General features: G+C 36.2%; 54 protein-coding genes, 2 pseudogenes and 1 riboswitch (2 of these 57 cut by a window edge). Of the genes and pseudogenes, 11 read left to right on the top strand and 45 right to left on the bottom strand.

Going from position 1 to position 57671, the window contains the following annotated elements; translation table 11 throughout:
• The 4 genes and pseudogenes from AC1PU0_RS02415 to AC1PU0_RS02400 form a co-directional block, all read right to left on the bottom strand.
• Window positions 1-504, bottom strand: partial view of a family 1 glycosylhydrolase gene (locus AC1PU0_RS02415; protein ID WP_206848481.1) — the start only. Its footprint begins 924 nt before the window's first position; the window shows 504 of its 1428 coding nt (coding positions 1-504); it begins with the start codon at window positions 502-504; the stop codon falls past the left edge of the window.
• An 80-nt stretch (window positions 505-584) separates the two neighbouring features.
• Window positions 585-2444: a beta-glucoside-specific PTS transporter subunit IIABC gene (locus tag AC1PU0_RS02410; RefSeq protein WP_206848480.1), complete on the bottom strand. Its 1860-nt coding sequence runs from the start codon at window positions 2442-2444 to the stop codon at window positions 585-587.
• Window positions 2445-2449: 5 nt separating this feature from the next.
• Window positions 2450-3298, bottom strand: coding sequence for a PRD domain-containing protein (locus AC1PU0_RS02405; RefSeq protein WP_206834202.1), 849 nt, complete (start codon window positions 3296-3298; stop codon window positions 2450-2452).
• 202 nt (window positions 3299-3500) lie between these two features.
• A pseudogene (locus AC1PU0_RS02400) lies at window positions 3501-4949 on the bottom strand (glycoside hydrolase family 1 protein).
• A 161-nt stretch (window positions 4950-5110) separates the two neighbouring features.
• On the opposite strand from AC1PU0_RS02400, the gene AC1PU0_RS02395 reads away from it, so the two are divergent.
• Genes AC1PU0_RS02395 through AC1PU0_RS02385 form a run of 3 tightly spaced genes read left to right on the top strand, consistent with a single transcriptional unit; the run spans window position 5111 to window position 6537 of the window.
• Window positions 5111-5485 carry a MurR/RpiR family transcriptional regulator gene (locus AC1PU0_RS02395; protein ID WP_242596494.1) on the top strand — a complete coding sequence of 125 codons (375 nt, stop codon included), beginning with the start codon at window positions 5111-5113 and terminating at the stop codon, window positions 5483-5485.
• 50 nt (window positions 5486-5535) lie between these two features.
• A complete protein-coding gene (locus AC1PU0_RS02390; RefSeq protein ID WP_242596493.1) occupies window positions 5536-5895 on the top strand; it encodes a hypothetical protein in 360 nt (119 codons plus the stop codon).
• Between the two features lie 39 nt (window positions 5896-5934).
• Window positions 5935-6537: a hypothetical protein gene (locus AC1PU0_RS02385; RefSeq protein ID WP_206848478.1), complete on the top strand. Its 603-nt coding sequence runs from the start codon at window positions 5935-5937 to the stop codon at window positions 6535-6537.
• Window positions 6538-6649: 112 nt separating this feature from the next.
• Here the strand turns inward: AC1PU0_RS02385 and AC1PU0_RS02380 are convergent, their stop codons facing one another.
• The 16 genes from AC1PU0_RS02380 to AC1PU0_RS02305 all read right to left on the bottom strand — a co-directional run bounded on the left by AC1PU0_RS02380 (window position 6650) and on the right by AC1PU0_RS02305 (window position 25801).
• A complete protein-coding gene (locus AC1PU0_RS02380; RefSeq protein ID WP_479998657.1) occupies window positions 6650-6838 on the bottom strand; it encodes a carbohydrate-binding protein in 189 nt (62 codons plus the stop codon).
• Window positions 6839-6929: 91 nt separating this feature from the next.
• A complete protein-coding gene (locus AC1PU0_RS02375) occupies window positions 6930-7721 on the bottom strand; it encodes an LssY C-terminal domain-containing protein (RefSeq protein ID WP_069654015.1) in 792 nt (263 codons plus the stop codon).
• A 22-nt stretch (window positions 7722-7743) separates the two neighbouring features.
• Window positions 7744-7944: a hypothetical protein gene (locus AC1PU0_RS02370; protein WP_206848476.1), complete on the bottom strand. Its 201-nt coding sequence runs from the start codon at window positions 7942-7944 to the stop codon at window positions 7744-7746.
• Between the two features lie 241 nt (window positions 7945-8185).
• The gene (gene apf, locus AC1PU0_RS02365; protein WP_206848474.1) at window positions 8186-8755 is read right to left on the bottom strand and encodes an aggregation-promoting factor; all 570 of its coding nucleotides are present in this window, start codon (window positions 8753-8755) and stop codon (window positions 8186-8188) included.
• Window positions 8756-9131: 376 nt separating this feature from the next.
• Window positions 9132-10364, bottom strand: coding sequence for a hypothetical protein (locus tag AC1PU0_RS02360; RefSeq protein ID WP_206848472.1), 1233 nt, complete (start codon window positions 10362-10364; stop codon window positions 9132-9134).
• A 50-nt stretch (window positions 10365-10414) separates the two neighbouring features.
• Complete coding sequence (locus AC1PU0_RS02355; RefSeq protein WP_479998656.1) at window positions 10415-12157, bottom strand: glucosaminidase domain-containing protein; 1743 nt, start codon at window positions 12155-12157, stop codon at window positions 10415-10417.
• Between the two features lie 18 nt (window positions 12158-12175).
• Window positions 12176-13312 carry a coiled-coil domain-containing protein gene (locus AC1PU0_RS02350; RefSeq protein ID WP_206848470.1) on the bottom strand — a complete coding sequence of 379 codons (1137 nt, stop codon included), beginning with the start codon at window positions 13310-13312 and terminating at the stop codon, window positions 12176-12178.
• Window positions 13313-14231: 919 nt separating this feature from the next.
• Entirely contained in the window at window positions 14232-15638 is a 1407-nt protein-coding gene (locus AC1PU0_RS02345) for a glycoside hydrolase family 1 protein (protein ID WP_206848469.1), read from the bottom strand.
• A gap of 22 nt (window positions 15639-15660) precedes the next feature.
• Window positions 15661-17523: a beta-glucoside-specific PTS transporter subunit IIABC gene (locus tag AC1PU0_RS02340; protein WP_206848468.1), complete on the bottom strand. Its 1863-nt coding sequence runs from the start codon at window positions 17521-17523 to the stop codon at window positions 15661-15663.
• Between the two features lie 96 nt (window positions 17524-17619).
• On the bottom strand, window positions 17620-18453 hold the full coding sequence (gene licT / locus AC1PU0_RS02335) for a BglG family transcription antiterminator LicT (protein ID WP_206848467.1): 834 nt from the start codon (window positions 18451-18453) through the stop codon (window positions 17620-17622).
• Window positions 18454-18852: 399 nt separating this feature from the next.
• Window positions 18853-20787 carry a heavy metal translocating P-type ATPase gene (locus AC1PU0_RS02330; RefSeq protein ID WP_206848466.1) on the bottom strand — a complete coding sequence of 645 codons (1935 nt, stop codon included), beginning with the start codon at window positions 20785-20787 and terminating at the stop codon, window positions 18853-18855.
• A gap of 185 nt (window positions 20788-20972) precedes the next feature.
• Complete coding sequence (locus tag AC1PU0_RS02325; protein ID WP_206848465.1) at window positions 20973-22613, bottom strand: peptide ABC transporter substrate-binding protein; 1641 nt, start codon at window positions 22611-22613, stop codon at window positions 20973-20975.
• A gap of 77 nt (window positions 22614-22690) precedes the next feature.
• Window positions 22691-23068 carry an OsmC family protein gene (locus AC1PU0_RS02320; RefSeq protein ID WP_206848464.1) on the bottom strand — a complete coding sequence of 126 codons (378 nt, stop codon included), beginning with the start codon at window positions 23066-23068 and terminating at the stop codon, window positions 22691-22693.
• A gap of 146 nt (window positions 23069-23214) precedes the next feature.
• A complete protein-coding gene (locus AC1PU0_RS02315) occupies window positions 23215-24531 on the bottom strand; it encodes a metallophosphoesterase (RefSeq protein WP_206848462.1) in 1317 nt (438 codons plus the stop codon).
• A gap of 101 nt (window positions 24532-24632) precedes the next feature.
• Complete coding sequence (locus AC1PU0_RS02310) at window positions 24633-24962, bottom strand: thioredoxin family protein (RefSeq protein WP_083241760.1); 330 nt, start codon at window positions 24960-24962, stop codon at window positions 24633-24635.
• A gap of 59 nt (window positions 24963-25021) precedes the next feature.
• Window positions 25022-25801, bottom strand: coding sequence for a MerR family transcriptional regulator (locus tag AC1PU0_RS02305; RefSeq protein ID WP_206848461.1), 780 nt, complete (start codon window positions 25799-25801; stop codon window positions 25022-25024).
• 98 nt (window positions 25802-25899) lie between these two features.
• On the opposite strand from AC1PU0_RS02305, the gene AC1PU0_RS02300 reads away from it, so the two are divergent.
• Together AC1PU0_RS02300 and AC1PU0_RS02295 are read left to right on the top strand one after the other, a co-directional pair.
• Window positions 25900-27642 carry an ABC transporter ATP-binding protein gene (locus AC1PU0_RS02300; RefSeq protein WP_206848459.1) on the top strand — a complete coding sequence of 581 codons (1743 nt, stop codon included), beginning with the start codon at window positions 25900-25902 and terminating at the stop codon, window positions 27640-27642.
• Complete coding sequence (locus tag AC1PU0_RS02295) at window positions 27642-29417, top strand: ABC transporter ATP-binding protein (protein ID WP_206848457.1); 1776 nt, start codon at window positions 27642-27644, stop codon at window positions 29415-29417. Before AC1PU0_RS02300 ends, AC1PU0_RS02295 begins: the two co-directional genes overlap by 1 nt.
• A gap of 110 nt (window positions 29418-29527) precedes the next feature.
• Here the strand turns inward: AC1PU0_RS02295 and AC1PU0_RS02290 are convergent, their stop codons facing one another.
• From AC1PU0_RS02290 to AC1PU0_RS02240, 11 genes and pseudogenes are all read right to left on the bottom strand, one after another.
• Complete coding sequence (locus AC1PU0_RS02290) at window positions 29528-29773, bottom strand: hypothetical protein (protein WP_069654030.1); 246 nt, start codon at window positions 29771-29773, stop codon at window positions 29528-29530.
• Between the two features lie 473 nt (window positions 29774-30246).
• Window positions 30247-30342 carry a hypothetical protein gene (locus AC1PU0_RS02285; RefSeq protein WP_206834263.1) on the bottom strand — a complete coding sequence of 32 codons (96 nt, stop codon included), beginning with the start codon at window positions 30340-30342 and terminating at the stop codon, window positions 30247-30249.
• A complete protein-coding gene (locus AC1PU0_RS02280; RefSeq protein ID WP_206834215.1) occupies window positions 30318-30710 on the bottom strand; it encodes a hypothetical protein in 393 nt (130 codons plus the stop codon). Before AC1PU0_RS02280 ends, AC1PU0_RS02285 begins: the two co-directional genes overlap by 25 nt.
• 27 nt (window positions 30711-30737) lie before the next feature.
• A complete protein-coding gene (locus AC1PU0_RS02275) occupies window positions 30738-31001 on the bottom strand; it encodes a hypothetical protein (RefSeq protein ID WP_206848453.1) in 264 nt (87 codons plus the stop codon).
• 15 nt (window positions 31002-31016) lie between these two features.
• The gene (locus AC1PU0_RS02270; RefSeq protein WP_206848452.1) at window positions 31017-31328 is read right to left on the bottom strand and encodes a hypothetical protein; all 312 of its coding nucleotides are present in this window, start codon (window positions 31326-31328) and stop codon (window positions 31017-31019) included.
• A gap of 19 nt (window positions 31329-31347) precedes the next feature.
• Window positions 31348-32706, bottom strand: a complete 1359-nt coding sequence (locus AC1PU0_RS02265; RefSeq protein WP_206848450.1) for a Tle-like phospholipase domain-containing protein — start codon at window positions 32704-32706, stop codon at window positions 31348-31350.
• Window positions 32706-33224 (bottom strand): hypothetical protein, encoded by a 519-nt coding sequence (locus AC1PU0_RS02260; RefSeq protein WP_206848448.1) that lies wholly within the window; start codon window positions 33222-33224, stop codon window positions 32706-32708. Before AC1PU0_RS02260 ends, AC1PU0_RS02265 begins: the two co-directional genes overlap by 1 nt.
• 180 nt (window positions 33225-33404) lie before the next feature.
• Window positions 33405-34133 (bottom strand): annotated as a pseudogene (locus AC1PU0_RS02255) (Tle-like phospholipase domain-containing protein); the annotation flags it as partial.
• Window positions 34134-34135: 2 nt separating this feature from the next.
• Window positions 34136-34642 carry a hypothetical protein gene (locus tag AC1PU0_RS02250; protein WP_206834219.1) on the bottom strand — a complete coding sequence of 169 codons (507 nt, stop codon included), beginning with the start codon at window positions 34640-34642 and terminating at the stop codon, window positions 34136-34138.
• Between the two features lie 457 nt (window positions 34643-35099).
• On the bottom strand, window positions 35100-35609 hold the full coding sequence (locus AC1PU0_RS02245) for a hypothetical protein (protein ID WP_206848445.1): 510 nt from the start codon (window positions 35607-35609) through the stop codon (window positions 35100-35102).
• Between the two features lie 605 nt (window positions 35610-36214).
• Complete coding sequence (locus AC1PU0_RS02240) at window positions 36215-37543, bottom strand: MFS transporter (RefSeq protein ID WP_206834221.1); 1329 nt, start codon at window positions 37541-37543, stop codon at window positions 36215-36217.
• A gap of 775 nt (window positions 37544-38318) precedes the next feature.
• Window positions 38319-38490: riboswitch (Lysine riboswitch) on the top strand.
• A gap of 154 nt (window positions 38491-38644) precedes the next feature.
• On the opposite strand from AC1PU0_RS02240, the gene AC1PU0_RS02235 reads away from it, so the two are divergent.
• Complete coding sequence (locus tag AC1PU0_RS02235; protein WP_206848444.1) at window positions 38645-40228, top strand: ABC transporter permease subunit; 1584 nt, start codon at window positions 38645-38647, stop codon at window positions 40226-40228.
• 50 nt (window positions 40229-40278) lie between these two features.
• Window positions 40279-41019 (top strand): amino acid ABC transporter ATP-binding protein, encoded by a 741-nt coding sequence (locus AC1PU0_RS02230; RefSeq protein ID WP_277989333.1) that lies wholly within the window; start codon window positions 40279-40281, stop codon window positions 41017-41019.
• A gap of 121 nt (window positions 41020-41140) precedes the next feature.
• Here the strand turns inward: AC1PU0_RS02230 and AC1PU0_RS02225 are convergent, their stop codons facing one another.
• Complete coding sequence (locus tag AC1PU0_RS02225) at window positions 41141-41707, bottom strand: LOG family protein (protein ID WP_479998655.1); 567 nt, start codon at window positions 41705-41707, stop codon at window positions 41141-41143.
• A 48-nt stretch (window positions 41708-41755) separates the two neighbouring features.
• Complete coding sequence (locus AC1PU0_RS02220; RefSeq protein WP_206848442.1) at window positions 41756-42394, bottom strand: histidine phosphatase family protein; 639 nt, start codon at window positions 42392-42394, stop codon at window positions 41756-41758.
• A gap of 152 nt (window positions 42395-42546) precedes the next feature.
• Here AC1PU0_RS02220 and AC1PU0_RS02215 point away from each other — a divergent pair, with 152 nt between their 5' ends.
• From AC1PU0_RS02215 to AC1PU0_RS02200, 4 genes are all read left to right on the top strand, one after another.
• A complete protein-coding gene (locus AC1PU0_RS02215) occupies window positions 42547-42888 on the top strand; it encodes a MazG nucleotide pyrophosphohydrolase domain-containing protein (RefSeq protein ID WP_069654037.1) in 342 nt (113 codons plus the stop codon).
• Window positions 42888-43376 carry a GNAT family N-acetyltransferase gene (locus AC1PU0_RS02210; protein WP_206834225.1) on the top strand — a complete coding sequence of 163 codons (489 nt, stop codon included), beginning with the start codon at window positions 42888-42890 and terminating at the stop codon, window positions 43374-43376. Before AC1PU0_RS02215 ends, AC1PU0_RS02210 begins: the two co-directional genes overlap by 1 nt.
• A gap of 115 nt (window positions 43377-43491) precedes the next feature.
• Entirely contained in the window at window positions 43492-44844 is a 1353-nt protein-coding gene (gene brnQ / locus AC1PU0_RS02205) for a branched-chain amino acid transport system II carrier protein (protein WP_206848441.1), read from the top strand.
• Window positions 44845-45186: 342 nt separating this feature from the next.
• Entirely contained in the window at window positions 45187-46695 is a 1509-nt protein-coding gene (locus tag AC1PU0_RS02200; protein ID WP_206848440.1) for a helix-turn-helix domain-containing protein, read from the top strand.
• Between the two features lie 162 nt (window positions 46696-46857).
• Here AC1PU0_RS02200 and AC1PU0_RS02195 read toward each other — a convergent pair whose 3' ends face one another.
• The 12 genes from AC1PU0_RS02195 to ureC form a co-directional block, all read right to left on the bottom strand.
• Complete coding sequence (locus AC1PU0_RS02195; protein WP_111248429.1) at window positions 46858-48072, bottom strand: ammonium transporter; 1215 nt, start codon at window positions 48070-48072, stop codon at window positions 46858-46860.
• 81 nt (window positions 48073-48153) lie between these two features.
• A complete protein-coding gene (locus tag AC1PU0_RS02190; protein ID WP_206848439.1) occupies window positions 48154-48900 on the bottom strand; it encodes an ABC transporter ATP-binding protein in 747 nt (248 codons plus the stop codon).
• On the bottom strand, window positions 48878-49708 hold the full coding sequence (locus AC1PU0_RS02185; RefSeq protein WP_206848437.1) for an ATP-binding cassette domain-containing protein: 831 nt from the start codon (window positions 49706-49708) through the stop codon (window positions 48878-48880). Before AC1PU0_RS02185 ends, AC1PU0_RS02190 begins: the two co-directional genes overlap by 23 nt.
• A gap of 14 nt (window positions 49709-49722) precedes the next feature.
• Window positions 49723-50541, bottom strand: a complete 819-nt coding sequence (locus AC1PU0_RS02180) for an ABC transporter permease (protein ID WP_206848435.1) — start codon at window positions 50539-50541, stop codon at window positions 49723-49725.
• A gap of 8 nt (window positions 50542-50549) precedes the next feature.
• Window positions 50550-51482, bottom strand: a complete 933-nt coding sequence (locus tag AC1PU0_RS02175) for an ABC transporter permease (protein ID WP_242596500.1) — start codon at window positions 51480-51482, stop codon at window positions 50550-50552.
• 20 nt (window positions 51483-51502) lie between these two features.
• On the bottom strand, window positions 51503-53098 hold the full coding sequence (gene nikA / locus AC1PU0_RS02170; RefSeq protein ID WP_206848432.1) for a nickel ABC transporter substrate-binding protein: 1596 nt from the start codon (window positions 53096-53098) through the stop codon (window positions 51503-51505).
• 20 nt (window positions 53099-53118) lie between these two features.
• Complete coding sequence (locus tag AC1PU0_RS02165; protein WP_069654209.1) at window positions 53119-53883, bottom strand: class I SAM-dependent methyltransferase; 765 nt, start codon at window positions 53881-53883, stop codon at window positions 53119-53121.
• 91 nt (window positions 53884-53974) lie between these two features.
• Window positions 53975-54823: an urease accessory protein UreD gene (locus tag AC1PU0_RS02160; RefSeq protein ID WP_206848430.1), complete on the bottom strand. Its 849-nt coding sequence runs from the start codon at window positions 54821-54823 to the stop codon at window positions 53975-53977.
• A 1-nt stretch (window position 54824) separates the two neighbouring features.
• Entirely contained in the window at window positions 54825-55436 is a 612-nt protein-coding gene (gene ureG / locus AC1PU0_RS02155) for an urease accessory protein UreG (protein ID WP_069641212.1), read from the bottom strand.
• Window positions 55437-55450: 14 nt separating this feature from the next.
• Complete coding sequence (locus AC1PU0_RS02150) at window positions 55451-56155, bottom strand: urease accessory protein UreF (RefSeq protein WP_069654046.1); 705 nt, start codon at window positions 56153-56155, stop codon at window positions 55451-55453.
• Window positions 56145-56600 carry an urease accessory protein UreE gene (locus AC1PU0_RS02145; protein ID WP_069654047.1) on the bottom strand — a complete coding sequence of 152 codons (456 nt, stop codon included), beginning with the start codon at window positions 56598-56600 and terminating at the stop codon, window positions 56145-56147. The genes AC1PU0_RS02150 and AC1PU0_RS02145 overlap by 11 nt, the downstream gene beginning before the upstream one ends.
• Window positions 56601-56746: 146 nt before the next feature.
• On the bottom strand, window positions 56747-57671 hold the 3' portion of the coding sequence (ureC, locus tag AC1PU0_RS02140) for an urease subunit alpha (RefSeq protein ID WP_206848428.1). It continues 797 nt past the right edge of the window; the window shows 925 of its 1722 coding nt (coding positions 798-1722); its start codon lies off the right edge, out of view; the stop codon is at window positions 56747-56749.

Below are 57671 nucleotides of genomic sequence, written 5' to 3'. Positions count from 1 at the left end.
GTAACGGACCTTACCTTTTAAGGCTTCAAACATCGTTTGACAATAATTCAAATAAAACTCGATCACTTTTGGATTCGTCCATGAACCATATTCTCTAACCAGGTGAACTGGCATCTCGAAATGATATAACGTCACAATCGGCTCAATGTCATTTTGTAATAACTCATCAACAACCTTTTGATAAAACTGAATCCCCAATTGATTTGGCGTTTCTTCATCGCCCTTAGGATAAATTCTTGACCAATCAATTGAAATACGTAACGCTTTAAACCCCATTTCAGCAAACAATGCAATATCTTCTTTGTATTTATGATAGAAATCGATGCCGTCATGAGAAGGATAATATTTCCCTGATTCGATCGTTTTGCAAATTTCTCGTGGAACTTCATGAGAGCCTTGTGTAACAAGATCCATGATTGCTACACCTTTTCCATCTTGGTCAAAAGCCCCTTCACATTGGTGAGCAGCAATACTGCCTCCCCATAAAAATTCGTTTTTATTCATTCTAAACCCTCCTTGATTCCTTAGTAACATTAGACCAGAAAGAGGCTGAGTAAATCCCAATCCCCTTTCTAGTAATTCTTCTATAAAATAACCGTTAAACATTCATCTCCAACAGTTACATCTTCTTGTACTGCTGGAATCACATCTAGATAATCCATTGTATTCGTAACGACCACAATAACAGTTGGATCATAACCGTCTTTTTGAATCCCTTCAAAATCAACAGTAGATAACAATTGTCCTTTTTCGATAATCGTGCCTTGCTCTACGATCGTATCAAAGTGTTTGCCGTCCAATTCTACGGTATCAATCCCAATATGGATCAACACTTCAACGCCTTCTTCTGTTTTAATCCCAATTGCATGTTTTGTTGGGAAAACAGCTGAGACTTCACCAGAAACAGGTGCAACAATTTTATTATCTGTTGGAATGATTCCTAGTCCTTTACCTAATGCCCCAGTTGAAAATGCTTGATCGTTGATTTCAGCTAACGGCACTGCTTTTCCTTCAACGACAGAGTTTAAAGGAACTTTTTTTAATTCACTCTTCTTTTCACTCGTTGCTTCTTTTGATGTTTCTTTTGGCTGAGCTGCTTTTTCATCTTGAGGAATCCCTAAAATATAAGCTGCAACTGCCGCTGTAACAAAACCGATTACAACACTAATGACCATAAAAATTAAGTTAGAAAAATCTTGGTTGTCGGCATACGATGGCAAGCCCATCAATCCCCAAACAATGGAATATGTTTTAACGTTCATTAACCCTGCAAACAAACCACCAAGACCACCACCGATCATAACAGCGATGAACGGTCTTCTAAATTTAATAAATGCACCATAAATAGCAGGTTCTGTCACACCCATCAACGCACTGAAGCTGACTGTCCCAAATAATTGTTTTTGTTTAGAATCTTTCGCTCTTAAAAAGTATCCTAGCATTGCGCCAGATACAGCTAAATCAGAAATTGTAGCTGCTGCTAAGAAAATTGGATCATACCCCATTTTATTCACAAAGTTCAATGCTAACGGCATCATAAAGTTCCCAGCTCCCAACATGATCAAGAATGGTTGGAATGCTGCATAGAGCATCACTACGATCCAACTACCAAAAGTATTATGCAGGACTTCAAAGAACCACCCAATACCGTCACCGATCCAAATACCGATTGGACCAAAAATCAACAATGTCACGGGTAAACAAATCACCATGATCAATAATGGGTTTAAAAAATACTGTAAAAACTTAGGTACATATTTATTTAGCAATACAGTTAATTGCCCCATAAACCATACCGCTAAAATAATTGGAATAAATGAGTTCGCATAAACCATTTGTGGTAGCTGAATACCAAAAATACTTAAACCAGCTACATCATTGATTGACGTTGATACAAGCGTTGCAGCTAGTGCCACTGCTAGATAAGGACTAGCTTTTAAACGCTTTGCACAAGACATCGCAATAAATATTGGTAAAAAGAAGAAGACGGCTGAACGAATCGAATCTAACAATTGATACGTTGGACTATCTGCAGAAATTAGCCCTGTAATTGAAAATAACGATAAAAATCCAGCAAGTAATCCAGAAGCAATAATCGGTTCGATTACCGGTGTCATGGTTTCAGAAAGTAAATCCATTGCTGCTTTCAAAGGATTTTTCTTCTCTTTTACTTCCGTTTCCTCATCTGTACTAGATGCTAATCCGAGCATACTGATTAATTCAGCGTGCACTTCATTGACATGTGTCCCAATAATCACTTGATAGGCCACATTATTGGAAACAACATCGATCACACCATCAAGTGCTTTCAATTCTTCTGTGTTCGCTTTTTCGCGGTCCTTCAAGGTAAAGCGTAAGCGAGTCATACAATGTACCACTGCTTGGATATTTTCTTTTCCGCCCACTAGACGGATGATTTCTTCATTAAATGATTGGTATTTCATTTTTCTTATGTCCTCTCTTTTTGACTCCGATTCGTCACTCGATGGATATGGAGCATAAGATAGGTTTCTTCATCGATCGTTAGATCACAGGCGTACTTTTGCTTAATGTAGACTCTGATTTTCTGCACACATTCAAACGAACCTGCATACATTGATTTTATTTGTTCATTTAAAATCGTGTCGCTTTCTTCATAACTATTTTTAGTCATGATTCGTTGAATAAAGTATTGCAGATGGGTCATCAGTCTCATATAATTCATAGAACCTTCGTCTAATTTGAGTTGAAAATGGTACTGAATGATCGATAAGATATCTCTTAGACTTTCCATTGAGCGGATCGTTTCGTCCAAATTGTTCTTATCCTCTTGCAGATTGACAAAGTGTAAGGCAATTGAAATGGCTTCGTCTTCTGGAAACGTTAGTTGAAATTGTTCATTGATCAAGTTCAATGCATACATGCCAATGTCAAAATGTTGCGGATAAAATTTCTTTACTTCCCAAGTTAATGGGCTGCGGATAAATTGTCCTTTGGCTGCACGTTTCAATGCAAATTCAATATGATCCAGTAAGGTCAAACTGAGGTAATCATTTGATTTTTCACCCAACATTTCTTCTCCGTAAGCAATGATTTGATTGACTAAAGTAATATGATTGGCGTCAGAATGGGACAACAAATAACTAAAATGCTCCAGCATATCATTAGAATCTAGAACATAGGTCTTTTCGATTTCATTTTCGTAAATGACCTGTCCAACTTTTTTTCTAAAGGCCAACCCTTTAGCATAGACAATGACCTCATTATCTCCTCGACTTACGATTGCTACGTTGTTGTTTAAAATTTGACTTACTTTCACTTGTTTTACTCCTTTCCAGAAAAAAAACTCAAACTACCCAGGAAAGGACATTCCTAGGTAATCTGAGTTCTGCCTGCATAAATTCAGTAACATACTCTATAAAATGACTGCTTCGTCATTAACGTTTTTTTTCTTGCTTTCAGTATAAGCCATTCAATTGAAATAAGCAACGCTTACATGACTATATTTCGGGATTATTTACTTAATCTAAGTTCGCGCCATTTGTTTCAATCACTTTTTTATACCAATAGTAAGAATCTTTTTTCGAACGAGCCAATGTTCCTTTTCCTTCATCGTCTAAATCAACATATATAAAGCCATAACGTTTGGACATTTCACTGGTGCTTGCACTGACTAAATCGATACAGCCCCATGGTGTATACCCCATCAACTCTACTCCTTCGTCAATTGCTTGTTCCATCTGTTCAATATGACTTCTTAAATAGTCGATTCGATAACTATCATGGATACTTCCATCTGCTTCAACAACATCTTTTGCTCCTAATCCATTTTCTACAATAAACAATGGTACTTGGTAGCGGTCATATAATTTATGCAATGTCACACGAAGTCCCACCGGATCGATCTACCAGCCCCAGTCACTTGCTTTTAGATAGGGATTTTTCTTAGATGCAAGTAAGTTTCCACCTGTCGTGTCCCCCTATTTTTCATGTGATGCGATACTACTCATATAATAGCTAAAGGACATAAAGTCAACGGTACCTTCACGTAAAACTTGATCATCTCCCGCTTCTTTTTGGATCGTAATAGAATGATCACGGAAAAACTTGTTCATATAACGTGGATAGTCTCCACGAATTTGAACAACTGAATAAAACAAGTTATTGTGATCACTATTGATACTTTCCATGACATCTAGCGGATTACAGGTTTCTGGATAAGCTTCCATGCGAGCTAACATACAGCCGATTTGAGCATCTGGAATAATCTCATGACAGGCTTTGACTGCTAAGGCACTCGCAATAAGTTGATGGTGCGCTGCTTGGTATTGCGCTTGAAGCATATTTTTTTCCCCATCTGCTAAAATACCACCGCTTAGATATTCGGTCATCCCGATGATATTGATTTCGTTAAAGGTCAACCAGTATTTCACTTTATCTTTATAGCGATTAAACAGAACACGAGCATAACGTTCAAATGCCGCAATCGTCTCACGACTCTCCCAGCCATTTTGTTTAAGGGCTAACCCTAAAGGAAACTCATAATGAGAAATCGTCACTAAAGGTTCAATATTGTATTTCAAACATTCATCGAATACCGCATCATAAAAGGCTAAACCTGCTTCATTTGGCTCCAACTCATCACCGTTTGGAAAGATACGCGGCCAAGAAATCGACAGACGGAACGTTTTAAAACCCATTCCTGCAAATAATGCGATATCTTCTTTGTATCTGTGATAAAAATCGATGCCGTGACGTTTAGGATAAACCCCTTCTTTGTCCTTCATCGCAAATTCAACATCTGCTTTTGTTGTTGGTTTTAATAGCTCTGCCATGCTAATACCATTTTCCTCGATAAAACGTGCTGTATCCGCTGTTGACCAGCCTTTACCGTCTTCTAAAAACGCCCCTTCAAATTGATTTGCTGCAGTTGCGCCACCCCATAAAAAATTTTGTGGAAATCCGCTCATATTTCCCATCCTCTCAGTCATTGATTTAGTGTATAATTGACTTATTAAAATTATCTTAACATGAGAAAATGCAAAGGTATTTTTATCTTTCTTGCATGATTTTCATTATTTTTGTTCATTTTCATCTTTATGAAAATGAAGTACTTTAAAGGAGTTTTTTTATGCTAGACCTATTCGATTTTCTCCATTATTTAAATACAACCAAACGAGATGCGACGTATTCACGCATCATCATTTACCTCTTTTCACATCTCAATGAAATTCGATCATTGACGATTACTGAAATTGCTGAACGCTGCTTTGTTTCCCCTGCAACGCTAACACGATTCTGCCGTCATTTTGGTGTCTCCAGCTTTGCTTCTTTATGGGAATCATTAGTTTCTTTAGGAACGATGAAAAAGCACAGTGGTTTACGTATGAAAGAACAAGAATTAACTGATCTAAAAAATGATCCTAAGGGCTATCTTACTTCATATAGTGCTGAGAAAATGATGTTCTACAAACACTCGATATTGCACAAGTCGATCAAATTTTAGCAGATATCCACGAAGCAGAGGAAGTTGTTCTTATTGGATATAGCTCCACAATGGAACTAGCAAAAGAGTTGCAAACTTCTTTTCTGCTAAGTCAAAAGCTGATTTTTGTAGGTGAAACAAAAGAAACCCAAGAAGCCTTCGTAACAGAGCTCAGCGAAAAATCAATCGTGATCGTCATTTCATCTTATGGCTCATTACTTAATCGCAGCAGTGAACTAATGAGGAAAATCAGTGATAGTCCAGCCAAATCAATTCTTTTAACACAACATACACAAAATACGTTGACCAATCAATTTGATCTGTCCGTTAACGTGACCACGACAAATTATGTACGTATTGGTAATTATCCACTAACATTTTTTCTGGATTACTTTGCACGACGATATGCAAGTTTGTATCAACCAATATAGCGATATCATGTGACTATTCACTAAAAAAAGGAGAACAAAATGGGCTTATTTGACTTTTTTAAACAGAAAGAACCGAAAGAGGTAGTTGATTTAGATAAGGAACTAGCTAAAATTATTGCAATTTATGCGTCATATCCTGAATTTCCAGTGATGTCAGAAAATCGGAACGTTGATGACTGGCTAAAATCAATTGCGAATGGCACAAGTAACCTCGTACCCAGGGAAAGCATGATTCGTAATGAAGATAGTTTACTTCCGGGGGAAGTGATCTTACTTGATTGGCTCAATGAGAAAGAGTCAACTATTATCGATTTTCCAGATTTTTTTGAAATGGAGCTTGGAATTGATCCTGTTGCAAGTACCAATGAGTTATTGTTTGCCGATTATCTAACTATTGTAAACGATACCTCGGTTATTGATTACTGGTCTTTAGGTCAATTAAATAGCGTTTTTGAAGATAATGGACTAAATACATGTACGACTAAAGAAGAAGCAATTAAATTGCTGAAAACAGAATTCACTACGGATTATATTGTCAATATGGTCGATCCTGGTATTTATATTTTGATGAAAAAAGGACAAATGATTGTTGAAAAATATGCGGCGCTCATTCATGACTATTTAGATACACCGCCAGAATAGAAAAAGAAGCTAGGTAACAATCGCTGTTATGCCTAGCTTCTTTTTTGTTTTTCTAGCTATCCTATTCCCACGGCCCTCATTGTTCTGTTCCTGGTATATTTCCTTGTGTCCGCTATTTTGGTTTATAGGTTTTGCCTTGATACGTCACAACGTCTCCACCGTTGTATGCTTTTGCTGCATCCCATGCGTTGGTTACAAGAGGTGTTGTACTTTCTTTTGTTTTCACTGCACCCATTCCAACCAATGCGCCATCACGGTATATCTTATACCCCACAAAAGGTAATACTGTTTTCGGTAACAATTTCTGTCATTGTCGAAGTAGTTGCTTCTGTCCACCATTTATTCAATTTCTATGTTTAGCTTATAAAGGAATGTTCTAAGCATTTTTCTGGTTATTTGTCTATTTTAATAAAGGGTAGCGCACCATCCGTATAAATTTCATCCCCACCACCGTTACGGCCATGATAACTTGTTGTAAAGTGTTCCACTATTTCAATCGATACGGCTTCAGTCGATTGTTTAAATGTCTCTAAGACAAAGTCTCGTTCTTGATCCACATCTGAATTGATTTTATGTGTCACTTGGCCTGTAAAAAAGGAAAAGCCAACTTTTTTATCGTACGTTGCAGCACCGAGCCAACCAGCTTCTCTTCCTCCAGGTAAATACCAGTTATCTGGTGTTTTCCAAAAACGGACATGATGTCTCCGTCTTGGATTATTGTTGATTTCTTTTTCAAATGCTAGATCCTGTTTCTTATTGAATAAGAATAAGGAACTGACTGGCGCGCTAGGATAAGATTGACCAAACACGCTTGCCGTGACCATGTTTACACTTGAACGTAAGGACAAAGGTTCTGCTTTTGTCCATCCAGCACTTAAAAAGAGTTGTTCCAATTCCGCTGGTGATCCTGTAAAAGCAAGATTGATAGGATCACCAAGCAATCCATCACTGGTTCTAGAACGACCGATGAAATAATCAGGCAGATAGCGCCCGGTCATTAATTTATTGATAAAAGGAATCACTAGATAGGAGCTAAACAGCCACAAAATAATGTATAGAAAGAGATGAATTTTTCTTGTTAAAATTTCTGAGAATAATGACTTATAAACTAAATACCCTATTACAACAATAAAAATAAAGCGAACTAATCTAAAAATACTGTTCAGCAATGTTTGTTTTTTCATATAAACCTCCTACTTAAAATGACTATTGTACTTTTGTCTCTGGATCATATGGAACATATGGACTATAAACTTCAAATACATCGTTCACAATACTACCATAGGAACCTACATCCATCGTTCCTAGATCAGCACTTGTTTCTGCCGTATTATTCATGACTTTTTCTTGGTATTTCACAGCCGTGATAACAGCTCCTGTTTTGAGGTTTTTATAAAATTTAGTCATTTTGCTTCATCCTTTCTTAGATAAAGTCCAGTTACTTAATTATACTCACATCTCAAATAAAGTCGCCTAATAACATTTCGCTCCTAAAAAAAAACGACTGAGACATCACTCTTAGAGTCATGTCTCAGTCTCAGCTGAAAACAGGATAAATGACAGGAAGAAGCAGTTCTTTAGAAATAGACTGCTGTCCCAATTTTTACTTTTGAAGCTTTCTAGAATACTAATGAAGGAACTATTTTGCTTAGTACCAACCGTTAGCCATCCAGAATGCTTGTGCTGCTTCCCATGAGCCATAACGTCCAGCCACATAACTATCTGCTACACTTTCTTGATTGGCTTCAGAGTAATCTCCATTTAAGTAAGAAGCATCTAATTGATACCTACCAATGTATCGACCATTTGTAGCACTGTAAGAACCACTAGATTCTTTTTGTGCGATCCATTCTTTTGCAGATGAAGTAGTCGCAGCTGGTGCTGCTGATGCTTCTTCTACCACTGGTGCTGCTTGCTCTTGCGTTTCTTGCACAGGAGCTACTGCTGCCTGTTGGGCTGGCGCTGGTGCTGCTTCATCAGCAGTGCGGATCGTTAACTGTTCTCCCTCAAAGATCATATTTATATTAGAAATATTATTATCTTTTGCAATTAAATCGATCAGGCTATTGTCTCCATTAAATTGGTGAGAGATCGTAGATAATGTATCACCAGTTTTTACTGTATATAAGCTATCAGCGTGTGCGTCAGTCGTTCCCATAAAAATGCCAAATCCTGCAGTCAAAGTTGTTGCTAATAAAATCTTTTTAAGTGATTTCATGTTGTTTCTCCTTTGTAAAAAGTATTTTCGTCGTTTATTTATCGACTTTGCATACTTTAACATCTAAAAATATTTCATAGGTGAACATATAGTGACAATTCGTTACGAGTGTTTTCATTACGTAACAGTCTGTAAAAAACATTCAGAAAAACACTTGTTCGTACTGGATTTGCGTTTCATTTATAGAATGTAAAAAATCATGTTTTTTTCTGAAATTTTCTTCTTTTTCATTTTATAACAATCGTAATGTTACAAAAAAATAGAATTGTTACAGCCTTTCTACTCAAATTTTCTTTGCATAATGTTTTTCTCTAACAAAATTGATCGACAAAAAAACAGAAACACATCTAGCTTCCTAGTGTTTCTGCTTTCTCATTTACGATAATGTATTGAGTTCTTTTTGTTCAATCACTGACTCTAATAATCTATTTTCAGTTTGAATGATATCAAAAAAGGCACTGATTTTCTGTAATTGTTCATAGTCTATTTGATATAACTTTACCCTAGGCTTCAAAAATAAGAAACCTGGACGAATTTTAACCCGTTCATTGATTAAATGGCATTGTTCCATCATTGACCGTAAATCCATTTCGGAAACACTGTTTTTGATTTTTTCAATACGAGCTCGTTCATACACCCATTGATCTTTGGTTACGGTCATTTTTTCAGTGGTTGTTACTAATTGTCGATTCAAGCGCCATGATTGCTCAATAAACTTCGCTTTTTTATAGAGATCATCATATTGAATCAGATCAATATAAACAGGTTTATACCAATCTTCTTCATCAATTGACGTTTTCTGATGCTTCTTGAACCGTTTTAATCCACTAACGAGTAAGCTGTTTTCTATGGCGAGCAGCTCGTACTCTAATTTTTCTTTTGCTACCCGCACACGTTCCTTTGACGCTTTCTCTCGCTTTAAACTTTCTTTTAAAAAGCGGACTTCATTTTCTTCTGAACGAACAATAGGCATTTGTTCAATTTCAACTTTCGGTTCAAGTTCAAGTATTTTCTCATTTTTCGATTCTTCTTCATCTAAAAATGAGTAAGTAGGCTCTACTTTTTTTTCAACTGTTTCTTCTATAGACACTTCTACGGGAAAACTAAGTGTTTCATCAGAAAAAGGGGCTTCTTCTTCTCTAAAAATAGATAAAAGTTTTGCCTCCAAAATGCTGCTGACAGACTCACCTGTTGAATACCCCATCTGCTTTAAGCTAGCAGAAACCATAAATTGGATTGGTTCCTCCTTCGAGCTAAACGCAACAGGTATCAATTCACAAAAATATGTACTAAAAATACCATCGACCTCTTCGACAAGTTTCGTCCATACAAACTGTGGGAAAAGTTCCTTCAATTCTTCCAGTAAAACCTCCCAATTTAATTGAGCCTGAAAAAATTGAATTTCTACATGTTTTTTAATAGACGAAGAAATGACTTTCCGGGAAACTTCATCGTTTTCCCGAAAAGTAAGAAGCTCACCTGTTGAACGTTCATAGAGTGTTTCACACGCTTCAACAATTTCTTCCGTGTTATCTTTTTGATAGAGAACGGTTCCCGCAGTGAATGGGATTGCTTGTTGATGAAAAAACACATCGAAATAATCATTCATTAAACCGTTCTCCTCTCTTGTTTTTTATGATTGAAGATCATAAACTGGCGCTAGGATAAGCGCTGCCCTTCAGTTAAGAAATACTGATCTAGATCGTTCCACTCTTTTAACGACCAAACTGAAATACCAGTTTTTTTAGAAATACTTGCTAGAGTATCTCCTTTTTTCACTTCATACGTTTCTTTTGTCTTCTTACGCGTTGCGCTTACTTTATACTCTTTTGCTTCTTTTTTAGTCGTTGCTTCTTTTTTAGCCGATGAAGTTGTTTTGGCTGTTTCTTTTACGTTTGTTTGAATCGTTTCTTGATCATTAAACGCATTCGATAATTTTTGAACCATATTTAATGAACGATCTACAGCATCTTCTTTCGCTACAGTCGTCACTTTTTCTTCTTGTTTAGGCACACTCAATTTTTGGCCAATAAATAGCATACGTCGATCTAATTGGTTTTTTTCCAAAATAGCCAGCGTAGAAATATTATACAGCTCACTGATTGATTTAAGTGATTCCCCTTTTTTCACAATGTGAGTAAGGTATTCGATATTTTGATCTTTTTTATCTTCTTTCTTCTCTAATTTATCAAAAGAAGTATTCAACGTGATTTTTTTAGCTTTTTTCGTTTTCTTTTTATCTTTTAACGTATCATATTGCGTTAAGTCATATGCATCGATCAAGCCATTCAATTTTGAATTATAGCTAGTATCTGTTGCATAACGTCCAGTTAAAAACTTGGTCGCATCTTTATAGGATTTTGTGTTACTTTTCCAAGTACCACTATAAAATCCACTGCTAGCGTCGGTTCCGCCTCTAAGAAGTTTTACGTAATCCCCTAAAGATTCTTTATAGGATGGATATTTTCTAAAATTAGAACGAATCGTAAACATACTACCAGATCCATTGTCTTCACTGGTCAAGAAATTAGCGCTTGCGCCTTCATAGCTACCTTTGATCCCAAATAAATTGTAGTTTGGTGCTGAAGCTAACGCACTGTTTCCAGAAGCACTTTCCAAAATTGCCTGCGCAATCATTACTGAAGCATATAAATTATTCTCGCCAGCAATTGAGCGGGCATCTTCGCCAATGACTTTTACAAAACTTTTAGTCGTCAGATTAGGACTGATATGAAATACCTGATCTGAACCGCCCGTTGAAGTACCACTGGCAGTATTTCCAGTGACCGTTCCAACGGTAGGATTAGGCATAGGTCTACTTGGTTGCGGAGTTGGTACACTCGGCTGTTGGATCGGTCCTTGAACTGGCAGATTTGGTTTGCTTGGAGCTGGTTTTGGTTTGCTTGGCTTTGGTTTCGGTTTACTTGGTTTTGGTTTAGGCTTTGGCTTACTTGGTTTAGGCTTTGATGGTGCTGTTGTCGTACTCGTTGTACTTGAGTCGGTACTGCTACTTGTTGTACTTGTCGTTGTATCTGTCGTTGACGTATTTGTCTCAGATGTACTTGTTGAGTCTGTTGGCTCTTGAGTAGAACTCGGATCATCCGACGAATTGGACGACTCACTACTCGTTTCTTCAGTCGGATCATCGGTTGAAGAAGTTGTGCTATTTTCGGTAGAAGAACTATATTCTATCTCTTCTATTGTACTTTCTGTTGTTTCATGTTCCTTCGTTGAAGATAAAATTTCTACACTCTCTTCTTCTTCCGATCCTGAAGTTATTTGATCCTCAATTTCTTTGGCAACAACTGGTTGAACATCGCTAACAGAAAGGACAGCACTTGAAGTAAGCAACCCTACACTTAATAATCGTAAATTTTTACTGTTTAGATTTCTTTTTTTCATTTTGTGTCCTCTCTTATTTTATTGATACGGATCTTCTTTCACCAAATTGATGATTTGGTTGAATGCTTGTTCCGATTCTTCTTTCACATCTTTGATGCGTTTGTAGTAATTTTGGTATTCTTGTTCTGCACGTTCTAAGCGTTTTAAGACACTCGCTTTTTTCTTCGTTTCTTCATTTATAAGCTGCGCACGTTGATTTGCTTGGTTGATGATTTCTTTTGCTTGTCTCTTCGCATCCAATAGCACTTCACCGATATCTTCTTTAGACAATTGTTGATCGACATCGATCGTTTTTTGAGCAAGTTGGCGTTTTGCCGTTTCTAATTCTTGACGAACTTTTGCTAACTCTTCATAGGCACCTGTATCTTGTGGTGTATCAGATGCCATAATTACGATACGATCTTCTGCAAGTTTATCGATTTCTTCTTGTTTCGCTAAAAGTTCTTGTTCGTACTGTCTGATCTTATTCGCAAAACGCTCTGCTTTTTTACGGTTTAAATCAGTTTCGTCGATTTGACGATTACTTTCACGTAGCAAGCTGTTGTATTTACTTTTTACTTGTTCAAGTTCTGCCATACGCGCGTCGTAATCTTTTGGTACAGCTTGCACCATTGATAATTCATTTTCTAATGATTCACTTATTTCACGTACCGCTTCTATTTCGTTTTGCAATTGAGAATTTTCTCTCTTACTCTTACGTAGTTCTACTTTTAGCTCTCGAAGTTCATTTTGAAGTTGTTCATTTTCTTCTTGAAGTTCTTCTAATTCATCATCATCGATCACTTCATTGACTGGCGGTCTCTTTCTCTTTGGTTTAGGCTTTCTCGGTGCTGGAACCTGCTTTTTCTTTTTCAATGAGAATTTCGGACGTTCGTCTTCGTCATAATCGTCGTCATCTTCATCATCGTAGTCTTCATCATCGTCATAATCGTCGTCATCTTCGTCATCGTAGTCTTCATCATCGTCATAATCGTCGTCATCTTCATCATCGTAGTCATCTTCATCATCATCGTCGTAGTCTTCATCATCATCATAATCATCGTCGTCGTAGTCTTCATCATCATCGTAATCATCGTCGTCATAATCTTCTTCATCATAATCGTCGTAATCGTCATATTTTTTTCTTTTTTTACCTTTGCCAAATATTTTTAGCATATGCTCACTTCCTTCTATAAAAATCGGGCTACCTCATTCATTTTTTCTAAATGTACTGATAGTAAATACTAAGTAAATTATGTGAATTGTCTATATATGTAAATATAGTGACAAGTGCAGGAATTTTTTATTGTAAAAGTAATCACCTTCACTTTTAAGTATGTTTTTCAGCAGATGAAAAGTTTCTCATTCAACTTTTAGTTCACTTGATAAAAAACAATGCAAAAAAGGAATCAAAAACATGCCTACCTTTTTCTATTTTATCAGATAAAGCTTAAACAAACAAACTGAATTAGCTGTTTATTTTTATTTTTAAGAAACTAAAATCAGCTTTAACTGTGTCTCTCAAACATATTCAGCTAAAACTCATTAAATAAATGTTTTTTTATCATAATATAATTAAAAAATATCACTTTTTTTTGATTTATATACCATAATAGGTAAATTTAAAAAGACATTCAATACTTCATCCTCTCTCTTTTAATAAAAATAGCCTTTCGTTCTTGCCTATTCAAAAATACAACACCACCTTCTCTTATGTTAAATAACCTCATTTTCTACTCTATGATTACACAAAAAGAGAAGTGTTTTCTAATAAAAAAAGAAACCACTTCTCTTAAATATTAATTTTCCCATCCCTTAAATTATGATTATTTAAAAAAATAAAAATTTAAAACATTGTTTTATTTGTTATTTTTTTATTTTCCGAATATCAAGCTCTTGCAATTGTTTTTTTACGATTCATTATTTCTTCACATAAAATCCTCATTTTTTTCACACTTTATAAAGGCACTTCTAACTAAATTTACATCGACCTTGATTACACTAGCACCCTCAGTCTTTTGAGCCCCTTTACCAATCAAATCACCTCTAGTATGAACAATTCGAGTCAAGGTGGTTTTTCAATCTTATTTAATAATCAACCAAGACTTTCCCCATTTGTTGCAATAACTTCTTTATACCAGTTAAAACTTTTCTTTTTGTATCTATTCAGAGTACCTGTTCCGTCATCATGTCGATCCACATAAATAAATCCGTAACGTTTTTTTAATTCCGCGGTTGTAAAGCTGACTAAATCAATACAGCCCCACGAAGTATAGCCCATGATCTCAACGCCATCTTCAATCGCTTCAGCTACTTGGACTAAGTGATCATTCAAATAATCGATACGATAATCATCATTTACAGTTTTAGTCCCGTCTTTAAGCTCTATCAACTCATCCACTGCGCCAAAGCCATTTTCAACAATAAAGACGGGCTTTTGGTATCGATCATATAAGATATTCAAATAATATCTCAACCCTTCTGGATCGATTTGCCACCCCCATTCACTCGCTTTCAAATATGGATTAGGTACTCCGCCTAAAATATTTCCTTCTCCTGTTTCCAGTGACGGATCTGAAGATTCACACGTACTCATATAGTAACTAAAGGATATAAAATCTACTGTCTCAAGTAAATCTTGTTGATCTTGCGTTGTAATGTCCAAACAAATATCATGTTCCTTGAAAAATCTCTCAGCATACGTTGGGTAAGTTCCTCTTACTTGAATATCAGAAAAGAAAAAGTTTTCTCTTTCTGTCTGAAGCGCCGCTAGTACATCAGCAGGTGCTGGTGTCAACGGATAAACTGGCATTCCAAGAATCATACAACCAATTTGAGCATCTGGGAGTATCTCATGACACGCTTTTACTGCTCTGGCACTCGCTACTAATTCATGATGAATCGCTTGATACAAGTCTTGTTTTGAGAGTTTTTCTTTCGGTGTATAGATCCCTCCGCTTAAAAAAGGCGCATGTGTAATCGAATTGATCTCATTAAATGTTAACCAATACTTTACTTTTCCTTTGTAGCGCGTAAAAACAGTTCTGGCATAGTGCTCAAAAAACTCAATCATTTTGCGATTACGCCAACCATCATAGGTTTTTGACAAATGAAGCGGCGTTTCATAATGCGATAGTGTAACTAATGGTTCCATTCCATATTTATGACATTCATCAAAGACTTTATCATAAAATTCCAGCCCTTTTTCGTTCGGTACCTGTTCATCCCCTTGTGGAAAGATTCGTGACCAAGCAATTGATAGTCGGAAAATTTTAAACCCCATCTCAGCAAATAATTTAATATCTTCTTTATATCGATGGTAAAAATCGATACCGACTAGTTTTATGTTATCTGAGGTTGGTTCGCTTGTTGGCAGCCCCTTCCAGCCATGGGGGGCAACATCTTCTACGCTTAGCCCCTTCCCATCTTCATTATACGCGCCTTCACATTGGTTAGCGGCAATAGCACCACCCCACAAAAAATCTTTTGGAAATTTAGACATAATTGATTCTCCTTTATTCTTTTTATACAACATATAAAATCGTCTCTTGACTCTTCGTTTTAGTTATTTCCTTTGCTACAATATCGATATATGAATCAGTGTTCGTAACAACAATTGGTGTTGTTGTGTCATATCCAGCTTCTTTCACCTTAGCAAAATCGACTGCCAGAATTTTTTGTCCTTTTTTTACTTTCTCTCCGGTTTCAACAAAAGCGGTAAAATACTCTCCTGCTAATTCTACTGTATCAATTCCTACATGGATCAAAACTTCGATGCCATTTTCACTTGTTAAACCAATAGCATGTTTTGTCGGAAATAACGCAGTTACCTCACCATCAAAAGGTGCTGTGATCGTGTCTTCTTCTGGGATGATCGCAACGCCTTCTCCCATCATTTTTCCTGAAAATGCAGCGTCATTCACTTGTTCTAGAGGAATCACTTGTCCTTTCATCGGTGCATAAATTTTTTTTGGGTCGTTACTACCTGTTTCTACAGCTTCTGAAATCTTAACTGATTGTTCCGTCTCGTGTTTTTCTACTTCATCAATTCCAAATATCCATGTTAAAACGAATGTTAATACAATTGAAATCCCTGCTACCACGATCGCATTGATAATATTTCCGTTATCTTGTCCCCCGATAAATTGAGGTAAAGCGACCAATGATGGCACAGCGAATGCATAGGATTCTAACCCAGTAATTCCCATATACACGCCACAAATTGCCCCTGAAATCATTGCAGCATATAACGGTTTTTTGTATTTTAAGGTTACACCGTACAGTGCAGGCTCAGTCACTCCCGCTAGTAACGCTGAAATACCAGAAGCCGCAGCCACTTGTTTTAAATTTTTATCCTTTGTTTTAGCAGAAACAGCTAAAGCTGCCGCCCCTTGCGCTAAATTTGCCGCCAACATTGCTGGAAGAATCAAAATATCAGGAGTTGCTGGGGAAGCAATTAGGAAAATCGGGGCAAAAGCCCAGTGCATACCAGTCATGACGATCAATGGCATAAAGGCCGCCATTAAACCTAGCGCTAACCAACCAGCTTTTCCTTGGATCCAAATGATAGCAGATGACAGCAATTGTCCTGCAAACGTTCCTAACGGTCCGACTACGACCAACGTTAAGAGTCCTGAAATCAATAAAATAAGTAATGGTTTTGTGAAGCTTTTGATCACATTAGGAATAATTTTGTCAAAGAAACGCTCAATATATTTCATTAACCAAACCATGATCAAAATTGGAATCACCGAGGAGCCATATGATGCAAGCGTTACTGGTAATCCAAAAAAGTGGACTGGATCACCAAGATTGACCATCTCAACAAAATTCGGATGTAGCATAATTCCAGCTACTGTGACCGCTAGCATTGGTGTCACATTGAACTTTTGCGCTGCTGTAAAAGCCAGCATGATTGGCATAAAGTAAAATGGTGCATCACCAAAAAACGATAGAATCGCAAATGTTTGACTGCTGTCATCTAAAATCCCCATTAATGGTAACAAGATCAATAATACTTTGATCATTCCGCCACCTAACATCGCAGGAATCAGCGGTGACATACAACCTGAAATTACATCCACAAAGGCCTCAAATAAATTCTTCTTTTCCCCACTATTTTCAGTTGGTGCTTGATTGCTGAAATGTCCTAATTTTTCTAGCTCTTTATAATAAGATGCAACATCGTTTCCCATAATAACTTGATATTGACCACCTTTTCTCATCACACCCATCACACCTGGAACTTCTTTGACCTGGACATCTTCAACGGAACTTTCATTGCGTAAAACAAAACGTAAGCGTGTCATACAATGCGTCACTGACTGGACATTTTGTTCCCCTCCGACTAAGTCGAGAATTTGTTTTGCTGAATCTTTATAGTTCATTTTTTTTCATCCTTTCTAAGTAAAAAAGACCTAAAACAGCCCCGCTTTTGGGTACTGCTTTAGGTCATGCTCCTAATGGATAACAATCCTATTTGGTTATAAATTTTTCGTAATTCTTCTGATATGTGCAGTAAGATATACTAACTCTGTCGAACTTAAGCAGTAATCAAACGCCTTTTGAACATATTCGCTGATTTTTAATGAACAGCGATATTCCAGTTCATACTTTTTCTTGAGTGTATCAAGCAACTCAGAATCCTCATCTTCATAATGTTCTCCAATTAATAACCTTTGGGCAAAAAATTTAACGTGGGTTATAAAGCGATAATAGTCTAAAGAGGATTCATCAAATTCTGTATTGTATTCCTTTTTTACGATATCTTCGATAGTTTTAGTAATTTCTGCGATTTCATACGCTGAATCAAAACTTTTAGATTGCTCAGCATTCACAAAGTGAATAGCAATAAACGCAGCTTCGTCAATAACAAATTCGACACCTAGTTCTTTCCGAACGATTTCCAGCGCTTTTTCTCCTACCACGTATTCATCTGGATAAAAACGCTCAATATCCCATCTCAAAGGATTTTTCAAGATGATTCCCTCTCGATAACGCTCAACAGCTGAATGAATATGATCGGTCAGATTAACGTAAATTGTTTCACTTAAATTTTTTCCGAGCTTGATTTTACCGAAATTAATAATTTTTTCCGCTACTAGGATATGCTCCATCGGCACATCTATCAATAGCTCTGTAAATTTATTTTGTGTAGCCTTATCTCTTAATAAAAAAATTTTTTCAACCCGCTCCAGATCAACAGGTTGACCTTTTTTCTGTCCAAAAGCGATTCCTTTTCCCATTAAAAGAACTTCTACACCCTTACTATTGCTCGAAATAACTGTATTGTTGTTTAGTACTCGTTTTATGATCATAATAAGTCCCCGATTACAAAAAAATCCCATTTACCCGTCGTCAAATAACGGTGCAAATAGGTCTTGCTCACTTTCGTGATAACATCCAGTTAAAAAATTGAAGAGTTGCAACATGCTTACCCAAAGTAATAACATCTGCTACTTGAAACCTAGCATAACAAATATTGGAAGGGCTGTCAATATAAAAAATGCCCTCTTTTAAAAAGGGAGTTGGACATTCATTTCATCCAACTCTCTAAATACGAATAAACAGTATGCCGCTTCAATCATAGCGAATTCAATGTGCTAAATTCGGAAATATGCTTGAATCTCCAAGACATATTATGAAGACTGAATTAACTTTGCACAATCCCTACTTAGTTCTCAGAATTGAGCACTTTTGTCTCACCTTTCTTTTCTCTAGTCTTTTGACGGAATCAACAAGCGTAATCCATTCAAAATCACGAGCAGTGTACTTCCTTCATGTGCGATAACACCGATTGTGATATCCATTTTTCCTAGAATATTCAACGTAATCAATAGTACAACTATCAACATGGAAAAGAGGATATTTTGCCACACCACTCGATCTAACCGTTTAGAAATTTTATGAGCATAGCTGAATTTGGTCAAATCATTTTGCATCAATACCGCATCTGCTACGTCGATTGCTATATCTGTCCCTTCACCCATTGCTACACCGATATCCGCAGTGACTAAAGCTGGGGCATCATTGACACCATCACCTAGCATCGCTACGTTGCCAAATCGCACTTGTTGGTCTTTAATGATTGCAGCTTTATTTTCTGGTAAGACATTTCCAACGACTTCATCGATCCCAATTTGACGTCCAACCGCTTGTCCTGTTAATTCTGCATCTCCAGTGATCATCGTGGTATGGATCCCTTGTGTTTTTAGATAGTTGATTACATTTTTCGCATTTTCATTTGGTACATCCATCATAGCGATCAGTCCGATCACTTCATTATTTTTAGCAAAATAAACAACGGTTTTCCCTTCTTTTGCGTATTGTTCATTATAAGCATTAATTTGTATACTAACTTGACCGAAAATTTCAGGTTTACCGATTTGATAAGTATCACCGAGGTATTCTGCTACCAAGCCTTTCCCAATTTCATTCTCAACGGTTAATGTCAAATCGGCAGTCGCATTAAATCGGCTTAAGATTGCATTTGCTAACGGATGATTGGCTGTTTTTTCCATAGCAACAATGATATCGATACACGTTTGCTCAGATAATTGTGCCAATTCAGTTAAGAAATAAACGTCCGTAACGGATGGTTTACCTTTCGTCAACGTGCCTGTTTTATCAAAAGCGACAGACTTGATTGTAGCTAAGTTAGCTAAATATGAACCACCTTTAAATAAAACACCTCTTTTAGCTAAGTTAGAAATTCCTGATAATGTTGCGGGTACAGCACTCGCTGCTAGTGCGCATGGTGATGCAGAGATCAAAAATACCATACCGCGGTAAAAACTTTCATCCCATGTCCAATTAAATAGGGCAGGCCCCGCTACTATAAAAATCGGTACGACAATCAAAACGATCGTCACGTAATAAGGTTCTAGTTTTTGGATTTTAGTAGCTGTTTTGGATAAATTAGATTGCGATTGATTGACTAATTGAAGAATTTTAGCAAATACGGTATCACTGCTGTCTTTTGTCACTTCCATGGTAAATGTACCACTGCCATTGATTGTACTCCCAAATACTTCGTCACCAACTGTTTTTTCTCTTGGTATGCTTTCACCATTGATAGAAGATTCATCAATAGACGTTTGTCCAGATAGTATAATGCCATCTGTCGCAATTTGGTCACCGTTTAGCACTTGCAGTTGGTCCCCGACCTTCAATGTTGCCACGTCGACAATTTTCACAGTCCCATCTGTTTGAATCAGACGTGCCTCTGTTGGATTTAGTTTAAGTAAATTGGTAATCTCTCGTTTACTGCGGTCTTCTGCATATTCTTCAAGAAAATGTGCTGCTGCGAAGATAATAATCAGTAATGCCGCTTCTTCATAATTCCCAATAATGGTCGCACCAAAAGCAGCTAAGGTCATCAAAATATGAACATTAGGTACAAACTTTCGTTGCTCTTTGGATTCAGTCATGGTATCCACTATACCTTCTACCATAATGTGGTAACCAGATAATAACATTGCACTGACAAAAAGAATGTTCTGTACTAAAGATCCTTTATTGATAAAGAATGCGATACTAAAAATAGCTAATCCTATAAAAAATAAAATAACAGGGGATTGTCCGTGGTCGTGATCGTGTTCATGCCCTTTTTCATTTGAGCAATTGTGATCGTGTGCTTTCATTGTTTCCATTATACTCATCCTCCTTTTTGGTTATTTTCTGAAAAGATACATCTTGTCTTTTTCAAATGAATAACCGTTCATATATCATATAGCTATAATACATGAACAGACACTCATGTGTCAAGAGAAAACCAAAATTTTAGTGCAAAAAAAGACTAAAACAAAGGTTCCATCCTTTTATTTTAGTCTTTTAGTTATTTTGATTCGTCTACTTGAATGTATTTAAAGCTGTATGGTGAGCCAAAACTATGTTTTACTACACCGCTGATATTTTTCTTTTGCAACAATGCTGTTTGTTGTTGGTAAATCGGAGCAATCGTGTAATCTTTTGCTAATAGAAGCTGTTCCGCTTGCAATAGATCCGACCAACGTTTTTCTTCCTCTGCCGCATCTGTATCTGAAGCTGCTTGAATCAAACGATCATAGGCAGGATTTTTGTAATTGACATGGTTTAAACCTGATGTGGAAGCAAACATATCTAAAAAGGTGATTGCATCTTTGAAATCAGGCATCCACTGACCAAACGCAATATCATAGTCGCCAGATAAATAGCGTTCCTGCAAGTTATTACTCGGCAAGGTTGTGAGTTCAAATTTAATGCCTGGTAGTACTTCAGCGATTTGACTCGCTAGATATTCAGCTGTTTTTTTCTCTGTATCTGTATCTTTTGTTAAATAAACGAGTGTGATATCGGTCTTATGCAGCTCTTCTTTCGCTTGTGCAAATGCCTTTTGTGCTGTATCTTTGTCAAATGTTTGTTGCACACCATTTTCTTTGCGAAAATCTTCACCTGTTTTGGGATTTTGAACAAAATTTTTCGGAACAAATCCCGCTGCTGCAATAGATCCGTCTCCTAAAACATTTTTTACGAACGTATCACGGTCGATTGCTAAAGCGATTGCTTTCCGTAAGTTTTGATTTTCTAATAGCTTGCCTTGCGCTTGGTTAAAGCGCAGGTACCCCATTTTTGTATCATTTTGATTTTGAAAATCTAAATCATTTTTATATTGTTTCGAGAATTCTCCATCTAATATCACTCGATCAAGTTCGTCTGTTTGATATAAATTGACTGCTGTACTGGTTGATTTTACAACGGTCGTTTGGATTTCATCGACGTGCACATTCTTTTTATCCCAATAGTTTTGATTTTTGACATAGGTCCACGTATCGGAATTTTGTTCCCACCCTTCCAACACAAAGGGACCATTATAAAGCGTTGTTTTAGCTGACGTCCCATAGCTACTCCCTTGTCTCTCCGCGAACGCTTGATTGATTGGGAAAAAGGTTTCGAATGTCAATAAGGAAGTGAAGTAAGGAATCGGTTTGATTAGATGGATCACCAATGTATGCTCGTCAGGTGTTTCTACCCCAAGTTGGTCTGGAGCCATTTTTCCTTGATAAATGGCATTGGCGTTTTTTATAGAAGAAACGAACAGACTAGCATATGATGGAGCCGTTTCTGGTGTTACAGCTCTTTTAAATGCGTATAAAAAGTCTTTCGCCGTGACCGAGTCCCCATTTGACCATTTCGCATCCTCTCTCAAAACAATTGTATACGTTTGTTTGTCCTCACTGATTTTTGGGAGTTCTTTGGCCACAGCCGGTATCGTTTCATCTTTTTCATTTAATTGATAAAGCCCTTCCAAAACCTGATTTTGAGCATTAAAGCTAATGAAATCCTCTTCTTGTGTTGTATCAAGCGTTAGCAGTTCAGCTGGCTCGGTAAAATGAACGATTGTTTTTTTTGATTCAGCCGATTCTGTTTTCCTAGCTGAGTTACAACCTGTTATAAAAACTAACAGTGCCAGAGTAGTAATCGTAATGAACTTTTTCATTCTGTTCCTCCTTGTATCACTTAAAAGTGTCATGCGTTTATTTAGCCGAAAATAGCCAGTGAAACGCAATCAATCAACTAAACAAAAATCACATTTTCAACCACCGTTATTGCTGGATCTAACGATTGCATGACTGGGCAATTTTTGCCAATCAATTTCAAGGCGCGCTCTGCTTTTCCTTGTGCTTCATCTGAAACCCGAATCGAAAAAGCAATAACGACGCGACTCAAAGGTTTCGCTGGTTTTTCTTCTGCTCGTTCATAAGAGATTGCTACTGTTTCAATAGAAAAATCAATATGAGAATTCGTTAATATCTTTTCATAAACGTACGCTCCGCATGCACCAATAGATGCCACTAACATTTCAACTGGAGAAAAACCAATCTCTTTTTTTAATACCCAATTCCCACTGTCATGTACCAATTCAAATCCTTTTTCGCCTGAAATCAATTCCATTTTTTTGCTCCTCTACTTGAAGTTATCTTCATTTTTTTAACCTTTGCTTTATCTTATTATGATAGTACAAAACCTAAGAAACGGATAATACTTTATTCTCAGGTATGATAGCCAAAAACTATCAATAAAAACATTTTAAACACAAATTAATCAAAATTTTTCTTCAATCGATTGTCATTTTGGTTTGTATCTTGGATGATCGAATCGATGTATTCTTTTAAAAATGTGCTATTTTTTCTGATAATTTGATAACCCATTTCCGCTTTGATTTTTTCTACTTCTTTATCCGTTATAAAATCATTACCTGAGAAAAAGCGATAATTTACTCGACCAACGAATTCAGCAGCAATGTCTAAATCTTTACTATCTGATAATCCTGCATCAATTAATTGGCTGTAGCCTAAATGCTCCCCATCCTTTATAAAACGTTCTTTTATGTATTGTGGATACTCTTTTATCTCAGAAACCGAATGTGCGTTTTCTAATTTTTGGTACTCAAATGAGTCATTTTTTAAATTCACTACACCATAGCCTTGAGGGGCAATCGAAAAAGAGCTGGACGCAATTTCCGTCAATTGGTGCTCATCGATTGTTTCAGACATAATATCTTGCGCATGAATATGACCAGAAAAAACAATAGGCACTTGGTAGTCTACTAAAAGTTGTTTGAATTCTTTTGCATTATTGAGGACAAAACCGCTTGATAACAATTTATTATGAGCAAAAACATTGTGATGCACGAAAACCAATGTTTTTTTCTTTTCTTGCTTAGCTATTTCTAGTTGGTTTTTAACCCACTTCATTGTTTTCCCACGGATTGTTCCTCCCGTCGTAGGTCTTGTTTGCGGTTGTTTGTCATCGGGGTATATATTCGAATCAAGAAAAAGAAAATTGTATGTTTGATTGACTGCTACGGAGTAACTTAATGAATTTTTGTCGTAGTTCATAGCATTTTGATACCCAAAATCGGCAAAAATTTCTTTAAAATCAGCGATTGAGATGGACTCCGTTTTTTCCTGCTTCTCCTCAACAAATCTTCTAGCCCAGCCATCATTGACATCGTGGTTTCCTGGAATTACAAATACCTTGATCCCTTCTTTTGTCAGTTGTTTGAGTTGTTCTGCTAGCTTTTCCGCACTGATTTTTTCCCCATTTAAGGTTAAGTCGCCCGTAATGACCAGCATATCTGGCTTTTGTTCAATTGCTTTTCCGATGAAGGCTTGCCAGCTTTCTTTTTGATAATCCAATTCTTTGCCTGCTGCCGTCTGTTTGATTTTTTTGAAGGCTAAACCTGTATCTGTTAGGCTTTTATCAATGTAATGAGGATCACTTACTACCCAAAATTCAATGGCTTCTTTTTTAAATAGCCTTTCTTCACTTTGTTCTGTCTCTTTGCCAAAATAAACGATTGCCGCTGTTATCGCTATTACGCCGAGTAAAATAAACGCCAGCCTTTTTTTCATTCATTCATTCTCCATTCTTTATTATCCCACTTGATTTTATGCAAAAAAGCTCTCACTCTATTTAGTTGACTAAAATAAAGTGAGAGAGAGTAATAAGAGCTTTAATGGATTTCTTCAAAGGAATAAATCTGCTCTATTGCATTAGCTAATTTTTTAAACTGAACAAATTTTCCCTCACGAAGATATTCTTTTCCATCGATAAAAAAAAGGGACGTTGGTGCTGAAAAAATCAAATATTCAGCTGAAATCGCTTTGACTTTATCTGCTTCCACTTCTCTTACTTTGATTTTGGGATAGCTTTTTAAGAGCTCTGTCACTTTTGGCCTAAGCGCATGGCACACCGAGCAGTCTTCTTGTGATACATATAAAAATGCAAAGTGAGTTTCATTGATAAAGGTTACTACGTCTTGAATTGTTTGTAATTTTTCCATTGATATCATCCTTTTGTGATTGGCTAAATCATAGCACCATTTTAGCAAGTTTACGATATTTATGCCCGATATCCCCTACTTACTTCGACCCACGTTTTATAATAGTCTCTATAACATCCATCTTGATCCTCTGCTGTCATGATATAACGCCCAATCATTGTGCCTGTTTGATACCCTTGTTTTTCTAATTTCTCTTTTATTGATTGAAAATTATTTTCTAACGGATCATCTGACTTAATTGTGAGTAGGAATTGTTTGTATTGGTATTCCACTTGCTCTGGTTGTTGCCAAATCGTCTCTTCTTCCACAAATTCTTTGGTGGTTACCGCAAATCCATATATGAGCTCTTTTTCATGGATAGAGTCGCTATAAACGACTAAGCTTGATGGCGTATCAATGTAGGTCTGTAATTCGTTTGGATCACTTAAATCAATTGGGATGATCCGTTCTACATCTAATGGTTCGTCACTAAACTCTTTCTCTTTTAACTCGATCAAACTCAACAGTTGATCTTTTCTATGCTTTATCCCTTGCTTTTTTTTCTTTAGTTCTGCTAATTCTGCTGCAACACGTGTTTCAGTTTCATCTAATATCGTCCATAATTCCTCTGGTGATTTTCGATAAAGATTCGTCATTTTATTAATGGGAATGTCGAGCCTACGGTAAAAATCAATATCACTGATCGTCAGGATATCCTCCATATCAAACAGCCGATAGCCGTTTTGTCTATTTCTGGAGGATGTCAGTAAGTTCATATCGTCCCAATAACGGATTTTTGATTTTGGTAACTTCATGATTTCAGCTACTTGCCCCACAGTTAATAACTTCTCTTTTTCCATACCCTCACCTCCGATTTTAATTATAAACGAAAATCATTGACATTCAAGTAACTTGAAGGTGTAGAATTCCCTTTGAGTCTTTAAAAGGAGGAATTTAAATGAAGATCATTCATTTTTTCATTAAAAAGAACCTGACACTTATTTTAGCGACAGTTCTTTGTTTATGTTTACAAATTATTGGAACACTTGGTGTACCGTTACTAGTAGCGCAATTGATCGATGTAGGGATTGCAAGTGGTGATGAACAATCCATCAAAACGATTGGGCTTAAAATGTTCGCAATGGCTTTATTTGGTGCGCTCTCAGCGATTGCTGGCAGTTATCTTTCAGCTAAAGTAGCCGCTAAATTTGGCTTAGAAACACGGGAGATGTTTTTCAGCAAACTACAAACATTTTCTATTAAAGATGCCGATTATTTTGGGACTGGTTCCCTATTGACCAGAATGACAAATGACGTTGACAATATTCAGCAAATGATTGTGTTGTTTCTACAATTGATTTTACCGGCACCAATCATTGCAGTCTTTTCGCTTTATATGACATTTACTTACTCAGCAATGCTCGCTTTAGTTCCACTGATTGCCATTGTAGCGTTTGGCTTGATTGTGTATATCTTGATGAAAAAAGGGACTCCTCTTTCACTGTCGATTCAGCCAAATATGGATAAGATCATTGTGACGTTACGTGAATTCTTTACTGGAATCAATATGATTCGTGCGTTTAACAATCAAGAGTATGAAGAAGAACGAACGAATAAAACATTTTCTGACTATGCAAACGGCATGATTCGAGTCAATAGCATTTTTGCGTTTATTACGCCAGTTGCTTTCTTGTTAATGGGTGTGGTTTTTTCTTCAATCTTATGGTTTGGCGGAAACTTAGTGGCTCTTGGCACGTTGCAAATTGGTACGGTTTCTGCCGTTGTTGAATACTCTTTACTAACTCTTGCTTACTTAATGATCGCTGCAATGGTTTTAGTAATGTTGCCTAGATCACTTGCTTCAGTAAAAAGAATTGAAGAAATTTTAAACACCCAAGATCAAATTCTCGATACTGACCAACCTGTTTTGCTTGAAGAAACTGACCTTAACGATACTTTGATCGCATTGAATCATGTGACGTTCAGTTATGATCAAGCAGATGAACCTGTTTTGGAAAATATTCATTTCAACATTCCAAATGGCAAAACAACTGCCATTGTCGGAGGAACTGGCTCTGGTAAAAGTACGGTTGCCAAATTATTGTTAAGACTGAGCGATGTCTCAGAAGGGGCGATTTTATTTAATGGGGTGGATATCAGAACGGTTACACAAGAAGAATTACGCTCTAAAATCAGTTATGTTCCTCAAAAAGCCTTTTTATTTAGTGGAACTATTAAAAGTAATTTATTGATGGGGTATCCTGAGGCAACGAAAGCTGATATGGATCGGGCAGCTGAAATTGCGCAACTTTCTCCTTATCTCAATACATTAGAAGACGGTTATGATTCGTTTGTGGCACAAGGCGGAACCAACTTCTCTGGAGGGCAAAGACAGCGGTTGTGTATCGCTCGCGCATTGATCAAACCTGCGGATATTTATATATTTGATGATAGTTTTTCAGCGCTTGATTATAAAACGGATGCTGCATTAAGACTGGCATTAAAAGATGAAATGTCCGATAAAACTCTACTGATCGTCGCTCAACGACTAAGCACGATTCAACAAGCCGATACGGTCATCGTTTTAGATGAAGGGAAAATCGTTGGACAAGGAACCCACGATCAACTATTACTAACGAATAAAACGTATCAAGAATTTGCCCGCTCACAAGGGATTATCATGGAAGGAGCACAGTCATGATGGAAAAAGTAAATAAACAAACACTGAAACGATTCTTTCAATTGATTCGACCTGAACGCCCTATATTTTTCGGTCTAATTCTATGTAGTTTAGTTGGGAATGCCTTGGTCATTGCTATGCCTTTCATTATGGGGATTGCTATTGATGATTTGCTTATGCTAATCAAGACTCATGGAGTTAGTCACATCACATTTCCAATGGTGCAAGAAGCGTTATTGATGCCTGTTTTGATATTGATTGTCTTTTCGATCATCAGTAGTTTGATGTCTTATACGCAAGAACGTGTAATGGCTTCTTTAAGCGAACGGATCACATTAAGAGTCCGAAAAGAAGTCACGAAAAAATTTAAATCATTACCGATGGCGTTTTTTGATCAACATCAGGTTGGGGACATTCTCAGTCGAACAACGACCAGTTTAAATCAATTGTCACAAGTTTTCCTAACAGGGATCAATCAATTCTTCACTTCGATTTCAACGATTGTCTTTGCTGGGATCATGTTGTTCTACATTGATGTAAAACTAACCTTGGTTGTCGTGGTCCTGATTGCCGGAAGCTCATTCTTAACTGGTAAAATTGCCAATAAAAATAAGAAACTAGCCGAAGCAAGTCAGTCAGAACTTGGGATTTTAAATAATAAAACAGAAGAGTTTTTATCTGGGAATTTAGTGACAAAAACCTTCAACCAACAAGAGCACGCAAAAGACATTATTTCTGAAACAAATCAAAAACATTACAACGCATTTTTGAATGCTCAATTTATGAATTTTGCGATTTATCCCGCGATTCGTTTGATCAATCAATTAGCCTTTATTGTCAGTGCAATCATCGGAGCACTCTTAGTGTTACAAGGTGGTATCACGATTGGGCTCCTTCAAGCATATCTACAATATATCAATCAAGTTTCTGAACCAATTTCTACAGCATCTTATGTTATTAACTCCATTCAAGCAGCGCTAGCAGCCGTCGATCGGATTTTTGAGATTTTAGATGCAGAAGATGATGTTCCAGAAAAAGCGAACGTGCAATCCATCGATCACCCAACTGGTGCAATAGCTTTTGATAACGTTCAATTTGGTTATACTAAGGAAAAAATTTTGATGAAGCAAGTTGATTTCACCGTAAAGCCAAAACAAATGGTCGCGATTGTCGGACCAACAGGTGCTGGCAAGACAACGTTAGTGAACTTACTGATGCGTTTTTACGAGTTAAATGGAGGACGGATCACCTTTGATGGCGTAGATATCACAAATCTTTCAAGAACAAATCTACGTGCGATGTTTGGGATGGTTTTACAAAATACGTGGTTATTTGAAGGAACAATTGCAGAAAATATCGCGTATGGACGAATGGATGCGACGCGAGACGATGTGGTCGAAGCCGCTAAAATCGCACAATGTGATCATTTTATTCGAACACTACCAAACGGTTATGATTCAATTATTTCTAGTGAAAACGGCTCATTGTCACAAGGACAGCAACAACTTTTGACGATTGCCAGAATCATTTTGGCAAATCCTCCTGTAGTTATTTTGGATGAAGCAACGTCTAGCGTGGATACTAGAACAGAAGCGCATATCCAAAAAGCGATGGATGAAGTAACGAATAATCGAACTAGCTTTGTGATTGCGCATCGTTTGTCTACGATTGAAAATGCTGATTTGATTTTAGTGATGAAAGACGGTGATATCGTGGAGAAAGGGAATCATCAAGAATTGTTGGCGAAACCTTCGTTGTATGCTTCATTGTACAATAGTCAGTTTCAACAGACATAAGAGGTAAAAGATACTAAGAATCACAGGGTAAAATCATCAACGGATGATCCTCCCCTCTACTCTTAGTATCTTTTTTCGGTATAAAAAATGATTATTACGTACTACGCTATTTAGCAATCTGCTTTTCGAACTAAAACACAATAGCCGTTTTTAAACAGAACCTCATAATCTCCTAAAATACGAATAATCTTTTGTTCTAATTTACTGATTCCAATTTTTTCATACATTTTACGCTGCGATCTCCAATGAATCATCCAAAAAAGAATACCGCCAGAAAACCAAACGAATTGATCAACTTCTGTTGGACAATGACTAACTAATTCTGGTAATCGTTCAACGATTTCACCTGAAAACACGTAGTCCTCTTTTCTTTTTTTTAGTTGGTTGTATAGTGAGTCTATATCATTTAACTCTATTGTTTTTTCCTCCGTTTTTTATTCTTGTGTTAGGTAGGTCTGGACCATTTCATCCAGTAATGCCCTTTTCTAAACCCTCTTTATTACTGCTGGGTGTAGATATGGATAGTGAAAAGCAGTAGCATGGAAAAAATAATGGATACATGTAGAAAAAAATTGAACAATTACATGTATAGTGGTCTTTTTTTTGAACAGGTGGAGAATCTCTCGAAAATTCATTCGATAGTCTTTGGGAGTATACTCATCAACCATAATCAATTTAGGCTCGTAAGTAGTGGTATCACGTACTTCATACCGCATAGTAAACTCTGATATATCTTTTTTTGTGGCAATCCAATCGGTCTTCCAACGTTCTGAGAAATAATCAAGGGCATCTTGAAAAAAGATTCCGTGTTGGCGGTCTCGAAAAAAATTCAATCGCTGTTAATAATTTCTTGAATTTTCTCTCGATACTCGATTGCATTGGTATTTACTAGGTCGTAATTTAAATACGAACAAGTAACGTCGATATCTTTGTTTGAATGATTGTCCGTTTCTCTTGATTATGTTGTTGTATCCCACCTGAATTTTCACGTTTCGTTTTTTCCGTGCGCGCCACAATTTGGGCCATTTTCTCCCCATCCGAACACCTAACAAGGCAGTTGTATTTCGGAATCACTTCCACGTAGAGTATAAACGTACTATACTTTACGATGTAAAGGTGCGCTCTGCCGAGCGCTGTTGCCTGTTTCCGAACGGTCGCTTTTCGCTCCCAATCGTTATCTAGGCAATCCGTAAAAAAATTGGTTTCCATTTTTACATTCTTAGAAATTTCAATCCAACTTTTTTTACTCCGTTCTCGAACCTTTTGACGTTGTTCTAAGTCTTTATCCGCCACTAGAACGTCTCCCTTTTTTAATTCCAATTAAAATTTATCAAGCATTTTCCCTTGCAGGTCTAACACTTGTGTGACCTTTTTTCCAAATTGCCCTTTTACTACATCACCTAGACCACTTGTTGCAGAAGTAATGGAACTTTTTGCACTTTCTGATTCCGTTTCTCCAGATTTTTTTGTTTTTTTCACAAGACTATCTTTTTTTTGAACAAGTGCCATTGCAGTGGCTTGAGCGCTCATCTTTTGTAAATTCTTTTTATATTCTTTTAATAGTTTTTCGATTGCTTCTAACACGTAATCATACTCCTTTTACGGCTTCATTTGTTCTTGAAGTTTTTTACGATAGGCTTGTTCTGCTTCGTCTTCTTTTAACGAAAGGGTCCGTTTCTCTCTGTCTAATTCTGAGAAAAAATCTTCTTCAAGACGTGATAGCTCACGTCTTGCCCATTCCATAGGCTCATTTGTTTCACCAAATCGTTGTACCTGCCGCTGCATTTCAGAATAGGTATCATTCGTTGCTTGTTCCGCTTGTCGCCTAATTCTTGTCAATGCGTCAGATTCTTCTTCAAGTTGTCGTCTCGTTTGTTGATAATCCGCTAATGCTTGCTCTTCTTGATCCATACTCGTATCTCTCCCTTTTTTAGGCGAGTTGTTTCGCTAATTCTTGGTCTCGTTGAACTAATTCACCTATTTTTGCAGTAATATCTTTGGTTAGGGTACTAAATTTACTACTCATTTGATGTGCTAAACTTAGTTTTTCTTGAAATTCTTGTGAAGGAATCGTCACCATTGTTTGTTCCGTACAACCCATTGCCTGCATAGCATCTAAAACTTCGCCATAAGATAAGTCAGGACAATTACGTTGAATCGTCGAACATCCTTCTTGCCATATTTCTTCTAATTCCCTAACGGCATCTTTATAGAGCTTTACGACGTTCTCCATTGCCAGTTCAAATTTTGAAGATGCAAGCTTTACAATGGTTAGCGCTTGGCTATCGTCTAAATAGATTTGTTCATTTCCAGATAAACCGCCACCACTAGCAGTAAATTTTTTACGTAAAACGTTCAATTTGGTAAAACTATCAATTTGAGTTTGAAGCCACTCATTTTCTTTTTTTAATTGTTGGTACTCTTTTTTACTGCTACTTTTATGTACACCATACTGTTCTAATCTGCGCATTTGCATCTTATTTTCAACGATACTTTGCGCTAAAAGGGTTTGTTCAATCGAAATACCGCCATTCAAATCTGAATAAACCACGATATCGCCGTATTTGTTGATATAGTTCCCTTTTTTATCTACTTTGAATTGATCTCTTGAATGACCAAATAACTTCCACCCTTTATTATCGATGCCTATACTTAAGAATGGTATTTTCTTCTGACCACCAGTCATCCAACCACTAGTTATCGTATCAGATGTATCATAGATATTAACAATAACCCCTTTATAATTTTTAATCTGTGCATCCGTTAAACCCGAACCAGCAGCACCATATGTAATAGCATTATATCCTTTTAAAACAGCAATATAGATAGCTTCTGCACCACCTAATGAATGTCCTGTAGTAGAAATAGTGTAACCATCTTTTTTAGAATAACGTTGCTCAATAACATTAGCATAATCTAAAGCAGACTGAAAAGCACCATTTGCATGTTTGTCATTTTGAGCGATTTCTCGGACATCGGTTTTTATATCCTGCCATCCACTTGTTCCTGCATAGGCAATCGTTATGTCTTTTTTTACGACTGATTCAGGATACCCAGGTATTTGCTTCAAATATTCTGTTTTTTTATCCTTATATTCATCCCTAATTTCTGCTACAACCATGGCTTGCATACTGTTGTTTTTTGGAGCTTTATCTGTACCAATTTTATCTTTATTCGTGTCTACTTTATCTAGAATGATATACTCTTTATTTTGTGATCGTTCATTAACTGGTACATTTCCGTTTTCAACTTGATAAACTTGATCAGAAAATTGTCTATTTTGATCCATTAGTTCACCGTCCCGTGATAATAAACAATTTTTTGAGTAGGCATACTAGCTTCTATTTTTTCTGGTTTCTCCTCAAGATAATAAGGTCCTTCTCCTGAGAGTGTTCTTATATTGTAGATTAATTTATCAGTTTCTGCCGAAACAGTATCTAGAGAAACACTATCTTCATAAACATTGTTTAGTTTAAAATAAACTTTAACTGTATTCATTGGAGTAACTGAAAAATTCGTAAATTCAACGCTTTCAATACTAATCTTTTTTTCCATTTCTTCTAATTTTTCAAAAAATTGAGACTCCGTTAAATTACCGTTTCCATTATTAAATTCGTTAAATATTTTCTTTTTTTGTTTTTCGTCAATAGTAGATAGTACGTAATTATTATACAAATAATTAGCTAAATCAGTTTGAATCTCTATTAACTCTTGTTTGTCTTTCTCTCTGTCCATGTACCATTTACCTCCAATTATTAAGCCTACTAAAATTATTATAGCTAAAGCTATGAATGCATTTTTTTTCATCCGTTTCTCCTTAAAGTAAGAGTAATTTAACTATAACATAATTATTGAATTCATAAAACTACGTATTAACAATATCTAGAGTATAAAATTAGTGTTGTATAATCAACATTCTCTCAATCAACTAAACATTGACAACCTTCATTTTATTTTCTTACCACCTAATTAAAAATTTCAAAAATAATCCAATTGAAACTGATCTAATGAATGTCCGGCTGTTCTCCACCATGGATTGTCGATACACATACTCAAAAAAGGGATTTTTTTCCGACCACCAGTCAACACACCACTCGTCACAGTATCCCTTGTATCGAAAAGATTCACAATCGTCCCTTTGTACTGTTTAATCTGTTCGGCTGTTAAGCCTGAACCAGCAGCACCATAAGTGAAGGCATTGTATCCTAATAATACCGCAACATAAATAGCTTCTGCACCACCTAATGAATGACCTGTAGTTCCAATGTTAAAGCCATTTTCTTTTGGATACTTCCGTTCAATTTCTTTGGCGTAATCTATCGCTGAAGAGAACGCCCCATTCTCATATTTAGCCTCTAGTCCAATTTCTATGACATCGGATGTCCAATCCTTCAAGCCACTTGTGCCAGCATAGACAATGGTTACGTCTTGTTTTACGACTGATTTAGGATAGCCGGATACCTTTTCTAATCTTTTTTCTGTTTTATACTCATCTTTAATTTCAGCCACAGCCATAGCTTGCATACTATTTTTTCTTGGGTTATTTTCTCCATTTAGGATATCTTTATTTGTGTCTACAGTATCTAAAACTAAATACTTATCCTCTACTAATCGGTCACCAGTCTGAACGTTATTACTTTCCACTTGATAAGACTCTTTGGATAATTTGTTATAATCGTCTAATTCTTTTTGTGGTGGTTTTCCTATATTAGCCATAATTATTCCACTCCTTTGTTGTTGTAGATAATATTTGCTTCAGCCATTTTTTCGTCAGTGCTTTTTTCTTTTCGTTCTAAAACATACCCATTTCGGTTATTCATAGAATTAAAGCTGTACAACCATTTCCCTGTTTCTGCGGAAATGGTACTTAATGACGTATCATCTGAGTACACATCATTGATTTTAAAATTAACGACTAAATCTTTCATTGGTCCAACAGAAAATTTAGTAAATTCCACTTTTTCGATATCTGAGTATTTAGCTATATCATCTACACGTTTAGAATATTCAGGAAACGTCATTTTTCCATTGTCATAATCTTTATCTAATTGATCTAATTCTTCTTTGTTAAACGTGTAAAGTCGGTAGTTGTTATACAAATAATTGGCTAAATCTGTTTGAATATCGTGTAATTTTGCTAAATCTTTTTCTCGTTTCATATACCATGCTCCTCCAATGATTACTAAAATTATTAAAGCTAGAACTATGTTTTTTTTTGGTTTCATTCGTTTCTCCTTAAAGTAAAAGTAAGATAATCATAACATAGCGATTAGATTCATAAAACCACGTAACAATGACCGTTAACAAGCTGTCGCCTTGTTTGGTGGTACTCTGCTAGTGCCTGGTCTTCATTCCTCATGTTGGGTTCACTCCCTTTGAATTTAAGCGAGTTGTTTCTCTAAGTCTTGGTCTAGTTGGACTAACTCGCCTATTTTGACCATAATTTTTTTCAATAGCGTGGTGAATTTACTCCCCATCTGATTCGCCAAACTAATTTTCTCTTGGGGTATATTCTGCTTTTAAGGTATCTTAGTTTGTGGTAATGGTGTACAAAACTAAATATTTATCGTCTACTAGTCGATCACCTGTCTGAACATTATTATGTTTCACTTGATAAGACTCGTTCGATAATTTGTTGTAATCAACCAATTTTTTTGGGCAATTTTTCTGTCGTACCCATAATTATTCCACCCCTTTATTGTTGTAGATAATGTTTTCTTCAGCCATTTTTTTGTCAGTGCTTTTTTCTTTTCGTTCTAAAACATACCCATTTCGGGTATTCATAGAATTGAAGCTGTACAACCATTTCCCTGTTTCTGCAGAAATGGTACTTAATATCGTATCGTCAGGGTACACATTATTAATTACAAAATTAACGTCTAATCCTTTCATTGGTCCAATAGAAAACTTAGTAAATTCTATTTTTTGTATATCGGAGTATTCTTTGAGTTCATCTGATTTTTTTAGAAACTCTTCAGTAGTTAAATTCCCTTCCCCCTTATTATATTCTGAATTTAATTTGTCATCTTTGTCTTTATCTACAGTATATAACCGATAGTTGTTATACAAATAATTAGCTAAATCTGTTTGAATATCATGTAATTTTGCTAAATCTTTTTCTCGTTTCATATACCATGCGCCTCCAATGACTAAAATGATTATACCTAAAGCTATTAGTGTCTTCTTTTCCATTCTTTTCTCCTTAACGTAAGAGTAAGTTAACTATAGAACAGGCATTAAAATAATAAACTCATCTAATATTTATAAAAAATTGTTTTTTAACCTCAAATTCCGATTAACCAAAGTAGCCCGCCTATCAAGCGATAAGCGGGCTCTCTTTGTCAATGTCAATTGGTCTACCTAACAAGACTCCGTCAATCCTCACTTCTCAACTCAAAAAGATTGTGAAAAGTAAGGAAGTACAGTGACGGCATTTGTTATTTTAAGTTAGTCAGTTATGGACTACTCCATGCAAAGATGAAAGCTAAAGCTGAAGTAATAGCTAGCACATTCGTTCACTCTTTAAACAAATTCATGTCATAATATTTCTTCTTACATTATGCTATAATTTCCATGAGAAATTGCTCTTATGAGCCATTTTGGTTAAGCATAGAGAAGTCATTTTGCGGTGAATTTTCTCTATGCTTTTATTGTAGCAATATACATGTAATAGCTCATTTTTTTCTACACATATCCATTGTTTTTTTTCTAATTTGGTTTCTGTACAGTATTAATTTGGAATAAACACACGATATGTAGTTATTTGTTCTGCCTTCACTAGTAAGAGTTTTCATACCTTACCATTCTTTGTAATCAGAACCAAAACTTCCTAAATCATCAGTTGGTTCACGTAACATCGAACTACTTAAAAACTCTTCTACTTCATTCATCTGATGATTTTTTACAAGAAACAATTGTGAATCGTTTGATGATCCTACCTTTATCTCATAATACCCATCCATTAACTTAGAGTAATCTAGGTTTTTTATGACTTCATCACGATACTTCAACGCATTTTCTTCTCGTTCGTCAAGGTCACTCTCTTCCACATAAGGATATTGTATCGGGACATTAGCAATGATCATCTGGCTTTTCATCAATTGCTCGACTGTCACTGCTGCATACCCACCAAAGACTGCCTGTTTTTTGTTTGTAGATTGACTATTTTCTTTCGCCCATTGCTTGATTTTTTTAGTATTACTCTCATTGTTATAAGCTAGATAAGGTAAGTCATATGCTGTTCGAATCTCATTTTTTTCAAGTGGTTTATTTAGCCCTATCTCTTTTGTTAATCCACTCTTAACAATACTTTTTTCAACTTCTTCTGAAAATCCATCCAGAAATGCTTTCGCTTCTTTTGAATGGGCTGGTACTTGAAGAATCGTTTGAATCGAGTTGTCATAGGTAGTCAAGGTACTATCTGTTAGCTCCCACTTATCATTTTGATTCGAGCGTTCTAAAACACCTTTGGCAGATACAGAAATACCTGCTTGCGTTACAGCATAATCCAACTGAACATAGGTCGACTTTGAAGAATCATATGCTTTGACAATCTGTACCTCGCCCTTTGTTCCAACACTATGAAGCTTTTCTTCAATCACTTGTTGGTATTCATCATTTCGATTATTTTGAGCCTGTGTAAGGAAGCCTAAGCGTGTTCCAACAGTCAAAATTATAAGAATAACTGGAAGCGTTCCGCCAAAAACAACAGATTTTATACGAACAGATTTTACTTTATCACTCGTGAAATCACTTGAACGATCAACGACTAGCCACCCCGTCACAGCTACAAAAAAGACCATTAGCCCTACACCAATCGTTCCAGGATTAAACAGTGTCGTATACGGAAACAGAGCAGAATAGCCAATCTTCCAAAATAAAACGAGTAATAAAAGCCAAGATGTTACATAAATACTGATTAAACGTTGAACTTGTGGCTCCTTTTGATTCATTTTTCTCAAAAAAAAGACCGCCACAATTCCATTTATGACAAATGAAACGATATAACCAATAAAAACAAATTGTAGTACCACAAAAGAATAAATCAATCCGTATGGCTGATTGGACGTGTTCCCTGAAACATCAAATTTCAATAATCCATAGATAAATGTTGCAATAAAAATCAAGAGCGGCAACAACACCGCTGTTTTTGTTAACTTTTTAAATTTTATGATACCAATTCCTCCCTACTTATCATTAAAACTATTTTTTGATTCCTCCCGTAACTATTAGTTTACCATAAGAAATAAGTTGGTCTAGTTATTTTTTGAGTTAAGCTTACACCCTTCTCTTAACCAAAATTGCTGGGTTATTTGGATTCACGATATACGGTTGGATTAAAGCATGAGTTACGATGTTAAGCCCCATTCCGATTAGAAACACTGAGACTCAACCAAAGACTAATGCATGATTATCAGCTCTAAAGTTCGCTTATTTTGTACTGATAATGATGGCAAATCTTTTTCTCCTTGAAATGATTTTAGTTTGCTAGAAAACTTGCAAATCTCAACTCCGCTTTACTTCCTCTTACAAAACCATTATGTATAATTGAATTGTTGACTGTTCTTATTTTATTGAGACTTGAACTCTATCCCTTGTTTTCTCATTTCTTCGTCCAAATCGCTATCAAACAAAGCAGATCATTAAATTGCCCGCTCGTAACCCGTTCAAAGACCACATTATCACATTCTCGAAATCCTATATGAAGTTTTTCGTAGATGTTTAAACCTTTTTTCCTTGTTCAATCCGTTTAAAATAGATTAGTTTTTTGAAAGAAAATAAGCACTTTTCTTCTTTGACATCCAGATTAGAAAATACTCACTCTAGCTTCTCTAAACATTGACTTTTCTAGCTAAATAACGTACACTGATTACTTGAATCTGATAATTAAATAGTACCTCAAATCGAGGTAGAGGTTGCGTTTTTTATTAAGCTTGCGGAGTGAGAGGACACGTCGAAGCAAGTCTAGGAAAAATCGCCGAAATGCATAACAGCCTCCCTGTTATGTGTTGGGACGTAAGCGAACAACTTACGGACTGTCTTAGTAGTGATGCTAAGTTGCGCTATGTTTTTGTTGAGAGTACCTGACGATAGTAGGCAACCATGCATTTTCGTATGGTTGTTTTTTTACGTGTAGAAGAATAGGTTCGACACCTTCTTCAAAACTCTTTAAACTAAATAATAGTAGAACAAATTAAGTCGTTAAACAGAAAGGAAGAAAGAAAAACATGAACAAGAAATCATTTTCACTTGGCTTACTATTTGCAATTATTTTAAGTGTCTTCTGTTCTCCAGTATTCAGTCATGCAGAAACGAACGGTGAATTCCGTGTCGGGATGGAGGCAGGTTATGCTCCGTTTAACTGGTCCCAAAAAACAGACGCACATGGTGCTGTACCTATTCAAGGAAATTCTTCTTATGCAGGAGGATACGATGTCCAAATCGCTAAAAAAATTGCGGAGGGATTGGATAAAAAACTTGTTATCGTACAAACAAAATGGGACGGTTTGGCTCCTGCCTTGCAATCTGGAAAAATCGATGCCATTATTGCTGGGATGAGCCCTACCGCAGAGCGTCGGAAAGAAATTGATTTTACTGATCCTTATTACGAATCACAATTGGTGGTCGTTGTTCAGAAAAAAGGACAGTTTGCCGATGCGAAAAATTTGAACGATTTAACTGGTGCTAAAATTACTGCACAGCTCAACACGTTTCATTATAGTGTGATCGATCAAATTCCTGGCGTTAATAAACAACAAGCGATGGATAATTTTTCAGCAATGAGAACCGCTCTTGCTTCTGGTATGATCGATGGTTATGTCAGTGAGCGACCAGAAGGTGTGACTGCTACAAGTGTTAACAAAGACTTAGAAATGCTTGAATTCTCTAAAGAAAATGGTTTCCAAACCAATTCTGAAGATGTTCAAGTCGCAGTTGGTATGCGTAAAGCAGATCCCGAAATCAGCAAGGTCAATCAAATTTTATCCACTATTTCTTCAGACGAACAAACAAAAATCATGGATCAAGCAGTGAAAGATCAACCCGCTGCTGAAACAAAGGATAGCGAAAAATCAGGTATATTAACAGACTTTAAAACTATTTGGGATCAATACGGTGGTATGTTCTTACGTGGTGCAGGTTTAACCTTATTTATCGCCTTGATTGGAACGGTTGTGGGAACAGCTTTAGGTTTATTGATCGGAGTAGTCCGCACGATTCCAGAATCTGAAAATAAAGTGAAACGGTTCTTCCAAAAATTAGGAAATGCCTTGCTTTCGATTTACATTGAAGTATTTCGCGGAACACCCATGATGGTGCAAGCAATGGTTATCTTCTATGGTTTAGCCTTAGCTTTTGGGATTTCTCTAGACCGAACGGTTGCGGCTCTGTTTATTGTTTCTATTAATACGGGGGCTTATATGTCTGAAATCGTTCGTGGCGGAATCTTCGCTGTTGATCCAGGACAATTTGAAGCAGCACAAGCGATTGGAATGACTCATGGCCAAACAATGCGTAAAGTCGTTGTTCCTCAAGTATTGCGTAATATTTTGCCTGCAACAGGAAATGAGTTTGTGATCAATATCAAAGACACGGCTGTTTTAAGCGTTATCGGGGTAGCAGACTTATTCTTCCAAGGAAATTCTGCATCTGGCGCAAACTTCCAATTCTTCCAAACCTTTACGATCGTTGGAATCATGTATTTGATTATGACATATGCGATTACGCGTGTTTTACGTATTGTTGAGAAGAAAATGGACGGCCCTTCTGCTTATGTGAAACTAGACGAAGTAGAAAATCAAAAAGAAAGCTAATCATCTAGCTTCGCAGACTCGTTTAACGTTTAAATTAGGAGGATATAAGGATGAATCAAATGATTGAAGTCGAACATTTAAGAAAAAGCTTCGGTGAAAATGAAGTGTTAAAAGATATCAATGTAACTGTAAATAAAGGAGAAGTCGTGACAATCATCGGCTCTTCTGGTTCAGGTAAATCAACCCTTTTACGTTGCATAAACTTACTAGAAAAACCGACAGGCGGCAAAATCATCTATAATGGGGAAAATGTGTTAGAACGTGGCTATAACTTACCAAAATATCGTACACATTTAGGGATGGTATTCCAATCATTCAACCTATTTAATAATATGAATGTGTTAGAAAATTGTACTTCTGGACAACTCACTGTCTTGAAACGAGGCAAAGATGAAGCCAGAAAGATTGCCTTAGAAAATCTTGAAAAAGTTGGGATGGAGCGTTTTATTGATGCAAAACCATCACAGCTTTCTGGTGGACAAAAGCAACGTGTCGCGATTGCCCGTGCCTTATCTATGAATCCTGATGTGATGCTGTTTGATGAACCAACTTCGGCCCTTGATCCTGAAATGGTCGGTGAAGTATTAAAAACAATGAAAGATTTAGCACATACAGGATTGACGATGATCATCGTGACCCACGAAATGGAGTTTGCAAAAGAGGTTTCTGACCGAGTAATCTTTATGGACAAAGGTGTCATCGCTGAAGAAGGTACTTCTGATGATATCTTTGTTCGTCCTAAAGAAGAACGGACGAAAGAATTTTTACACCGTATCCTGTCTAAATCCTAAGAAAAAAAAGGTGTGGAACAAGAGTACAAATCACTTTTGTTTCACACCTTAAATGCGAATAAACGGTGGGATAGAAGCAATCCCTTCGGAAATAAGCGCTTCTATCCCATCCCCTTTTTTCTTATTTATATTGTCTAATAGTTGGTGGCATGAATGTATCAATAAATTGTTGGATTTCCTCTAAAGAATCTGAAAAGAAAATTTTTTCCCGATCTCCTGCTGTTAAAAAACCTTCTACAACCATTTTATCAAAGAAATCCGCTAATAAATCATAATAGCCATCGACATTAAAAAAAATACATGGATGTTGATGTTCCCCTACACGGCCCCAAGAAACAACTTCTGATATTTCTTCTAGTGTCCCCGGCCCTCCAGGTAATGCTAAATAACATTCTGCCAAATCGATCATCTTTCGTTTGCGTTCATGCATATCGTTCACTATATGCATCTCAGTAATATTTTGATGCGCTAGTTCTCGCTCTAATAGAAATGTTGGCATTACACCAATCACTTTCCCGCCATTTTCAATAACCGTATCAGCCAACAACCCCATTAAACCAACATTGCCGCCACCGTAAACAAGATCATAATCATTACGACTCATCCATTGCCCTAATGCCTTTGTTTGTTCCTGATAAATTGTCTTATTCCCTGCACTGGCACCACAATAAACCGCCATTTTCTTCATAAAATCCCCACCTACTCTAATTAAATATACATCTTCACTCGATTCATTTTATGCCTCTTCACTTGTGGATTGATATGAAACATCGTTAAATGATCTGATTGTAAAACGTTCTTGATTGTTTTCGTTTTCTAAAATAGTAATACTAGTATTGGCAAGTGGTCCGCCTTCACGCCATTTTGCTTTTTCTTTGCCTATCAGTGAATTGATCAACGTAATCAGTAACACCCCGTGAGCAATAATCAGTACATTGCCATCTGGATAATCTTTGCTAAGCTTTTCAATCGTCTGAGTTGAACGTGATACTAAAGAGTCAATCGTCTCTCCCCCAAATGTTGTAGGATCATATAAATCTGGCCGCTGGCGTAAATGAGCCGTTTGTTCATCCATATGATCGATTTCGACCCCTTCACGCTTGCCGAATTTGATCTCTCTTAAGCTGTCATGATACTGTACCGTTAGACCATCTAAAAAATTATTTTCTTTAAGAATATAATTTGCTGTATCCATTGCTCTTTTTTGAGTACTGACTGCTACTACATCAAATGAACGATCACTAAGATAGCGACCTGCCTGAATCGCTTGTTCAATTCCGATTGGCAATAATGGAGAATCGATGTCCCCACCTTGAAATCGTAAACCTAAATTCAATTCCGTCTTACCGTGTCTAACAAAATAAAATGTAGTCATTTGTTCCGCCCCTCCATTTTTGAACTATTGCTTATACTTGAATATGATACTACAAATAAGAAATCTCTGCTTTGTTAAAAAATTGCTTGTAAAGTATTTCCACATTGTTGATTCTCTATGCTACCATAGTAAAATAGACTGGAGGAATTTATGTGGAACTTCAACACTATCAACAATGGATCAGTGAATTTTACAAAAAAAGAGGCTGGTATGAACTCAATTCATTTGTTCGTGTAGGCTTTTTGTCTGAAGAAACAGGTGAAGTCGCGCGAGCTGTACGTGCCTTAGAAATCGGGCGTGACCGCCCAGATGAGGAAGAAAAATCGACGGAACATCTGGTTCAAGATTTGACGGAAGAACTCGGCGATGTTTTGGATAATATTTTTATTTTAGCAGATAAATATGATATTCGTTTTGAAGATATTTTAGCCTCACATAAACAAAAACTAGAAGAGCGTTTTGGTGAGCTGAACGGTATGGAAGAAGGGATATAATGGACAAACATATTACAATCCGATTCGTTAAAGAACGTGATTTTCTATCATTACTAGAGATAGAAAATACGATTTGGACAAATGAAAATTCTCCGGTACTTCACTTCTATGAGTCGGTTGAGGAATACAAAGAAAAGAGCGAGGGACGACTTATTTTTGTCGCTACAGATGAAAACAGCGTTCATGGTTTTGTTGCTGTTCATCATCCAACCTCTTTGCCTTCACATAAAAAACAATGGATGTTTGGGATCGGTGTTCATCCAGATAGTCAGTCATTGGGTATTGGACGTCAATTACTGGATTTTTTAAAAGATATTGCAGCTGAAGAGGGGATTCATAAGATTTCTTTGCGCGTTATGGGGACCAATACGAAAGCGATTCAGTTTTATCGTAAAAATGGATTTGTCCAAGAAGCTTTATTTAAAGATGAATTTTTTATCAATGGTGCGTATTGTGATGATTATCAGTTTGCTTATTTTGTCGATTAGGCTCATCAATTTTTAATGTTTACTGAAAACATCAAACTTTTTCTGAAAATTCGCTTGCTGTGGTCTTCTTATTCTGGTACTTTTAGTAAGGATAAATTTTAAGGAGTGTTGAAGTGTGACAAAAAAATTATCATGGCGTGATTACCTTTACGTAGGTTCCATGCTATTTGGCTTATTTTTCGGGGCGGGAAATTTGATTTTTCCAGTTCATATGGGACAAGAGGCTGGTGCTACTATATTTTTAGCGAACCTCGGCTTTTTGATCACAGGTATCGGCTTGCCATTTCTAGGTGTGATTGCCATTGGGATTTCCAAAAGTAATGGGGTGTTTGATTTAGCAACTCGGGTGAATCGACGCTATGCTGTTGGTTTTACTGTATTGTTATATCTAACGATTGGTCCTTTTTTTGCCTTACCTCGTCTGGCAACAACGTCTTTTGAAATTGGCTTAGTGCCCTTTATTCCAAGTGATCAGCATAAATTGATTTTAGCAGTCTTTTCGGCGCTATTCTTTCTGGTTGCTTGGGCCTTTTCACGTAAACCGACTAAGTTATTAGGGTATGTAGGAAAATTTTTAAATCCATTATTTCTATTTTTATTGGCGATTTTGATTTTATTTGCTTTCTTAACGCCACTCGGAACGATCTCTTTAGCACCTGTTGCAGATAGTTATACGGCCAACCCTTTTTTTAAAGGATTTACTGAAGGCTATAATACATTAGATGCACTAGCTTCTCTGGCTTTTGGAATCATCATCGTTTCAACGATTCGAGGTATGGGTGTTGAAAAACCAAATGATATTGCGAAAGATACGATAAAGTCCGGCGCAATCAGTATTGTCTTGATGGGGATCATCTATACTTTGTTGTCTTATATGGGCACGATGAGTTTAGGGAAATTCCCGCTTAGTGAAAATGGCGGAATTGCTTTAGCTCAAATCGCTAACCACTATCTAGGTAATTTAGGTAGTATTTTACTTGCACTTATTGTTATCCTTGCCTGTTTAAAAACAGCAATCGGATTGATTACCGCCTTTTCTGAAACATTCAGCGAACTGTTTCCAAAAGGTTCCTATTCATTTTACATTGCGATAGCAAGTATATTACCTTGTTTGTTTGCAAATGTTGGATTAACGAATATCATTCAGTTTTCAATCCCTGTCTTGATGTTCCTTTATCCATTAGCGATGACCTTGATGATTTTAGTCATCGTCAGCCCGCTGTTTGATCATCGCAAAGAAGTCTATCGCACAACAACTTATATCACACTATTTGCTGCCTTACTTGATGCTTTGAACAGTGCGCCCGATTTTATTAAATCAAATACAGTGGTTACAACTATTTTAACTGCTGCTGAGGAATACTTGCCTTTATTTACGATTGGAATGGGCTGGGTTGTTCCTTCAGTACTTGGATTTATCATTGGTTTAATTTGGATCAAACTAAAAAAAGAACCTGATCTTAACTGATAACTGGAAAGACTGGGCAGAAGTATTTAACTGCTATAACCAACTCCTTCAATTCTTAGTGTCTTTAGCACCTAGAGATTGATGAGTAATTGCTTCTGCTTCAACCATTTATCAGGCTTTCTTAGGAGTGTGGTGTGACTCGTGGAGTTACACTACACTCCTTTTTGCTTCATAAGACGTCACCGTCTTCTCTTTTCTGTGCGCTCAAAACAATAACTTTCTTCATTAGGATATAAAATCATCCTTTTAGAACTATATGAATGACTACGCAAAAACTAATTATCGTCTTAGCTGACAATTGACCATAAAGTACAGTAGAATAGGGACAAGGAAGTGATTAGCATGCTCTATGAGGAATTGATGATGGATTCTGGAATGCTTACCAAATTTAAAGTATTCAAACGAATTACACAAATCAATCAGTCAGATATTTCTATTACTCAGTTATCTGAGGAACTATCTTTGAATTATCAACAGGTATTTATTATTATGAATGAAATCAATCATGATCTAGCTAAAGTAATCTCAACGCACCCCTCGATTTTACAAAAAGCTGGCAAGATCGACAGTACTAACTTACTCGTAACAATCGATGAATACCGGTATTTTCTATTAAAAAAATCGGTTCCGTTTCAATTTATTCTCTATTTTTTAAACCATGATTCTCCTAACATAGATGATTTTTGTCAACGCTATTACGTGAGCCGTTCAACAGTCTCTAGAAAGATGCTGCCTTTGAAAAGACACGTAAAGCAATATAATCTGCGGTTTACATATACTGAAGCCAACTTGATTGGTGATGAACGTGCGGTCAGAGTCGCACTTTTCGATGCCTTGTGGCTAGGAACCAGAGGAACGATCTGGCCATTTAAAAGTGTTCCCCGTGAAGAAGCGGAAAGACTGGCAGAAGCATTTTCTGAATATTTCCCATTATCCAGAACCTATTTAGGCTCTAAAGAATTGCCTTATTTTGCAGCGATTTTTCTCTGTCGCACTCGGAAAAAGATTTTTGTTTCGTATGATGAACGGTATGATTTCTTGATGCAGGATAATCCTTACTATGATTTTGAGCGCCTCAACAAAGAACTAGGGCCACGTCAAGCTTTGCCTCCTAAATACACAAAAGGGGAAAGCAGCTTTATCTTTTTTCTCGCACATTATGCGCCTTTTTATACCTTAGATGATGATCCGTCCTTGTCTCAAACACTACACGATTTCTCAATAAGACCAAATCCTGTCTATGAATTGGTTCAAGAATTTTTAGACTATGCTAAAATCAACATCTTTAAAAAAGAGCCAGAAGTTCTTGATAAACCCGTTCTTATTGGAAATTTACTGAATATTGCCTTTACTTTTTATGTTTTGCGTCAACCCTTCCCTAACCTTCAAAAATTAGTGGAGTTACCACGTAAAAAGAAAAAAGCGGACGAACTTCTGGAAACGAAAATTCAAGTTTTTTTTGATGAAAAAGCAAAGGAAAAAGAATATAAATTTATTTATACCATCAAAAATCCGCTGGTTAAAATGTTCAAAAGTGTATTACTTCCTGTTTATGACAAACCAAAACATTCAGAGCATTTAAACATCGGTGTGGCTTTTGAGCATAATTTTCTTCTAGTTAGAAGGATCTATCAGTTCTTAAATGATTTAGGTTTTGTGGATTCTGCTCCTTATCAGGAAGAACTAAATGAGCAATACGATTTGGTGATCAGTTCTTCTCTATTACCAAGGAAAAAATACCCAGAATTACCGCTTTACTTCTGGGATCTCTCTTATGATGAAGAAGAATTAGCTGATTTATATCGGACGTTACAACAGCTTTTTGAGAAAAAAAATATTGTTCAAGAATAAGTACAGAATTGTACGATTATTAAATGTCTCATCATGCATTACATGAGCGTTGCTAAGCACATGCGGTTTTATCTATTGATTTTAAAAAAATCTAAGGGTCAAGAGCAAGACATATTAGCTTTTGCTCCTTCCCTTAGATTAACTACTTATATAAGATGAAATTTACTCATCATAGGTAGACTGGTGAAAAAATTCTATATCTAATCCTTTTTCTTGCTCTTCTGCTGTTGTCTCTATTCTTGTTATTTTTGATGAAACAATTAGAATAAGTCTTGTTATGATGAAGGCATACGCTGCAACGAAGCAGACACCTAAAATTTGAACCAGCAGTGCATTTAAGCCGCTAGCAGTTACTAATGAAGCACCTGTTCCGAAGATACCAATTAAAATAGTTCCAGTGAATCCACCAATACCATGGACCCCCCATACATCCAATGCATCATCCCAGCCTTTTTTCTTGCGAAAATCAACAGCAAGGTTACAAATAATTGCTGCGATGGCACCAATAGCAATTGCTTCTGTTGGTTTTACATATCCTGCGCAAGGGGTTATCGTTGCTAATCCTGCAACTGACCCAGTCAAAATATCCACAAAATCATAGTACCCCTTCTTAAATTTGGCAAATAAAATCCATACAGTTAAAGATGTAGCAAGTGCAACAAACGTTGAAACAAATGCATTCACTGCTTGAATATCTGCACGTAATGCACCACCAGAATTAAACCCAAACCAACCAAACCATAAAAGTCCAGTTCCGATTGCAGCGATCATCAAATTATTGTGTTGGCTTTTTTGTTGTTCCGTCAACTTTCTTTGTCCTAAGTACAAGATCGTTGCTAGAGAACCAAATCCGGCTGTCGTATGAATAACTGTACCGCCAGCAAAGTCTTTAAAGTTGAAATTACTTAAGAATCCACCACCCCAAACCCAATGGCAGACAGGGAAATAAATCAATAAATTCCAGCCGATCAACAGTAAAATATACCCTTTCATCGTCAAACGATCTGCAAAAGCCCCTGTCATAAGAGGGACGGTGATCACACAAAACATCAATTGAAAAGCAAAAAACATTAAAAAGGGAATCGTTGCCCCATGTAAAAGGTTCGCTAATGTGCCGACATTTTTCATCAAGAAGAAATCAGCTGGATTTCCGATAATACCATGAAAATCTGAACCAAATGCTAGCCCAAACCCTCCAAAAATCCACATTAACGTTGTGACTCCAACTGAAACAAATGATTGTCCCATAATGATTAATATATTATTTTTACGTGCCAAACCTCCATAGAAAAAAGCTAAACCTGGTGTCATTAAACACACCATTGCTGTACATAAAATCATAAATGCTGTATCGCCTGTATTAATTGAATTTGACATGAATTTCATTCCTTTCTTTGAATCTATTTCAATATAGTAATTCATTTTGCTACACTACTAGCAAATTATACTATTTGGCGCTCAAATTTGAGCATCAATCAAAGCTTGGACATAAGCAGATTTCGCATGCATCAATTGACTCGTTTCTATCACTTCTTCTAAATGTCCCTCTTTTAAAAAAATAAGTTTGTCACAAAAATAAGTAGCCAGTTCTAAATTATGAGTAACGACTATATAATACAAGTTAAATTCCTTTTTTAAAGCAAGTAACAACTCAAGCATACGGTCCACATTAAATAAGTCTAACGAACTAAAGGCTTCATCCAAAATCAATACCTTTGCTTCCGTTAAGATACTTCTCGCAATACAAACACGCTGAATCTGCCCACCACTTAAGTTTCTTGGCTTCTTGTCTAAGAGTTCTTCAGATAATCCCACTTTATTTAAAACAGTAATTATCTTTTCTTTTGTTTCTTGTGTTTTATTGTTTTTACTAACTGATTCTACTAAGGCTTTTTCTATAGTAAAGTCCGGATTGATTGCAGAGGTGTACTCTTGAAATATCATGCTCACTGGGTTCTTTTGTTTGAGTGGCTCGTTTAGTTTAAATATGATTTCCCCTGACCCTTTATCTGGTTTTTCAATACCAGCTATTAGTTTAGCTAATGTTGTTTTCCCACTACCACTTTCTCCTAAAATACCAATAATCTCTTCTGAAATACAAAGTGAAAACGGCTTTAGTCCACCGTCCATTTTTTCTCTTGGCTTGAATAACCGCTTTTTGTAATACGTCTTTGATAATTGCTCAAGAACTAACCAATTTTCCATCTTTTAATCTCCAAAATGTCGAACCTATTTTATTTTTTATTCTACGCATTTTTACCAAATATGAGGTTGAATCAAGATCCATTTTGTCTATTTTTTTGTGTTCAATTTTTCTACCTGCTTCTAAAACCAGTGCCGTATCGCATAAGTAATCTACAATAGCAATATCATGTGTCGCCAAAAGTAGAGTCGTCTCATTTCGTTTTTTTAGCTGCAAGAAATTATCTAGAATTCTCTTTCTATTTATCGTGTCCAATGCACTCGTCGGCTCATCTGCAATAATCACTTTGGGTTTCAAAATAAGTGCTAACCCAATTGCACAGCGCTGTAATGTTCCACCAGATAATTGAAAGGGGTATTTGTTTAAGATACTTTCTGGTAAGTCCATACTTTCCAATAACTCTTGAATCATATTTGTTCTTTCACTTATAGAAAATCGATTTTCTGTCAATGTTTCTTTCAATTGCACACCCATTTTTTCAATAGGATCAAATGCTTCTGAAGCATTTTGAGGGATGTATGTTAATTCGCGACTTAATACCGCCGAAAAATGAACATTTGTTTTCTCCTGAATAACGATTTTATTTTTAGTATCCGGAAAATAGGCAATTAATCCACTTGAATGAAGTGATTTTGGACAGATTCTCATAATCGTTTTAAGAAGTGTCGTTTTCCCACTTCCACTTGGTGCCAGAATGCCTAAAAACTCATTTCTTTCTACTTGAAAAGTTAGATTAGCAAGAACTTTTTTATTTGTTTTGAGTTCATTTACGGTCAACTCTTCCACTACCAAAACTAGTGTATTTTCCATTACTTTCTCCTTCGTTACTCGCTATTCATTTCGTTGATTCCTTCTGCAACAGCGTCTCCGATATAATTGAGCATCGCTATCACAAGAAATAGTGTGATCCCAGCAGGAATCATCTGCCAAGGCTCAACTACAGCGATTTCTCTGGATTCGTTTAACATTCTACCCCACTCAGCTGTTGGTGGCTGAATCCCAACTCCGAGAAAAGATAGCGCACTAATACTCATAATCACTGCACTAATATCTAATGTAGAATAAACAATGATTGCCCGAATAATCGGGGGAAAAATGTGTTCTTTAAATACCCATCCTTTAGACTTTCCAGAACTTAGGGAGAAGACAACATAATTTTTTGTTTTATAATTAAGGACTTCTGTCCTGATCATTTTAACGTACCACGGAAATCGTACTAGTGTCAGTGCTAAAATAATCGTCAGTAAACTAGGGCCTAAAATACCAATAATACATAAAGACATCATTTCATTCGGTAAAGAAAGCATCAAGTCACAAAATCGCATCATTGTTGCATCGATCCAACCACCAAACATCCCAGAAATTCCACCAAAAATGAGCCCGATCAAAAGAATCAAGAAAACAATCAAAAAGGAGAGAAGTAACGTCACTCTACCGCCATATAATATCCTCGAAAAGATATCTCGACCTAACATGTCTGTTCCAAAAAAATGTTCACTACTTGGATGAGCCAATTTATTCATAATATCTTGTTTGTTTGGATCATACGGTGACAAGACATTCGCAAAAATAATACCTAACATTAAAAGACTTAAAAAGAGAATAGAAACAAGAACTATTCTATCCTTGACTATTTTTTTCATTACATCCATCAGCTGCCTCGCTCTCTTAGTCTGGGATCAATCCTTTTGTTTAAGGAATCAATCAACAAACTACTGCTAATAAAGAACAATGACATAATCACAATATAGGCTTGCAAAACAGGTAAATCGCGATTTCTGATTGCATTAATACAGAGAAGCCCCATACCAGGCCATGCAAAAACACTTTCTATAATGATGCTACCAGCAATCAGTTTGGGAATACTCACGCCAATCGAAACAACAGAAGAACGCAAAGAATTTTTCAATAAATGTTTCGTGATCGATTTTTTTGAAAATCCTCTTGTAAAATAATAGTCGACATATGGCAACTGTTTATTTTGCAATAAATCATTGCGAATCAACCGAATATACGAACTAGAGTAGGCCAAAGAAAGTGTCAATGCCGGCAAGAAAACTGATAATAGCCCTTCGGCCCCTCCCGTTGGTAACCAATTTAGCTTGATAGAGAACAAAAAGATCAGTAACAACCCTAGCCAAAATGATGGAATTGCATTTAAGACAAAGGTGATCAATCTTAAGACTTTTTCAGTCCAATGATTTTGATAATTAGCAGCCAAAATTCCCAGTACTAAACAGGTTACAATAATGATGATCAGTGTTACTAGAGTCAAAAATACTGTATATGGAAAAGCCTCACTGATCATACCAGCAATCGATTTACCAGTAGCATAACTTTTACCTAAATCCCCTTTTAGAGCCTGTTGAACCCAATCAATATATCTTGCAAAAAAAGGTTGATCTAACCCCAATTCTGAACGCATCTGACGCACATTTTGTTCAGTTGGTGTGATTGCTTGGACTCTTAGTGCTACTTCAGCTGGATCATTGGATAGATACGTCAATAGGAAAAAAGGAATAAACGTTATTAAAAAAAGAAGAAGTAGGATTTTTCCACAATTTTTAATAATAGATTTAATCATTGTCACCCAACTTTCTATCCTTATTCAAAGAACATTTTTTCAAATGGTATTTCATATTGCGAATCATTAAACGTGATATTTTTAAGGTTAGCTTTACCGATTGCTTTCGTTTTCGAATACGAAATTGGGATATATACACATTGCTCGTTGATGTACGTCAAAATTTCGCTATAATCTGTTTGTCTCTGTTTTTCATCTGGCTCAATCATCACTTGTGTGATTTTATCATCCAACCATGCTTTTTTATCCAAGCCTAATTGTGCTTGATAATCTCCATGTGCCGGTATTCGCCAAGAAGAAAGATAAGATTGCGGATCGTAAGGCGTTCCCCACGACAACGAATACTGTAAATCGAACTCTCCATCTTTTTGACGATCAAGAAAATTCTGTTTTTCCTCAGAAATAATGGCTAAGTCCACTCCCACCTCTTTAAGATCCGCTTGAATCGATTGAGCGATCGTTCCTTCTTGTGCATTTTGTGAATTATAGGAAAAAGTTAGTGCTAAAGGTTTATCATCCTTCATACGTATTCCATTTTTTCCTACTTTCCATCCTGCTTCATCTAGTAATTGGTTTGCTTTTTCCACGTTGTAATTATAGCTCTTTAATTCAATATCACAATAAGGAGCCGTTTTTGGCAATAGCGTATCTGCTTTGTCTTCTGAATTGTTTAGTACACCTTTAATAATATTCTCTTTGTTGACTGCGTAAGTTAACGCTTGTCTAACCTTTAATGAACTCAGATTTTCTCGTTTACTATTTAATAGTATTGCACGAGAGGCTACTGGTTGGCTAGATACGGCTGTAAAAGCAGCCTTGTCAGCTTTCATTGCGTTATAGGCATCCATATTTAATTGGTCGCCATCTGCACCATAAATAAGATCAATTTCTCCTTTTTTTAGAGCAAGTAATAATGCTTGTGAATCTGGAATTACTTTCCAATCCACTTCTGAAACTTTTGGTTTTTCACCCCAATAATCTTCATTCACTACAAAGTGCGCATATTGATTGTCCTTGTGCGTTTCCAGTTTATACGGCCCAGTTCCCACATAGCTTGACACACCCGTTTTAGATCCCCCCTCAATAAAACTTTTAGGCGAGATAAAACGAAATGGCCTAGTCAACCCGAGTTCAATCAAGGTTGGGTAATAGGGATGTTTTAAGGTTAATTTGAAAGTCTCATCATCTACTACTTGTGTCGACTCGATTTCATTCACCATATCTAACCAAGCATGACGTTCCTTATTAGCCAAAACTGCATCAAAATTTTGCTTCACAGCATCTGCATTGAATGCCGTACCATCCGTAAATTTCACATTAGTTTGTAAAGAAAAGGTATATTCTTTACCATCATCAGAAATAGCCCAGCTTTTTGCTAACGCAGGTTTGACTTTTCCCTCTTCATTTTTGGTCAATCCTTCGAAAACCATATTTTGCGCAGCCATTTCCCCATTGTATAAATGCGGATTAATATCTCGTATATCTTTTGTACTACCGTAATTTATTTGATTAGAAGATCGACTCTCTTTTTTTGATGAATTACAGCCTGCTAAAATTAGTAGCATCATAGAGAAAGTAAAAAAGAAGACTGGCATCCATTTTCTTTTCTTTGCCAACAACTCATCTCCTTTGCCATTTATTTTGTTGCTTCTATTAGGAATATAGGGGAAAACAAGAAATTGATTTTCTGAATATCACTTAGTAATTGGTCATTCATATTCTCATGAATTGTAATAGATTGGAATCCACACTCTTTCAATACCTTCTTATCCCATATAGGACGGGTAATTTTTGATAAAGGCATTTCTTTAGCTAAGTCTTCCATCCAATCAATGTCTGTCCCTTCATAATAATCTTTAACAGCCATCTCTTGCGTCAATTCTCGATTTTTTTCATATTTCTCCCGCAGCGTTTCATCGTAAAGATATTTGTACCAATTTGAATCAAAATTTAGTAAGATTCCTCCTGGTTTTAATACTCGATACCATTCTTTATATGCTTCCTTTGGATTTTCTAGATTCCAAGTGACATTTCTTGTGACAATTGCATCAAAATCAGCTGTATCAAATGTCAACTTATGAGCATCCATCAATGCCCATTCGATTTTTTCAACGAGATCACCCGCATTCAACTTCGCTTGAATCAACATTTCTTCTGTCATATCGATTGACGTCACTTCAAAACCTTTTTCAGCAAGCAATATGGAGAGAAAACCTGGACCAGTACCTATATCAAGAATTTTTTTAACTGGTTTTTCGTTTGCATTAAAAGCACTAAGGATGACATTTTGCCATAATGTTTTTGGTTCTCCCAGTAATTCTTCATGATGCTGTTGTCCATAGGTTTCAGATCTCTTTGACCAGTAATCAATAATTTCATTTTTAAATGTCTTCTTAGCCATTTCCACACTACTTTCCCCTTTTTACTACATAACAGAACAATGCCTCGCCATTTCTTACTAAAAAGTTCGTAAAAAATCTTCATCTTGTCCATTAATTCTGGATGTAGTTGTCATTTTTACTAAGAATCAATTCAGGATAATGAAGCTGTTCTATTCGAAAATGATTGAGTGCTTGCATCAGGATATAGCGATTTTCTTCTCCACTTTTCCCCAGCGCTCGAAGCACAAAACCAGGTTTTTCTAAACTTGAAATGCCAAAATTGACAGTTGTTTCAATTTCATTTAATTTCTTTCTAATTGTTTCAATAACCTCTTTTGTACAAGAAGGACTGATAATTATCAACGTATTATAATTCAAGCCGTCTTCAAAATAACCTAGTGCAGACATATCATTTTTCAATGGCTCTGATAGTAAATGGTCATTGTAGATTAATTCTTCATCCATATATATACTTGTTTTCATCTGTAATTCAGCGTATTGAAACGGTTGCTCATCAGCAGACCAGCCCGCTGTTACACCATCCATTAAAATTAGCGTTGTATTTTCTTTCATCTGAACGATTGTTTCTTGTTTGTAAATTGAATTTTTATAAGGAATTACTTCATCTGTTAAATATTCAAATGTGCTATTTTCTTCTAAAACAAGCTGTGTTTTTTGTGTTGTTTGTATTTTATTGTCACATTTGTATACGTAAGTTGGTGCTTGAGTTGTCACGATAGCATGCGCTTCTTTGGCTACCGTAACATCCAGTTCATATTTCTCTCCCTCAAGGAAACCTCCACCCGTACTAATAAAGAAGTAATATGGTGTTTTCTCAGTCGCTAATGGAATATTCGAGGACACGCGAGAATTGCCCTCATGATAAATTCTAGATGCAATGGTTCGGTTATTACGATTGGTAAATGCCATTTCAATAAGTCCGTCTGTATCTTGCCTCATATTATAATCCTTCTAGTAAAACATTTTTACGGATCCATTCATTTACGGCTGCTACCCCTTCTTGATCCTTTAAGTTAGTAAATAAAAAAGTATTATCTTCTCGAAAAACTTCGGTGTCTTTTTTCATGACATCTAAATCAGCACCAACATACGGAGCCAGATCGATTTTATTGATGATAAATAAATCACTCTTGATCATTCCTTGACCTGCTTTTCTAGGAATTTTTTCTCCTTGGGCCACATCAATAATATAAATAGAGGAATCGACTAATTCTGGACTAAACGTTGCGGCTAAATTATCCCCACCACTTTCCAAAAAAATTACATCTAAATCTTCAAATCGTTCTTCTAATTGTTCAATAGCTGCAAAATTCATTGATGCATCTTCACGAATTGCTGTGTGTGGACATCCTCCAGTTTCTACACCGATAATACGATCTTCACTTAAAACAGAGTTATCACATAAGAATTTTGCATCTTCTTTTGTATAGATATCATTGGTTATTACTGCAACGTTCAAATCCTCATTCATTTGTCTAACTAAACGTTCAATAAGTAATGTTTTCCCTGATCCAACGGGTCCACCGACACCAATTATTACTGTTTTTTTCATCTGTTATTTCCTCCCTATGACATAAAAAGTCTGAATACTTGTGTTTCATGGTTAATTTGTGACAATTCGATTCCAGGTACATTGGCTCCTAAATAAGATGCGTCCAATTGCTTCATTTCTGCTACTATCTCTTCTAGAAGTGGGATTGTTCTTTGTAGAATTAATTGTCCGCTTTTTTGCCCTAGAGGGACTGCTCTGACAGCATTTTGAATCATCGTAGAATTTATACTATAGCCATAAAGTAAGATTGCTTCATCTGCGTCCAGTCCTTTATAATGAGCAAAAATAGCAAAAACAATCGCTGGATTTCCATAAACAGTAGCCTTTTTGATTTGTTGCTTATAATCATCTAGTAATGGAATATCATGTAAAGTTTGAACTAGGTCAATCATTTGCTTCGCAATCATTTTTGTCCCATTTCTTGTTTCAGCTGCTTGTGAGGAACATGTAATGATTTTATCGTATTCCCAAATTACTTCTATTTTTTCTTCTTCCAAAGCTTTAAAACAAAGATTTATAAGTAACCCTTCACCGTATTTAAATTGTGTTTTTAAATACGTATCTAACCAAATTTCAAAATCATCTGCATTCGTTATTTTATCTGTTCTCAAATAATTTTCCATACCAAAGGAATGATTGAATGTCCCAATAGGAAAAGTGGAATCGCAGACTTGTACAACATCTAAAAAATTTTCAAACCTTTTTACATTAATGTTCATGCGACAAGTCCACATGTTTCAAAGCTTTTTTCAACTTGATTTTTTTAATCTCGTAGTCTATACCCTTTTTATTTAAAAGATCAACTACAGTTGGATCTACTTCTAAAACAATTTTCCCGTCTTCTACAACAACAGGTTTATGTGTATTTCCAAGTAAGTGAGCAATTTCACCCATTTCATCCATCGTTGACGGTTTAATGATAATCATTTCTTCAGAGCGTACCGCAATGACTAATATGTTATGGTCATCGACAAAAAAGATAGAACCATTACGCAACGCTTCACTTTCACTTGTTAATCGAATACCATAATCGTTGCCATGATCTGTGGTTACCCTTAAAATTCTTTTGTTTAAATCATCACTGTTTAATCTAACCGTTTCAACATGATATTTCGTAATATCATCGATTTCATCAAGATTTGAATCAATAGTTGTCAAAATCATATTCTTCCTCCTGTAATAACATATTGATAATTTAACAGAACAAAAGTGGCATTAGCTTCCTTAAAATTTCTTCTAAATGTATATAGATATCATTTTTTTAAAAGAATTTTTGATAGCTTGCCACTTTTGTCCCAGCATTTTTCTGTTTAGAATAGGTAATATCTTTGGCTTAACGCCACAGTGTCGACGGGATCACAAGTAATCAATTCGTCATCAATCTTCACATCAAATGTATGAGGGTCAACAGTAATCGTTTTTGGACTGAAATTATTTAATTTCATGTCTCGCTTGGTTAAGTTTCTTGTATTATGAACAGGTAAAACAACTTTTTCAAGTCCAATGTTTTTCTTGATTCCATGATCGTATGCAAACTGTGAAACGAATGTAATATTTGTGGCAGTCACAGCCTTGCCGCATGCCCCAAAGAGATCTCTCATTAGACGAGGTTGTGGTGTAGGTAGACTTGAACTTGCATCTCCCATCACACCATAACTAATCATACCCATTTTTAAAACCATTTTGGGTTTTGCTCCAAACTTCGCTGGTTCCCAAATGACTAAATCAGCATATTTTCCTACTTCAACGGATCCAATATAATCTGATACACCGTTTGTGATGGCTGGATTTATTGTGTATTTTGCAATATATCGTTTGATTCGATTATTATCGTTAAATTCACTATCTCCATCTAATGGTCCACGTTGTTTTTTCATTTTATCGGCCAATTGCCAACAACGCATTGCAACTTCACCAACACGTCCCATAGCCATTGCATCAGAAGTCATAATACTTAGTGCGCCCATATCATGTAAAACATCTTCTGCTGCGATCGTTTGTTTACGTACACGAGATTCTGCAAATGACACGTCTTCTGGTAATTTCGGATCCAAGTTATGACAAACCATGACCATATCAAAGAGTTCACTGATTTCATTGATCGTATAAGGATTTGTTGGATTCGTTGATGAAGGCAATACATTATCGTGCCCCGCTACTACCATGATATCTGGTGCGTGTCCACCACCTGCACCTTCAGTATGGAATGTATGCACTGTTCGTCCTTGAAAAGCA

The organism is Enterococcus sp. XAF26B05_ASV22 (assembly GCF_056727285.1).
This window is presented reverse-complemented; position numbering and strand designations above follow the sequence as displayed.

What these genes read in the sequence shown, in the direction of transcription:
- ureG (WP_069641212.1), bottom strand. Translation starts at nt 55,436, where the DNA reads ATGAAAAAAACAGTAATAATTGGTGTCGGTGGACCCGTTGGATCAGGG.
- AC1PU0_RS02355 (WP_479998656.1), bottom strand. Translation starts at nt 12,157, where the DNA reads ATGAAAAAAAGAAATCTAAACAGTAAAAATTTACGATTATTAAGTGTA.
- AC1PU0_RS02300 (WP_206848459.1), top strand. Translation starts at nt 25,900, where the DNA reads ATGAAGATCATTCATTTTTTCATTAAAAAGAACCTGACACTTATTTTA.
- AC1PU0_RS02370 (WP_206848476.1), bottom strand. Translation starts at nt 7,944, where the DNA reads ATGACTAAATTTTATAAAAACCTCAAAACAGGAGCTGTTATCACGGCT.
- AC1PU0_RS02385 (WP_206848478.1), top strand. Translation starts at nt 5,935, where the DNA reads ATGGGCTTATTTGACTTTTTTAAACAGAAAGAACCGAAAGAGGTAGTT.
- AC1PU0_RS02165 (WP_069654209.1), bottom strand. Translation starts at nt 53,883, where the DNA reads ATGGCTAAGAAGACATTTAAAAATGAAATTATTGATTACTGGTCAAAG.
- AC1PU0_RS02270 (WP_206848452.1), bottom strand. Translation starts at nt 31,328, where the DNA reads ATGGATCAAGAAGAGCAAGCATTAGCGGATTATCAACAAACGAGACGA.
- AC1PU0_RS02350 (WP_206848470.1), bottom strand. Translation starts at nt 13,312, where the DNA reads ATGCTAAAAATATTTGGCAAAGGTAAAAAAAGAAAAAAATATGACGAT.
- AC1PU0_RS02175 (WP_242596500.1), bottom strand. Translation starts at nt 51,482, where the DNA reads ATGATTAAATCTATTATTAAAAATTGTGGAAAAATCCTACTTCTTCTT.
- AC1PU0_RS02260 (WP_206848448.1), bottom strand. Translation starts at nt 33,224, where the DNA reads ATGAAAAAAAATGCATTCATAGCTTTAGCTATAATAATTTTAGTAGGC.
- AC1PU0_RS02395 (WP_242596494.1), top strand. Translation starts at nt 5,111, where the DNA reads ATGCTAGACCTATTCGATTTTCTCCATTATTTAAATACAACCAAACGA.
- AC1PU0_RS02390 (WP_242596493.1), top strand. Translation starts at nt 5,536, where the DNA reads ATGGAACTAGCAAAAGAGTTGCAAACTTCTTTTCTGCTAAGTCAAAAG.
- AC1PU0_RS02195 (WP_111248429.1), bottom strand. Translation starts at nt 48,072, where the DNA reads ATGTCAAATTCAATTAATACAGGCGATACAGCATTTATGATTTTATGT.
- AC1PU0_RS02230 (WP_277989333.1), top strand. Translation starts at nt 40,279, where the DNA reads ATGAATCAAATGATTGAAGTCGAACATTTAAGAAAAAGCTTCGGTGAA.
- AC1PU0_RS02310 (WP_083241760.1), bottom strand. Translation starts at nt 24,962, where the DNA reads ATGGAAAAATTACAAACAATTCAAGACGTAGTAACCTTTATCAATGAA.
- AC1PU0_RS02160 (WP_206848430.1), bottom strand. Translation starts at nt 54,823, where the DNA reads ATGAGGCAAGATACAGACGGACTTATTGAAATGGCATTTACCAATCGT.
- AC1PU0_RS02185 (WP_206848437.1), bottom strand. Translation starts at nt 49,708, where the DNA reads ATGGAAAATACACTAGTTTTGGTAGTGGAAGAGTTGACCGTAAATGAA.
- apf (WP_206848474.1), bottom strand. Translation starts at nt 8,755, where the DNA reads ATGAAATCACTTAAAAAGATTTTATTAGCAACAACTTTGACTGCAGGA.
- AC1PU0_RS02295 (WP_206848457.1), top strand. Translation starts at nt 27,642, where the DNA reads ATGGAAAAAGTAAATAAACAAACACTGAAACGATTCTTTCAATTGATT.
- AC1PU0_RS02345 (WP_206848469.1), bottom strand. Translation starts at nt 15,638, where the DNA reads ATGTCTAAATTTCCAAAAGATTTTTTGTGGGGTGGTGCTATTGCCGCT.
- AC1PU0_RS02190 (WP_206848439.1), bottom strand. Translation starts at nt 48,900, where the DNA reads ATGGAAAATTGGTTAGTTCTTGAGCAATTATCAAAGACGTATTACAAA.
- AC1PU0_RS02210 (WP_206834225.1), top strand. Translation starts at nt 42,888, where the DNA reads ATGGACAAACATATTACAATCCGATTCGTTAAAGAACGTGATTTTCTA.
- AC1PU0_RS02305 (WP_206848461.1), bottom strand. Translation starts at nt 25,801, where the DNA reads ATGGAAAAAGAGAAGTTATTAACTGTGGGGCAAGTAGCTGAAATCATG.
- AC1PU0_RS02315 (WP_206848462.1), bottom strand. Translation starts at nt 24,531, where the DNA reads ATGAAAAAAAGGCTGGCGTTTATTTTACTCGGCGTAATAGCGATAACA.
- AC1PU0_RS02265 (WP_206848450.1), bottom strand. Translation starts at nt 32,706, where the DNA reads ATGGATCAAAATAGACAATTTTCTGATCAAGTTTATCAAGTTGAAAAC.
- AC1PU0_RS02245 (WP_206848445.1), bottom strand. Translation starts at nt 35,609, where the DNA reads ATGGAAAAGAAGACACTAATAGCTTTAGGTATAATCATTTTAGTCATT.
- AC1PU0_RS02220 (WP_206848442.1), bottom strand. Translation starts at nt 42,394, where the DNA reads ATGACTACATTTTATTTTGTTAGACACGGTAAGACGGAATTGAATTTA.
- AC1PU0_RS02375 (WP_069654015.1), bottom strand. Translation starts at nt 7,721, where the DNA reads ATGAAAAAACAAACATTGCTGAACAGTATTTTTAGATTAGTTCGCTTT.
- AC1PU0_RS02340 (WP_206848468.1), bottom strand. Translation starts at nt 17,523, where the DNA reads ATGAACTATAAAGATTCAGCAAAACAAATTCTCGACTTAGTCGGAGGG.
- AC1PU0_RS02145 (WP_069654047.1), bottom strand. Translation starts at nt 56,600, where the DNA reads ATGATTTTGACAACTATTGATTCAAATCTTGATGAAATCGATGATATT.
- AC1PU0_RS02320 (WP_206848464.1), bottom strand. Translation starts at nt 23,068, where the DNA reads ATGGAATTGATTTCAGGCGAAAAAGGATTTGAATTGGTACATGACAGT.
- AC1PU0_RS02200 (WP_206848440.1), top strand. Translation starts at nt 45,187, where the DNA reads ATGCTCTATGAGGAATTGATGATGGATTCTGGAATGCTTACCAAATTT.
- AC1PU0_RS02225 (WP_479998655.1), bottom strand. Translation starts at nt 41,707, where the DNA reads ATGAAGAAAATGGCGGTTTATTGTGGTGCCAGTGCAGGGAATAAGACA.
- AC1PU0_RS02180 (WP_206848435.1), bottom strand. Translation starts at nt 50,541, where the DNA reads ATGAAAAAAATAGTCAAGGATAGAATAGTTCTTGTTTCTATTCTCTTT.
- AC1PU0_RS02330 (WP_206848466.1), bottom strand. Translation starts at nt 20,787, where the DNA reads ATGGAAACAATGAAAGCACACGATCACAATTGCTCAAATGAAAAAGGG.
- AC1PU0_RS02235 (WP_206848444.1), top strand. Translation starts at nt 38,645, where the DNA reads ATGAACAAGAAATCATTTTCACTTGGCTTACTATTTGCAATTATTTTA.
- AC1PU0_RS02360 (WP_206848472.1), bottom strand. Translation starts at nt 10,364, where the DNA reads ATGAATGATTATTTCGATGTGTTTTTTCATCAACAAGCAATCCCATTC.
- licT (WP_206848467.1), bottom strand. Translation starts at nt 18,453, where the DNA reads ATGATCATAAAACGAGTACTAAACAACAATACAGTTATTTCGAGCAAT.
- AC1PU0_RS02410 (WP_206848480.1), bottom strand. Translation starts at nt 2,444, where the DNA reads ATGAAATACCAATCATTTAATGAAGAAATCATCCGTCTAGTGGGCGGA.
- AC1PU0_RS02250 (WP_206834219.1), bottom strand. Translation starts at nt 34,642, where the DNA reads ATGAAACCAAAAAAAAACATAGTTCTAGCTTTAATAATTTTAGTAATC.
- AC1PU0_RS02150 (WP_069654046.1), bottom strand. Translation starts at nt 56,155, where the DNA reads ATGAACATTAATGTAAAAAGGTTTGAAAATTTTTTAGATGTTGTACAA.
- AC1PU0_RS02325 (WP_206848465.1), bottom strand. Translation starts at nt 22,613, where the DNA reads ATGAAAAAGTTCATTACGATTACTACTCTGGCACTGTTAGTTTTTATA.